This window comes from Parabacteroides sp., from assembly GCF_977054455.1.
The window spans coordinates 173014-215705 of record NZ_CDRTCT010000002.1 but is presented as its reverse complement, the minus strand read 5'-3'; the positions used below and the strand labels follow the sequence as shown (position 1 = coordinate 215705).

Here is a 42692-nt window from a genome sequence, read left to right as displayed (position 1 = left end):
GGAAGGCACAGTCAATAAAACTAAAGCTATCAAAAGACAAATGTTCAACAGGGCAAGCATTACCTTGCTTTGCAATAAACTTACTAGCTTTAACACATGAACTGCCCCGAAAATGACGAAGAACCAAAGAATTAAAGAATTATATCACTCCATCACTTTGCTTGTTGTTAACTGATTGTTTATTAGGTTTATAATGCGTGATAGATACTCGAAATATCTATCACGTTTGTATCACGTTTGTATCACTTATGTATCACTCATGTGTCACTGTTTCTGAAAGAGAGAAGTCTTTTTTTAGGACTTGTTCAGCTCAACTACCTGATATATAGTACCTCTGTTGCTTCTTTTCGACGGGATGCCGTTCCGTTTTAAAAGACGTCCGAAATTGGAGATAACGTTTTTTGTGTAGTTGAAATCGCGTTGCTTCTGCTTGATCCGCCCTAAAATCTCTATCGATAGTAGAAATTCGCCTGCCTCATTCTTTTTCGGGAGCCGGAAATATTGCAGGAACAGTTGTTCTTCGGGCGGTATTTGCTGGAATTGCCGGTTGTTGGCGACGATTTCGGTTTCTTCCTCGTGTGTGAACCAGTAGCGTTCGCTGTTTGCCAATGCTTCCATCGCCTGTGCATACAGCTGTTCGTAGTCGATCGGCTGTACATAATCGATGGTGTCTGTGACTTCGATGCAAATGAAACGCCGGCTACCGGTCGGGTCGGTCAGGATATTGAAGTTGTTGCTTGTCGCGATGAATGTGGCGTAACGTCTCAAATTCCTGTTGGCCGTCTGGTAGGGCAACCGTGTGCTGACATTCGCTTTTTGCAGGATGTGCTTCAGGTAGCTTTGCTGCGTCTCCTTGACGGAATCGAACTCGTCTATGTTTACCAAGGCATAGCGGTGCAAAGCCAGTTCCGTATCCCGGCGCTTGCTGAAGTCGATGCTGTCTGTGTAGAACTGCCGCAGTTCGGAAGGCAGGATGTTCAGGCAATACGTCGATTTGCCGCACCCCTGGTCGCCGACGAGTAGGGGAGTAGTGCTGTTGCCATGCTCCAGGTCCAACCCTAACCAGTGCGCCACCATGCTGAGGAACCACCGGTAGAAGTGGTCGGCCCATCGGAGATTGTTGCAAGGTACACGTTCGGCAAGTTCCCGGATGTGATCTTTGCCATCCCATTTGGGCAGATGTCCGAGGTATTCTTCTATCGGGAAAAAAGCGGGTATGTTGTCCGAGTAGACATACCGTTCGATGTCTTTGTCCCAGACATTCAGTCCTTCTTTGTGCGCTTCCGTGCAGATGGAGTTGCGGACTTCGCGAGTGAAAGGGCTGAATGTGAAACGTAGGAGCGATTTGTCCCGATATTCCACTTCGCCGCTCATCTTGTTGCTTCTGATTTCGTAACGGCGCAGCATGAATTCTTCTAATTGCAAAGTCAGCGACATGATTTCCGGCATGAATGTCTTCCCGGCGAGTGCTTCTTTCAGAGTGTAGACGGATCGGAAAGTCATGCGTATTTCCATCTCTTTGGGTTTCATGTTGTTGTAAAGTAGCGTGCATTGTACGGCATCCTCTTCGGGGATACCGGCTTTCAGGCAATTCTCGGCTAATAGGGTAAAGACCGGTTTGAGATTCTCGTCTTTTATCTGTCCGGATTTTCGGATGGCGTCTACCATCGCTATGCTGAACAGTGTGGCGATCCGGTAGTTGCGTGACATACCGGGCATTAGCCTTTGAAGCGGGGCGGATGGCTCTTCCGGGATGATGCGGATCTCTTCCGAATCCGGCATCTGTGCCGGTTGCTCGATCCGGATGGCAACGGCGTCGGGGTTATATACCGGTTGCGGGTCGTAGCTCATGCGGCATCCGTGCTGTGGGACCGGCTCTTTCAGCGTGATGTTACGTCCTAATTGCGGCTGGTAATATTTGACTGCCGTCAGATAGGCTTGCGAGTGGAATCGTTTGACCTGTTCGGGTGAACGTGGAAGCGCTCCGTCCGGCAGTGTGAACGGGATCACGATTTTCACGCTTTTTCCGCTAAAGCCGATGAATGCCAGTAGCGTTTGTGGCATCATGGCGGCTTGTTGCCTGATTTGTACCGCTTCTTGCAAGTCGGAAAGATGGTTTACTTCGAGCAGCACCAATCCCGAATAGTCGCGCATGGGAGGGGCGGGTTCGCCTGTCTTGCGGAAAGTCCCGCCGAAAACGATCACCGGAAGTTTCTTTATGAAACTGTTTTGCGTGCCGGGCAGTGCAAACATGACTTTGTCGCGCGTGGTGCTGACCGGTTTGTTGAGGTTCTCTGTCCGCAGGGCGGTCAGCAGTTTTTCCATTTCCACGGAACGCATGACGAGCGTTCCCTTTTCATATCGATATAACGTTACCTTCATCTTTGATTGTCTTTTAAAATCATGGATTTCAACTTGTAAATCATTTCCACCTTTCGAACTTGAGCTTTTTCATGAACTTCTTCATTTCCGGATCAGCCTTGATGCATAGGCGTTTGGCTTTCACGCGATGGGGCGTGCAGTCTTTCGGATCTTCATATCCTTCGCTTCCTGCCGAGAGGAACAATGTCCCTATGCCGTGAAGATTTACGATGTACCCCCTATCCAGCTGGAACTGGATTTCGCGTCCGATCTCGATTATGGCAGCCAGTACGTCGCCTCTTGACAGCGTGCACCGGGTAGAGATGCACGTTGCCAGTTGTTCGGTCGATACTTGCCCGGATGTTACCGGAACGCCATAATAGCGGATTTTTTCTGTTTCTCCGCTTTTGTCCACTTTGGGACGTACTACATAAGCATGTGACATAAGCTGTATTTTTGATAAAACCAATGAATAAAACTGAGAAAAGTGCCCGATTAACTTTCTTTACACCCGGATTTACATTTCTGAACACCCGGGTGATGGCGGTCTGTACATGGGGGTGTAGGGGTTGGGAACATCCGGATGTATATGACTTTAAGTCCTTACAAAGATAATAAAAATATGGGGCAAATGCAAGAAAATCAACAGGTTTTTTCAAATATAGTTGGTTCGTTTTTGTATGTCGGAAAGGCAAGGGGAAAGTCAAGATGATGTGATAGATGGGTGATAGAGCAGTGATAGAGTTGTGATAGATATAATGGAAATATATTATGTTTCTATTCATTGATTATTAGTCTGTTATGAATATTTTGTGATAGAGTGATAGATAAATTTGAAAATAAAGTATATGTGTGAAGTGTTTCATTGACAGGGGCGGCTTATAAAAAAGAAGAAAGGAAGAGAATTGCTTCCCTTCCTTTTTTCGTATGAGGTTGATGGTCGTTATTCCATTCCTGGGTTCTGAACCATTGCTGTGTTACGTTTGATTTCGACAAATAATTAATACCCCGGATTCTGAACCAATGCTGTATTACGGTTCATTTCGTCACGATGGATTGGAGCGAAATACAGTTTGTTGTCCCATTTACGTACTTCACGGAAGCTTAAATCAAGCACTTGGTAAGTGTAATTCCATTTATCATCGTTGTGTACGTATGGTAATTTAGAGGTCTGTCCTGATTTCAAACGAGCAATTACAACAATACCGGTCGGTTCGCGAGTTACATCAGAAGTAATCATCCAACGACGAATGTCATAGAAACGTGAATCTTCATAAGCTAATTCGGAACGACGTTCCTGACGCAAAAATTCACGCAGGTCAGCTTGATTGAACGCTTTACCTCGGATTGATAAAGTTGTTTTTGTATCTGGACGACCGATACGGTTACGCAAAGCATCCAAATAAGTTGTAGCTTCGTCAAGTTTGTTTAATTCGATTGCAGCTTCGGCTGCGATCAAGTACATTTCAGCTAAACGAATGTATGGGTAGGTTGCAGTTTGCCAATTATGCTCGGTTGCATCAAATGATGTATCGATTAGTTTTTTTTCTATATAACCGGTGTAAGAACCATTCCAGTTTTCGATTGACGACTGTCGGGTGTCCACACCTACGATACCGGTAAAACTTTCACGGGAAGTTACTTCGCCTGTTGAAGAATAACCTGTCACTACATCGACAGTTGTTCCGTCAGGTGATTCGTAAAAACCCATTTGTAATGTTCCAAGTGGAGTCGGGTCGAGTGCAGTTGCGTCGGATCCACGAGGACGCCCCCATTCCAGACCATCGTAACCGATAGTGGCATAGAAACGCGGTTCGCGGTTGTAATACGGATTTGATGTCACTTTTTCTCCTGGTTTACGCAAATCTTCATATAGGCTTCCGTCTTCCATTTCGAACGACATAACCAAGTCATTAGTTGGACAAACGCCACCCCAATTATGGTAACCGTTCGGACCATGACAGATAGCGGCGCGATTGCGAAGCATATTTTCGTCTACATCTTTATTTATAAATTGCTTATACCAGATGGATTCCGAGTTGTTGGTCAATGCTATGTTATGGAAATTGTTGGTTATTTCTTCTATAGTCCCTGCATTGCAATTGACTAAATTGTAGATACCACTGTTAATGACGTCTTTTGCTGCTTGTAGAGTCTGTTCGTAAAGGGCTTGGCGGTCGCCATTGTATTGATTGCATTCTAAAGTGTTTATTGAACGGTCAGCAAACAATGGACTGGCGACGTGAAGCATTACTCGAGCTTTCAAAGCCATGGCTGCGCCTTTTGTCGCACGACCGGCATCTGCAGATTCGGGTAACAAGGTGATCGCTTTTTCTAAATCGGACAATATAAAATTCAAACAATCAGCCATGTTGCTACGCGGAACTTGCAAAGTAGAGGCTTCTTCAAGACTATAAGTTTTGTCTATCAGAGGAATACCACCGAAGCCACGCATCATCTCCGTATAGAGATATGCACGAAGGAAGTACGTTTCTCCTTTCATAATACTTAAATCATAACCTACTTTTTCAGGGACATTATCGATATTGGATAATATGAGATTGGCTTCATAAATACCTTTGTAACGTTCTTTCCAATAGAATGGACAGTTTCCATCGTCATACCAACCAACATCACTGGGGGAAATGGTTCCTTCGTTCACGGCTTTGCAACCATAATCGTGCGTGAAGTAAGCATCATCTGTCATTGCTGTAGTGCTACATTCATCAGATCCATGGCGTACAAAACTGTAAACATCATTTACAATTGCTTGTACCAAGCCTGCATCTGACCACACTGCATCTCCATCATACTGGTCGGCGGGTGTCAGATTCATAAAATCCGAACATGCACTCATTGAGGCTATGAAGCCTGTAGCAAGTAGTAAACCTATTTTTTTCGATATCTTATTCATAATTCAATCATTTTAAAAAGTTGCTTGTACACCAAAATTAATCACTCTTCTCACCGGATAAGAGTTCAAATCTTCAGATCTTGCTTCTGGATCAGCATCTTTAACCCCATCAATGGTGAACAGGTTGCTGCCATTTGTATAGAGACGTAACTTAGAGAACCCTGCTTTTTTCATCCAGTCGCCCGAGAAAGAATATCCGATTTCAAGGTTTTTCAGACGCAGATAATTAGCATTACGCAGGAAAATAGTGCTATAGTTATTGGGGTTCGCCCAATACTGGTTCTCACGTTCATAAGTGCGTGGACCATTTTTGTATGGTTCATCGGCTGTCCAACGTTCGTCGTAGTAGCTTTTCAGGAAGTTTCCAATCGTACCTGACCATGTCATGATATATACTTGGCCACCTGTAGCACCTTGGAAAAGAGCCATTAAATCCCAACCACGCCAATTCAAACCGAGGGTTAAACCTCCTACGAAGCGTGGTTCGTCGGTTTTGTCGGAACGGACTTTATCGTTGGCATCGATTACTCCGTCATTGTTGTAATCAACAAACTTTACGTCTCCCGGAACGGTTCCTTCCCAATGTGGGTAGGAGTCAATTTCAGCTTGATCGTTGAAGATACCGTCTGCAATATAATATAAGTCTGAACCTACTGGCATTCCAGTCGATTTTTGGTATTCCGGCACCCCAGGAGTCTCATCCCAGAAAAGAATTTTATTGCGGGCGTAGGTCATATTGAATGATGCATAATATTCCACTTCGCCAATGCGATCATTCCAGCTGGCCAACATTTCGAAACCACGGTTTTTCATTTCTCCTAAATTTTCGCGTGGAAGGGTAATACCTGTGATTTCAGGTAATGATGCATTGCGGGAAATCAACATATTAGTACGTTTGTGATAAAAAGCGTCAGCTTCTATGCTCAAACGGTTATTCAAGAATTTGAAATCAAGACCTACGTCGTATGTTGTACCAACTTCCCATGTGATTTTTTCGTTCGGTGTACGGGTCGGATATAAACGTTGTGACTCTGTTGTCCCGAATGGAATACCATAATTACGGAATCCGTAAGTGTTCAGATACTGGATGGAACGATCGTAGTTCCCATCGGCATTTAGCAAAGCATCGTTTCCTGTTTGTGATACGGAACCTCTCAGTTTGAAGTAATCGATAAAGCGAATATTTTCTTTCCACCAGCTTTCTTCAGAGACACGCCAAGCAGCAGATACGCCAGGGAAGAAACCGTAGCGTTCACTTTTGGGGAAACGATAAGAACCGTCAGCACGCCATACGAACTCAACCAGATAACGCTCCAAATAGTTGTAAGAAAGACGTCCAAAATAATTTAAACGGGATTCTTCCCAAGAATAACCTTCTGCTAACTGATTTGTAGCACCTCCTAAGTTTAACTCCGGTTTAGAATCTGTAAGGAAGCCAACGCGCTTAGCTAATGTGTATTCATAATGCTTTTTCTGAGCTTCCACACCAAAAGTAATACCAATGGTATGTTTACCGAATGTGCGGTTGTAATCAATCATCGCATTGGTCATCCAATCGGTCTGTTCGGAATGTTCACGTGTCAATTCCGGACTGCTGAGCCATTGTGCTGAAGCCGAAAGGCCGGAAGCATCACGGTTAATACCGTCCCACGAGTAAAGAATAATAGGTTTCTTTAATAGATTACGGTTGTAGAAATGGATGTCGTATGAAGCATTGCCACGTAAAGTCAAACCTTCAATCCAAGGTATCTTTACTTCTGCTGAAATATTGTTTTGTACATAGTAGTTTTTTTGTTTGTCGAAGCCTGCAGCATCGGTACAGGTTACAGCTGGATTATCACCACGTTCAATAGCTGGGCCTGGTTCGCCTGTAGGCCAGAAAGCAGGTGATGTTGGAAAGCTTCGACGTGCACCGTTGAAAATGTCTCCTGCACTTTTAGCTGGGTATTGAGTATATTCGAATCGACCTGTCGTGCCAAGAGTGAACTTCACATATTTACTTGGAGTTATATCTAAGTTTGTACGGAGACTGTACTGGTCGTAACGGTTGGCGGAGTTTTTATACAATCCATCTTCACCATTGGCTGCTAAGTTTACAAAATACTTAACTTTTTCTGTACCTCCATTTACACCTAAATCTACTCGATAAAGGGGAGAAGCTGGCTTTAATATGGTATTGAACCAGTCTGTATTAGGATAACCCCAAGGATCTTCACCGGATTGGAATTTACCTAAAGCATCTTCGGTATAGGTTCCGGGATTAATTTCGTTGATCATTGTTGCATATTCATAGGCATTGGCCATTTTAGGTATGCGGGTAGGTTGTGAGAAACCTGCATTTGCGTTAAAGCTAACGGAAGGTTTCCCTTCTTTACCCCGTTTGGTTGTAATCAAGATTACGCCGTTGGCTGCGCGTGCTCCATAGATGGCAGCAGAGGCGTCTTTCAAAACAGACATAGATTCGATTTCGTTTGGATTGATACGGTTCATTCCACCATCACGGTCGGGTATACCATCAATTACAATTAACGGATCTTTACTGCCTAATGAATTTGTACCACGGATACGAATGGTTGTACTACCACCACCGGGTTCGTCGGCTGTCTGAAAACCGATAACACCTGGCATTCGTCCTACCATGGCGTTGGTTAGATTGGAAGTCGGAGAAGCTTTCAGTTCTTCACCGGTTACACTGGCAACGGAACCTGTCACAGTCACTTTCTTTTGTGTGCCGTAACCGACTACTACGACTTCTTCCAGTTTTTGAGTGTCTTCTTTTAAAGTTACATTGATCGTGGATTGGCTGCCAACCGGAACTTCTTGCGATTGATAGCCGATGTAAGAAAAGACGATAGTCGAATTGGAGGGTACCTCCAACGTATAATTACCGTCGATGTCGGTAATTATACCGATTGTAGTTCCTTTTACTGATACGTTGACACCGATTAGGGGTTCACCGGTCACATCCACTACGGTACCTTTTATGGTCTTTTGCTGTGCAAATGCCGTAGCTGTAAACATGACGCAAAGCAAAAAGCAGCCGAGCGTCCTGAATAAATGGTTTAAAGAATATCTTTCCATGTTTTAGAGATATTAAATGAATATAAGGTTAAAAACGTTAATGGATAACTACTTATCCGTTTTGTGAATAGATGAATTGAGCTATGTTTTCATAGGCGATAGTAATTTAATTAGACGTATGTTTGTAAAGAATAATTGCATTGAAGATTTTTTACCTGGTCGCATTTAATTTAACTTTTTAGGTTAACATTGAGTTTCTTACGGAAATGTTTCTGTAATGAAACACAAGCCCTGTTAACAATTATGAACTTGTTCCGGGAACAAAAGTGGGCAAAAAGGAGATAGAATCAAAATAAATGTATAAAAATGTTTTGGCTTGTAATTGTTTATTGCGTTGTGTAATTTTACTGTGCTTTTTCAGAAATGATAAGATCAACATATAGAGATGTTTGTTGATTTACATATGTTTTTTTTGTGCTTGGATTGCAATAATGGTTTTGTCTTGATCCATAAACAGACAAAAAAAGGACAGTGGATAAGCCACTGTCCTTATAAAGGATGAGAATTTGATTAATCATCATATCTCGGATTTGAATCAGATAGTGAAGATGTTTGTGTGTAAACCTGTTAAAATGTGATATCTAAACTACCTACTGTATGATTACTCCATACTCCGTTGCATTTAGCTCGACAAACAATATGTCTGTTGATTAATTATTAGTTCATTCCCGGATTTTGTACCAGTAATTCATTACGATTCATTTCGTTACGTGAAATAGGTGCAAAATACATTTTGTTGTCCCATCTACGATTTTCACGAAAACTCAAACTTTGGATGTAGTAATGATAATCCCATGTTTCTTCGTTGTGGATGTAGGGCTTGTTGGCTGTTTTGCCCGGTTTCAACCTTGCGAATACCAGTACGCCGGTCAACTCTTTGTTGTTTGTTTCCGGGGCGATCATCCAACGGCGGACATCGAAATAACGGTGTCCTTCGTAGGCAAATTCGACACGGCGTTCATGACGTGTAAATTCACGCATATCTGCTTGGTTGAATGATTTGCCTTGTGCCGTCAATGCTTCTTTTGTCGGTTTCAGGTCGATACGTTCGCGGATCGCATCCAAGTACTTGGTCGCTTCTTCCAATTGATTCAACTCGACGCAGGCTTCTGCGGCTATCAGATACATTTCGGCTAAGCGGAGGAATGTCCAAGGTACGTTTTGTGGGTAGTTTTGCCCATCGACTGTCGGATCGATCAGTTTGCGTTCATAGTAACCGGTCCAAGAACCGTTCCAGTCTTCGATCGGTCCTTTGCGAGTATCGATACCATTCATGCCTTTGAATTTGACTTCACTGCCGTTCGGAAGTGTTAATTCGATATTGGCGTCACCATCTGTTACTTCGTAGTAACCACACTGCAAACGGCCTAACGGTGTAGGGTCTAATCCTTTTGCATCTGCTGGACGCGGACGTCCCCATTCATTTCCATCTGTACCGACAGTCGCATAGAAGCGAGGTTCGCGACCATTATACGGATTACCTATTTGATGATCACCTGTCTTTGTCATACCGGTTCCGAGTGTTGCATCTTCATATTCGAATGCCATGACCAAATCTTGTGTCGGGGTCATACCTGACCAGTTATGATAACCATTCGGACCATGTTGGAGAGGTAGCCAGTTACGATCTACTCCATCCATAGACAACTGGCCAAATTGGCGCGTCCAGATTTGTTCGTTGTTGTTGGTGGTCATGATCTTGTTCCATTTGTTTGCTCTTTCCGTGTTGATCCCACCTTGACAGTTAATCAAAGAGTATAAACCGGAATTGATAACTTCGTCGGCGGCAGCTTTTGCCTGGCGGTATAGTTCCGCCCGATCACCATTGTATTGGTTACATGCTAATGTGTTTACTGTACGGTCTGCATATAAAGGACTTGCCACATGTAACAAGACTCTTGCTTTTAGTGCTGTTGCCGCATATTTTGTTGCACGGCCGAGTTTTGCGTCAGAGACGGTTTCGGGCAAATTATCTTCTGCCATTTTACAGTCCGCCAAGATCAATTCCAGACATTCGTTGATTGTGTTTCGAGGTTGTTTCATGGCTTCTACGTCGTTCATGTCTGCAACAGCTTCGGTAACTAAAGGAACGCCTCCATAACCTCTTAACAGTTCGGTATATAACCAAGCACGAAGAAAATGAGCTTCCCCTTTCAACTGATTCAAGTCATAATTGTTGTCTTGTGGTACGTTTCCGATATTTTTAATTATCAGGTTCGCATAACGGATGCCTTTGTACATACGTGGCCATTTGAATGGACAGTTGTCATTATCGTACCATTGCAAATCGCTTTCCGAAATATTGGCTTCATTAACGGCGATTTGCCCATAGTTGTGTGTAAAGTAGGCATCATCTGTCAAGCCGTCAGTCGTATGTTCTTTTGCTCCGTCGCGTACGTAAGTATATACACGATTGACAAGTGCTTCCGTCAATCCGGCAGAAGAGAACACTTCTGTTTCTTCATATTCGTTAGCGGGTGAAATATCCATGAAATCCGAACATGAGCTTAATGATAGGGTTGCTCCGAATGCCAAAGCTATCAATGTTTTATTAATATTTTTCATAATGTCTCAAATTTAGAATGTAATTGTTGCACCGAAGTTTACTACGCGTCTTTGTGGATACTCCTTACCTGTATCGTTTGCTTCCGGGTCTTGGACCTTTACGCCATCGATCGTGAACAAGTTGGTTGCATTTGCATATACGCGTAAATTGGAAATACCTGCTTTTTGGATTGCCGGGAAATTGAATGTATAACCGATTTCCACATTCTTCAAGCGCAAGTAGTCTGTATTCTTCAAATAATAGGTGTTTCTGTTGGATACCCAATATTCGTTTTCACGGTTGAAAATACGTGGATGGACGCTACTTGGATTTTCCGGAGTCCAACGGTTTTTAAATGTCTCTTTGTAGAAGTTTCCGGCTTCACCGGCACGTTCACGCCAAACATATGTTTCACCGCCTACGGCTCCTTGGAACAACATCATAATGTCGAAGTTATTCCAATTGGCACCCAATGTCACACCGGCGACAAATTTCGGCTCTGCGTTCTTTTTGCTGCGGACTCTATCGTCTGCATCGATTTTGCCGTCACCGTTTACATCTTTGAATTTGATGTCGCCCGGACGTGCTCCGCTCCATTTCGCTTTTGTCGCGTCTACTTCGGCTTGGTCTTTAAATACGCCGTCATAAACATAATACAAGTCTGTGTTGGCTAAATGACCGGTCGATTTTTGGTATTCCGGAACACCTGGTACTTCGTCCCAAAACAGAATCTTATTCTTTGCGTATGTCATGTTGACGGATGCGTGGTAATCAACTTTGCCGACGCGGTCTTGCCAACTGATCAACGATTCGAAACCGCGGTTACACATTTCACCCAAGTTTTCACGTGGTAATGTGATACCGGATGTTTCGGGAAGAGAAGCATTACGATAGATCAGCATGTTGGTACGTTTGTGGTAGAAAATATCACTTTCCCAAGACAGGCGATTCTGTAGAAATTTGAAGTCCAAACCAACGTTGTAAGTTGTACCTACTTCCCATGTGATATTAGGGTTAGGTGTACGTGTGGGTTCCAAATAAGGAGAATATGTGTTACCATACAGATAATAGCCTGAGAATTTGTAAGTACTTAAATATTGTACGGAACGGTCCAAATTACCATCGGCATTGAGTAAGGCGTCATTACCAGTCTGTGAGATAGAACCACGCAATTTGAAGTAATCTATGAAACGAACATTTTCTTTCCACCAGTTTTCTTCAGAAACACGCCATGCGGCAGATACACCGGGAAAGAAGCCGTATCGTTTGTTTTTCGGGAAACGGTAAGAACCGTCTGCACGCCATACGAATTCAATCAAATAACGTTCCAAATAATTATAAGAAACGCGGCCGAAATAGTTCAGACGGGCTTCCTTCCAAGAATTTCCGCTGTTGGTCATGTCGGTAACACCTCCTAAATCCAAATCTTCTTTTGATGTGGACAAGAAGTATTTGCGGAAAGCGGAAACATAATTTTCATCTCTCTTTTCTGCTTCAATACCGGCTGTGATACCGATGGTATGATCACCGAATGTACGATTGTAGTTGGCAACCGCATTGGCCATCCAAAAAGTCTGATCTGTTCGTTGTTCAGTCATTTCGGGTGTGGCCGGGCCTTTCTGTCCGGCAGATAGCTTGTGTTCTGCATTGCCATCCCAAGAATAGAGCATATAAGGAGTTCTGAAGTGGTGACGGTTTTTGAAATATTTGTCGTATGTACCGCTACCTGTCAAAGTCAAGCCTTCTACTCCTGGAATTTTGATGTTGATCTTTAAAGTATTCTGTAAATAATAATCCTTTTGATTATCCTTACCGGTGGCATCTGTTCCCATTACTACCGGATTGTGTCCGTATTCGATATCCGGACCCGGTTCGCCGGAAGGCCAATAACCAGTCTGATTGGGTTTCGAACGAACTAAAGCCGTGAAGATATCACCTGCTCCGTAAGTCGGATAATGGCGGATTTCCATACGGGAAATCGTACCGTAAGAAACATCGATGTAGTCGTTGATTTTTGCATCGATGTTGGCACGGATGCTGTATTGGTCGTAGCGGTTGGCTGATTTCTTGTAGATACCGTCTTCGCCGTTGGCTGCCAGATTCAGATAGAATTTGAACTTGTCGGAACCTCCGTTTATGCTGACATCGTGGCGGTAGATCGGAGATACGTTTTTGATCGCTTCATCGTACCAGTTTGTGTTCGGATGTCCCCACGGGTCTTGTCCGTTGCGGAAAAGTTCGAGGTCTTCTTGTGTGTATTTCGGGGAACCGCCTGCATTTGTACTGATTTCGTTCAGTAACACGGAATACTCGTAAGCGTTACAAACTTCCGGCAAACGTGTAGGAGATGCGAATCCCATGTTTCCTGTATAGGTGACTGTCGGTTTTCCTTCTTTACCCCTTTTGGTTGTTACAAGGATTACACCGTTTGCGGCACGTGAACCGTAGATGGCTGCGGCTGCGTCTTTCAATACGGAAATGGACTCGATTTCATTTGGGTTGATACGATCCAAGCCGCCGGCACGTCCTGGTACACCGTCAATAACGATCAACGGGTCTTTGCTACCCAAGGAGTTGGTTCCGCGGATACGGATGGTTGTTCCGCCACCGCCCGGTTCGTCTGAGCGTTGGAATCCGATCACGCCTGGCATACGACCCACCATACCGTTGGTCAGGTTGGTTGTTGGAGATGCTTTCAGCTCTTCCCCTTTAAGAGTAGCAACAGCACCGGTAAGAGATGCTTTTTTCTGGACGCCATAACCCACGACTACAACTTCATCAATATTTTGAGTGTCTTCGTTTAGTGTTTGATTGATTACACTTTGGCTGCCAATAGGAATTTCAGCGGTTTTATAGCCGATAAAAGAGAATACGAGGGTTCCGCTGCTGGGTACTTCTAAAGAGTACTTTCCATCAACATCCGTGATCGTACCGATAGTAGTACCTTTTACAGATACGTTCACACCGATAAGAGGTTCACCTGTAGCATCGACAACTGTACCTTTGATGGGCTTTTGTTGTGCAAAAACAACTGTTGTACATAGTACAAAAAGTGATAAGGTTAACATTCGGAAGAGGTTGCTGATGACACCGCTTCGTGTTGAATGTGTTTTCAAAGAAAAGTCTTTCATGTTCTTTCTTTATTAAATGAATATAAGGTTAAAAAAACAATAGGATATTGCTATCCAGCTTAAAAAAATAGAATTTCGAATATTATTTAGATCATAGGCAGTATGAATTAAATGAAACATATATTTTGGAAAAATTGATTATGCTGTATGAAAGAAAATTACGATAGGGGAGCGGCCGCTATAGGTCATCAACCCATTTGTTGAGAATTGCTCTACGATGTATATCTTCGATAGATTGCGTTATACACTCCTTGAACTGTGTTTGAATGACTATTGGTCTCATAATGATTTTTTTAAGTTAACAGTCTATTAAGGGGCCGATCATTTACTTAAAGTAAACACTGACCTTGTTAATAGTTTTAAATTGTATCCGCGGCAAAGATATTACAAAATGTTATATATGCAAAAATAATTGCAATGAAATATTACAAGGTACGCTTATTTTGTTCTGGGACTATTGTTAATTTAGTTACATGAACAGTATATTAGAAAATATAGATACAATTCGAAGGAATAAAGGCTATTCGCAGGAATACATAGCGACTCAAATAGGAATGAAGCAAGCTGGGTTTAGTTTGATTATGTCTGGAGAACGAGAATTGAAATACAATACCTTATTGCAGATTGCAAAGGTGTTGCAGCTCTCTGTAATAGATCTTATCACATTTCCGGAGAAGTATGTTCTCTCCAATGGAGAAGGCATGTCGACTGAAGCTGTTCTGCAAATAAAATTGGACAGCGATAAAAAAGATCAGATATTGAATATTGTGTTTGGGGAACAGATTGCGGAATTGTTGAAATCGAGATGATTCCTTTTTAGCACGGAAGGAGAGGCTCGAACTCCCGACACCTGGTTTTGGAGACCAGTGCTCTACCGACTGAGCTACTTCCGTGTTTGCGGGTGCAAAGGTAAGAGAATATTCTATAATTCCAACTATATGTACAAAAAATAGTTGATAAAACCGCTTATTTTCTCGATTCTTTGGTGATTCCCGGAATTTCTTTTCTATCTTTGATGTAATAGAGTTGTTAATCGGGTATGTAATTTATACAAACAATCAACAAAGACATGAAAGACGAATTAGACATGAATGCCAACCTCTTGGTTGAGTTCCTTCAGAAACCATCTTCCGAATTTACAAAGGCGGATATCGTATCGTACATTAAGGAGAAGAATATCCGGATGGTGAACTTTATGTATCCTGCCGGTGACGGGCGTTTGAAAACATTGAATTTTGTCATTAACAATGCCGCATATCTGGACGCAATCCTGACTTGTGGGGAGCGTGTGGACGGTTCCAGCCTGTTTTCGTTTATCGAGGCGGGTAGCAGCGATTTGTATGTGATTCCGCGTTTCCGTACGGCATTTATCGATCCTTTTTCCGAATTGCCGACATTGAGCATGTTGTGCTCGTTCTTTAATAAGGATGGCGAGCCGCTGGAAAGCTCGCCGGAATATACGTTGCACAAGGCGAGCCGGGCTTTTACGGATGTGACGGGCATGCAGTTCGAGGCGATGGGTGAGTTGGAGTATTACGTGATTGCGGATGAGGAAGATTTGTTCCCGGCAACCGATCAACGTGGGTATCATGAATCGGGGCCTTATGCGAAATTCAATCAGTTCCGTACGCAATGCATGCAATATATCGCCCAAGCGGGAGGACAGATAAAGTATGGGCACTCGGAAGTCGGTAATTTTACCTTGAATGGTAAAATCTATGAACAGAATGAGATTGAATTCCTGCCGACGCGGGTGGAAGATGCAGCCGATCAGTTGATGATCGCCAAATGGGTGATCCGTAATCTGGCATACGAGTACGGGTTGAATATTACGTTTGCCCCGAAGATCACGGCTGGAAAAGCGGGGTCCGGTCTGCATATACATATGCGCATTATGAAGGATGGCAAGAACCAGATGTTGCAGGAGGGCGTTTTGTCGGAAACGGCTCGTAAGGCGATTGCCGGCATGATGAAGTTAGCTCCGTCCATTACGGCTTTCGGTAATACGAATCCGACCTCTTATTTCCGTCTGGTCCCTCACCAGGAGGCTCCGACGAATATTTGCTGGGGCGATCGTAACCGCTCCGTATTGGTGCGCGTTCCGTTGGGATGGGCTGCCAAGAAGGATATGTGTTCGTTGGCAAATCCGTTGGAGACGGATAGCCACTATGATACGACCCAGAAACAGACGGTCGAAATGCGTTCGCCGGACGGATCGGCTGATTTATATCAGTTGTTGGCGGGACTGGCGGTTGCTTGCCGGTACGGGTTTGAAATTCCGGATGCGTTGGATGTGGCCGATAAGACATACGTGAACGTGAATATCCATCAGGAAGAAAACAAGGCGCGTCTGGAAACATTGGACCAGTTGCCGGATAGCTGTGCCGCATCGGCCAAACGCCTGCAGGAGCAGAGGGCGGTATTCGAACAGCATAATGTCTTTAGTCCGAGCATGATCGACGGTATCCTGAAGAAACTGGAAAGTTATAATGATACAACGTTACGCGAAGACCTGGAAAATGATCCTGAAGGGATGCTTGAACTGGTAAACCGGTATTTCCATTGCGGGTAAATACTGATTTATATGTATTTTAAATCTTCGAACATCTTTTTGTATATTGCAGCCTTTTCCTCTAATGGCTTGGGGTAAGCCCTGGAGGAAGAGGGCATGCGATAAAGGCGGAAGATACGGCCTGAAAGGGTAAAGCGGGAGTAGGAGCCGACTTTGGGCTCTTCCAACGGGGGTAACATCGCAATAAGCGTGTCCATTGCCTTTTGGCCTGTAACGACGATTGCTTCGCATTCCGGTATTTTAGCCAGAACCTCGACCGGATCCAACGGTGTGACCACTTGCAGGAAGTTGTCGGAAGCATTATTCTTTAAACGAATGATTTCCATTGCCGTATCACCGATCCCGATCCCTTTTTCCCGGCAGAAGGCTTTTGTTTTCTCTTCACTGAAAGCTTTTTTTGTCTCTAAGAAATATTCTTTATCATTATAGAAAATCAATCCGAGTATCCGCCACATGTCGTTTTGGATATTCGGATAGTAGAAATTCATCGACCAGCGTGCACGTGGAGGAGGGAAACTCCCTAACATCAGCAACTTTGTGTTTGCCGGGAGGAAGAAGCCTAACGGATGCTGTTCTATCGCCTGTGGGACTGGAGTTTCCATTATTTTACCTGCTTGGTCCATTCGTCCGGTTTGAAGCCCACTACTACCTGGTCGTCGCCGACCAAAAGAGGACGCTTGACCAGTTTGCCGTCGGAAGCCAACAAGGCGATCTGTTCCTCTTCGCTCATTGCAGGCAGTTTGTCCTTCAGCCTCATCTCTTTATAAACCTGTCCGCTGGTATTGAAGAAGTTCTTGAGCGGCAACTTGCTGCGTCCGATCCATTCCGTCAGTTCTTCGACGGAAGGATTCCGGTCGATGATGTGACGGTCTTCGTATGTTACCTTATGTTCATCCAGCCACTTTTTGGCATTCCGGCAGGTGCTGCATTTCGGATATTCTAAAAACAGGTAGCTCATGCGGTCACGATATTATTTGTCTTCTTTCTTCTTTCTTTTGGCATCTTCTTTGGCCATCAGCACGACATTGTACACGAAGTCGGTCATCCATTCTTCCGAATAGCCGAGTGTCTCTTTGTATTTCCGTATTCTCCAGGCGACTTTCTGAACGCCGACGTCTTTCCATTCCGAACGGGTTACGATCTCGTGGATCGTTTTCTGGGTCTGCGAATATAACAGCTTTTTCACCAGCATGGAGAAGCGGAACTTCCATTGCATCAAGTTGTCGAGCAGGGAGAAGAGGTCGTTGTTGAATCCCTGGTACATGATGAAATAAGACTTGATGTCGTTTTGCGTCTTACAGTTCTTTTTGATGGACGCGTCGATTTCTTTGAAGAAGTTTTCATTCAATCCGTATTCCTGCATCAGGATTTTGCGGGAACGGGATTTCTCGGCTATCCCCAACTTGTTGTTCTGTGTCGGAATCTTTAGCATCCGTTTAAACAACGCCATATCGTTCAATATGTTGAGGTTGGTGATACCTAACTGTACAGCCATTACCGCCTGGTAATACACGCGGATCAGCGTAACGAACTCCTCTACGGAACCTTTCGATACGATTTCTGTTTCTTCTTCTTTCTTCTTAAATAGCTTAGAAATGAAATTCATTGTGTGTATTTATAATTATTGCCGACAAATATAATAAGAATCTTTCTATATGCCTAATAGTATATTTTGCAGGATGTAAACAGCAGCTCCCGACAGATAGCCCGCCAACGCAAGCAAGGAGATCCGTTTCAGATACCAGATGAAGTTGATCCCTTCCAGCCCCATCACGACGACTCCGGCGGCAGAACCGATGATCAGCATACTGCCACCTACACCGGCACAGTAGGCAAGAAATTGCCAGAACACGCCGTCTTGTACGAAATAGGCCATATAGACCGGATCGGCAGCCGTAGCGATCATAGCGTCTGAAGCGACCGGATACATGCCGATAGCGCCGGCAACGAGAGGAACGTTATCGACGACGGCAGAGAGTGTCCCGATAATCAGGTTAACCGCATATACGTTGCCGATCGTATCGTCCAGCCAGATGGAAAAACTGCCTAAAACACCGCTACAGCGCAGGGCGTCCACAGCCAGCAGGATACCGAGGAAAAACATCAGGGTGGCGCCGTCGATACGGCTCACGACCTTTGACAAACGGAGTTTCAGGTCTTCATTGATAGGCGTCCGCCTGTACATCAGTTCGGTGAATACCCATAAAATGCCGACTCCCATCAGAATCCCCATAAACGGAGGCAGGTGGGTGATCGTCTTGAACACGGGCACGAACAGCAGGCAGAACACGCCGATACAGAGGATAGCCAGTTTTTCGTTCGCTTTCAATACCTTTAATAAAAGGTTATCCCGGTTTTCCTCAAAAGCGTTCGGAGGCGTAACTTTGCCGTGCAGATAGCGGGATATGATCAATACGGGAACCATTGCCGATACGAGACTCGGTAGAAACAGATGCGGGATCGTTGCGGAAGTCGAGATATTCCCTCTTACCCACAACATGATCGTCGTCACGTCGCCGATGGGCGACCAGGCCCCGCCGCTATTGGCGGCGATCACGATGATGCTGCCGAAGATCCAGCGTTCCTTATAGTTACCAATCAGTTTCCGGATCAACATAACCATCACAATAGACGTCGTCAGGTTATCCAGGACGGCCGACATGAAGAAAGTGATCGTGGCAATGACGAACAGTAGTTTCCGTTTGCTATTGGTGGTGATGCGGTTGGTGATAAACATGAATCCTCCGTGTGAATCGACCAGTTCCACGGTGATCATCGCCCCAATAAGGAAAATCAGGGTTTCCGCGATCTCACCGATACTGTTCAGTATCTGGTGGTCGACGACAAAGCGGATGCACTGGTCTACGTAGGGCAGATCCCGCATGAATGGGAATGCATCTAAAAAAAGTTTAAACTCTTCAGCCGAAGCTGTCGGAATGAATTGGGGAGAACCCAATGTATATAAAACCCAAAGGATTGTTCCGGTCAGGAGTGCTGTTCCCGCTTTATTGATTTTTAGCGGATGTTCCAGGGCGATAAGCAAATATCCTATCAGGAACACGATGATCATTGCTGTCAACATAGTGTATCTATTAAATTTAATTCAATGTGACAAAATTAAGAATTTATTATAAGAGAAACACATTTGTTAAGGGCTTTGTTTAGAATTGCCTGGCATATTGTTAAAAAAGCAGGTGACACTGAAAGAATTAACGAATATGCGGAATTTAATCCAGCTCCAACTTGATAACCGTCCCGTATGAAGGAACATTTTTGAATGCGTCTTTCAGGTCATACTCTCCGGCATAGACGCGGGCACAGGTTAAGACCCCGCCATGTGCGAAGAGACATACTTTCTGAAAGCCGCTTTTCCTTATTTCATTTAGGAAATGACTGACACGGTTGTATTGATCTTGCAGGGATTCGCCTGATGGAGCCGGAACATTGATCCAGTCGTCGAACCAGGCTCCCGACCGGGGATCGGAGGATAGTTCGTCCCAAGATTTCATCTCCCATTCCCCAAAGCTGATTTCTTTAATACGGTCTTCCTTTTCTGCATCCGGGTAGCCGCAATAGTCTGCGAGGCGGACACAGCGTGTAAGCGGGCTGCTCCACACCTTGTCGAATGTATGGCCGGATAAGGCCTCTTTTACGATTTTGGCTTCATCCTCGAATGAAGGGCGAAGCGGAACGTCGGTTTGTCCGTATGCATAGCCGGCGGGAACGTCGACGGAAGTATGCCTGACCAGATAAATTTCCATGTTATAATGCGATTTATATGATTGTTGTATAAATAACGGCTATTCCCAGATAGAAACTCAGTTCACAAAGCAAAAATGTTGCTCCGCAGCAGTCACCTGTATAACCTTGTATTTTCTTTTTCATCAGAGAGGTGAGAGAATAGAAGACAAGAACAGGCAGTAGACCTGCCAGAAAATAAATGGGTTCCGGTAGCCAGAACATCGGAATAAGGGCGGAGAAAAGGCAAAATGTATATTCACCTGTTGTCATCCGGCTGTAGACCGTTTTGTTTTTAGCCTCTTCTTCCTTACGTGCATAGGGAAGCCTGTTGATGATCATTCCGGCGACTCCTTTGGAAAAAGGATCGCCTGCCAGTATCGCACTTCCGGCGAGAGCCAGCGGCAGGCTATTTAACAGCGTATATAACAGCGCAAAATAAAGAATCAATCCGATCACTCCGTAACTTCCTATATGTGAATCCTTCATAATTGAAAGAATGCGTTCGCGAGAGGTTCCTCCTCCGAAGCCGTCGAAAAAATCGGCAAGTCCGTCTTCGTGCAGGCAACCGGTTATCAGCAGGCGGGTGACGATTGCCAATAGTACGGCAACACTTGCCGGAAGTGCCAGTGAGGCTGCGTAAAGCACGATCACGGAAAGCCCGGCAGTGAGCCAGCCGACTAACGCCCAGCGGCTGACTACATTCTTGAAATATTCCGAAGGAACTTCAGCCAGTCGCCAGAATGGTAGCCGGGTGAAAAATATAAAGGCGGCAAGGATACGGAGCATGGGGAAATTAAAAATTATGAATTAAAAATTAAGAAATAAAGGAATTAGAAATATTTGGTGATGGAGGCTTGCCGGAAGCTGTGCATCTCGTTGATCATGCGGACTGCCGAGTCAACAATCGGATAGGCACATACGGAACCGGAACCTTCACCCAGGCGTAAGCCGAGATGTAACAGCGGCTTGGCTTGTAAGATATCCAGTACGCGTTTGTGTCCAGCCTCGTCCCCGCAGTGCCCGAATATGCAGTATGGAATCATGTCCGGATACAGGCGTGAAGCAGCCAGTACGCAGTTCGTCATAATAAAGCCATCCACCAGAACAACCATCTTCAACTCGGCGGCACGGAGCATGCCTCCTACAGCCATCACCATCTCGTAGCCGCCGAAATAGCGGATCACGTCCAACGGGCTGTTATCTCCCTTGTAGTTGTCGAGTGCCTTTTTTAAGACATTATATTTATGTTTGATTCCTTCGTTATCCAAGCCGCTTCCGGCGCCTACGCAATCGATCAGTGGGATTCCTGTCAGGCAAGTCATCCACATGCTCGACGCAGCGGTGTTTCCGATTCCCATCTCACCAAAACTGATCACGTTGCACCCTTTGTCGTAGCAATCCGTGACAATCTCGGCGCCGTATTGGATGGCCAATTCCATTTCATCCTGCGTCATGGCCGCTTCATGCAGGAAGTTGCGGGTTCCTTTCCTGATTTTCCGGTCGATCAACTCCGGGATGGCAGGGAAATCGAAATCCACACCACCGTCGACAATCTTGATTTCGAAGCCGTGCTGGCGTGAAAGGAAACAGACGCCTGCTCCCCCGTTCAGGAAGTTATGTATGACCTGACGTGTTACTTCTTTGGGAGATTTGCTGACTCCTTCGTCGGCGATCCCGTGGTCGGATGCGTATATTACGTTAACCGGATGATGAAGTGCCGGGGATAATGTCTGCTGGATCAGACCGATTTGAAGGGCTATTTCTTCAAGCGTACCCAGTGATCCTTTGGGTTTTGTCAGATTATCGATTTTGTCCTGCAGGGCTGTGGCGATAGCGATGTCAGGTTTTTGAATATTGAAAGAGATCATTGTATAGTGTTTTATTATTTAACTTTCATGGGAATACCGCTCACCATGAGGACAACTTCGTCGGCATGGGATGCGATGTATTGGTTAAGCCAACCTTGCAGGTCTGTGAACCGGCGTTGCACCGCATCGGGAGAAACGCCACCCAACCCGATTTCGTTTGTGACGAAGATCAGATAGGCATCCTGCTCTGTAAATCTATTGAATTCATCTTTTAACTCGGCTAACGAACGATTCGTGTCGCCTTCATTGTCGAAGAAAAAGTTCGTGCCCCAGAGGGTGACACAATCGATGACGACGACACGCCCGTTCAGATCGTGTCTGCTCAGGTATTTTTCTTCCTCGATATTCGTCCATTCCGGTCCCCGGTCGGCTTGGTGGCGAACCACACGCTCGCGAAACTCATCGTCCCAAACACGTGATGTCGCCAGGTAAACCGGATTAGCGGTCAGTGACAAAGCGAGCTTTTGCGCATATCCGCTTTTCCCGGAACGTTGACCGCCTGTCACTAAAACGATATGCTTTTTTTTCATTGTCTTATTCTCCTTTCGGTTTATTGCGGGCTGCAGCGCGTTTAGCCTTGTTGAGCGGGTTGTTCTTACTTGTCTTGCGCAACGCTGCCGATTTCGGGGAAGAAGCCAGACGCTGTGCGACGGCCGACCGTCCTAATGATTTGCCGAATTTGGGCCGTAGAGCTTCTTTCAGCATCTCTTTTTCGATATCGGTTGCCTTTGTCTCTTTTTTTGTGCTTTCCCCGTTGCGAGCGGCATGACGGGCAGCAGCATATTTATTGTATTTTACATATTTACCGGGGCGCAGGCCTTTTGAGCCGGTTGTTGGAGAGGCTGCTTTCTTTTCGGAAGCCGTTGCAGCCTGCGGTTTCTCTTTTTTTGCTTTATTCTTCTGTTCGCCGAATACCAGTTCCTGAGCTTTGCCACGTGCGACGGAAGCATGTTCGGACGTATGCTTTCCTACTTTAACCTGTATATCATCCAACATGACGATATCGGCTTCGGTTACTTTCTGCCCGACATGAGGCAGGCTGCCGTTTACGGTGACACGTCCTTCTTCGATGAATTTGTCCGCTTCCCTGCGTGAACAAAGGCCGGAATCACTGATGAGTTTATTTAATCTTACTTCCATTCTGTGCGTATTTATTTAGTGGATAATTATTGATATTAAACAAACAATAAGCCCCATGGCAAGTTCGGCATTACTGTTTATTTTGATAGCAATTAACATGTCTTCTGTTGTGAAAGTCCGTTCGTTAGTCCCGATATAAGGCTTTTCCACCGGCTTCCCGAAATAGTCGTGGGTTCCACCGAAACGGCAGTTCAATATGGCGGCAAGGGCGGATTCCGGGTAGCCTGAATTCGGGCTGGCATGAGCCGGGCCGAAACGCTTTACGAAATCCATTTTGTTCAAGTTGCCGGAGACAGCCAGCATCAACCATGCAGTCAACCGGGCTGGGATATAATTGGCAAGATCGTCGAGCCTTGCGGCAATCTGTCCGAATTCGAGATAGTGCTCGTTTTTATAGCCGATCATCGAATCGAGCGTGTTCACCATCTTATAAGCCATCATGCCGGGAAGTCCGAGCAGGGCAAACCAAAACATGGGAGCGACCACCCCGTCGCTCAGGTTTTCCGCAAGCGTTTCGAGAGCGGCAGCCCGTATCTCTTGCGGGGAAAGGCGGGAAGTGTCACGGCCAACGATCCGTCCGACCTGTTTGCGTCCTTCTTCCGTGCTGCGGTCCACAGCCTCGAAAACGGCTTTTACTTCTTTGGCCAGCGTTTTTCCCGCCAGGCAGTAAAAGACGCCTATCCCGACCAGGATCGAAGCGACCAGCGGGTAAAAGTACTCGGCAAGCACCAATATACGTTCGCAAAGCAAATAAGTTCCGGTAACCAATACGAGCGCCATGACACCTCCTTTGACAGCCCGGTCATTCCCTTTGTTCAGCGTCTTTTCTCCTAAGGAAATCACTTTGCCGAAGCCCACAACCGGATGTGGCCATCCCTCAGGATCACCCAACAGGCGGTCCGCCAGCCATCCACCGATGAACGGGAGGGCTTTTGCCATATAAAATGATTGATGAAACCAATAATACATAATAGTGGCAAAGATAAAAATATAATTTCAGTTATGGAATTCATTGTCTACATTCCTCATGATTTATCGGGCTGAAATCGTAGCGGGGTCTGCATGTCGTGATGTGTTTGCTGCCGGGTAATCGTTTGCCGACATTCGTCGGCAGGCCTGTTGACAATTGTCGGCAGGTTTGCTCACAACTGTCGGCAGGCTTGTCGACAATTGTCGACAGGCAACCGCTCCAGCATGAATATACGAAATAATCCCGTTCATTGTACCTAATCTTTTGTATCTTTGTCCTGCATTTAAAGCAGATATGAATATATGATAAGCTATTTACAAATAGACAAGTTGACTAAGAGTTTTGGGGATTTGGTTTTGTTCGAAGAGATCACTTTTGGAATCGCGCAAGGGCAAAAGGTCGGGTTGATAGCCAAGAATGGAACGGGGAAAACGACTTTACTGAATATTATAGCCGGAAAAGAGGATTATGACAGTGGGGCGGTCGTGTTCCGTAATGATCTCCGGGTTGGGTATCTGGAACAGACACCGCACTATCCGGATGGGTTGACCGTGTTGCAGGCTTGTTTCTACTCATCGAACGAGACGGTCCGCTTGATCGCCGAATATGAGCAGGCGATGGCGAGCGGCGACCACTCCAACCTGGAAGATATCTTGCTTCGGATGGACAATCTGAAGGCTTGGGATTACGAACAGCGTGCCAAGCAGATTTTAGGACAGTTGAAGATTCCTAATTTCGACCAGAAAGTGGAAACGCTTTCCGGCGGACAGTTGAAAAGGGTGGCTTTGGCAAACGTGCTCATCACCGATCCTGAATTGATCATCCTCGACGAGCCGACCAACCACCTGGACCTGGAAATGACCGAATGGCTGGAAGGATATCTGTCTCGCGCGAACATTAGTATTTTGATGGTGACGCACGACCGCTATTTTCTGGATCGTGTCTGTAGCGAGATTATCGAGATAGACCGGAAACAGATCTACCAGTATAAAGGAAATTACAGTTATTACCTGGAAAAACGACAGGAGCGTATGGACGCACTGAATGCCGAGGTGGACCGGGCCAGCAATCTGCTTCGTAAGGAACTCGACTGGATGCGCCGTCAGCCGCAGGCACGCGGGACTAAGGCGAAATACCGGATCGACGCTTTCTATGAGCTGGAAAAGAAAGCCAAGCAGCAGCATGACGCCGGAAACGTCAATCTGGATGTAAAGGCTTCGTATATCGGATCGAAGATTTTCGAGGCGGAACATGTCTCGAAAAGTTTCGGTGATTTGAAGATCGTGGAAGATTTCAACTATATATTCGCCCGTTACGAGAAGATGGGGATTGTCGGGAATAACGGAACGGGAAAATCGACTTTTATCAAGATGCTGATGGGAGAAGTGGAGCCTGACAGCGGCCGTTTTGACGTGGGCGAGACAGTCCGGTTCGGGTATTACAGCCAGGACGGCCTCCAGTTCGACGAGCAGATGAAGGTGATCGATGTGGTCCAGGAGATCGCCGAATATGTCGATCTGGGTGACGGGAAGAAGATGGGTGTTTCACAGTTTCTGAATTATTTCCTTTTTGCTCCGGAGAAACAGCATAATTACGTTTACAAGTTGAGCGGGGGAGAGAAACGCCGTTTGTATCTCTGCACGGTCTTGATGCGTAGTCCGAACTTTCTTGTACTCGACGAGCCGACGAACGACCTGGATATCGTCACGCTGAATGTGCTGGAAGAATATCTGCGGAACTTCAAAGGATGTGCGATCGTCGTGTCGCACGACCGCTATTTTATGGATAAGGTGGTCGATCATCTGCTGGTGTTCCGGGGAAATGCCGATATAAAGGATTTTCCGGGCAACTACACGCAATATCGCGAATGGAAAGAGGTGCAGGATCAGTTGGAAAAAGAGGCTGAAGCGGCATGCCTGGCGAAGACGGCTCCCGCCGTGGAGAAAACGCCGCGTCCTGAAAAGGAGCAGAAAAAGAAACTGACTTTCAAGGAACGCAAGGAGTTTGAAGCGCTCGAAGTCGAGATTCCTCAGCTCGAAGCCGAAAAAGCAGAGTTGGAAACGGCTATGAGCAGCGGCTCGTTGAGCAACGACGAGTTGTTGGCCAAATCCGAACGAATCGCAAAAGTAATGGAAGAAATAGACGAAAAAACAATGCGCTGGCTGGAGTTGAGCGAGCTGGCGTGAGTAAAATGGAAGAGCATAAACCTATATTGTGGAACCGGAATTTTGTGCAATGCTGCATTTCCTATTTCCTGATGAACTTCTCTTTTTATATGCTGATGCCGACGATGCCGGTCTATCTGGTGGAAGTTTTAGGAATCGATACGGCGAATGTGGGGATCGCTTTGTCCAGCTATACGATCGGCTTGCTCTGTGTCCGGCCTTTTTCGGGTTTTTTAGTGGATTGTTTTTCGCGTAAGCCGTTGTACCTTTTCGCTTTTTTTGTTTTTGCTTTCATGTTCGGCGGGTATCTGATTGCCACGACCATGCTGACGATTATGACTGTCCGTTTCATTCAGGGGGGCTTTATGGGGTTGACTTCGGTTGCCGGCAATACGATTGCGATCGATGTGATCCCTTCTTCCCGGCGTGGTGAGGGGATGGGATTTTACGGTCTGACGATCAACTTGGCGATGTCGCTGGCTCCGTTGGTGGCGGTTGCCATCTATGGGAAAGGCGGGTTTCATCAGGTTGTCTCGATTGGTTGGGTGGCGGCTTTTATCGGGGTCGGTTCTGTTTGCCTGATCCGCTATCCGAAACGGGAAAAGGTTCCGCGGCCGCATTTTTCCCTCGACCGCTTTATCTTGGTGAAGGCGTTGCCCGCTGCGCTCGCTTATATCCTGGTTGCTATTCCTTATGGGATGATTACCTCTTTTGTCGTTTTGTACGGAAAGGAAATCGAAGTGGCCGATCCGGGCTATTTCTTTATTTATATGGCGATAGGAGTGGGAACGTCGCGCCTGATCTCCGGCAGGCTGGTCGATCACGGGAAAATCCATTGGGTGTCGGTCTGTTCTTCGGTCTGCTTGTTGGTGACGTTTACCGTGTTTGCGACTGTCCACCAGCCTTGGGTTTTCTTTGCCTGCGCCTTGATGATCGGCATCGGCTACGGAGTGGGGGTTCCGGCTTTTCAATGCCTCTTTGTCAATGTCGCTCCGCATAATATGCGCGGTACGGCTACCTCTACTTATCTGACCTCTTTTGATTTGGGGGTCGGCATCGGGATGCTTTCGGCCGGTTTTATCGCTTCCTGTGCCGGGTTGGCTGTGGCCTATGGAGTGGGAGCCGGTTGTTGCCTGGCTTCACTTGGCGTTTATCTGCGTTGGGTGAGGCCATCGTATGAGAAGCATAAATTATTAGTATAAGTTGATTATGAGGAAAGAGAAAAATGGTATTAAAGTACAACGTTACGAATCGCCTTGCGGTTTGTTGTTACTCGGTTCGTTTGGTGACAAACTTTGCTTATGTGACTGGCAGGTGGAAAAACATCGTGATCATGTAGACCGGCGGTTGAAACGGATGCTGTGTGCCGAATTCGAGATTGGCACATCGGAAGTAATCGAGAAAGCTGCAAGGCAACTCGACGAGTTTTTTGCCGGAAAGCGTAAAGAGTTCGACGTGCCGCTTCTTTTCGTTGGCACGGACTTTCAAAAAGCAGTATGGAGCGAACTGTTGAAAATACCTTTTGGAAAGACGGTTTCTTATGGCGAAATGGCCCAGCGTATCGGTATGCCTAAAGCTGTCCGTGCGGTTGCCAATGCCAATGGCGCAAATTCCATGTCGATATTCGCGCCCTGCCACCGGGTGATCGGCAGTGACCGTTCGCTGACAGGTTACGGCGGCGGGCTTCCGGCTAAAAAGTTCTTGCTTGAATTGGAATCCCAACCTAAGCTGGCTCTGTAAATCGAAGGTCGTCCGGTTTGCAAGTAGCCATGATGGAATTTCCGATATCCATCCGGTTTTACCGGAGTGGTTGGTGGGACAGTCTTGTTCGGTATCGGGAAATGCGAATTCAGGGTGATCAAGGAATAGGAACCGGATGCAAAGGCGCAATAAATGGAGTAAACAGACTTTGATAGATTATGCTTATACGCTTATCGATTTGATCTATTAGTAGAGAAAACGGTGTCTTATTTATAATAAATGTTTCATTTGCGACTCAAAAAGATTTCCTAATTGTTAAATAGTATCCAATTTGTCAATTGTTAACAATATTTGAATATACCTAAGAACAATGTTGTAAAACATGTTGTTATATTTGCAGTAACAAAAAGAAAAAAAAGGAAGGGGTAAATGGCCCCTGTGTTTAGGTTTAACAATTTAATGTTTAGGTATTATGAGACGTTTAGGTATGGCTGTAGCAGCCGTTTTATTATGTGCAACAATGGGTTTTGCACGCGAGAACCGTAACAATGTGAGTAAAGAACCGTTTGCTATTAACTTTGAAAAATTGAGCAACTATTTGCAGTTGTCTTCTAACCAAGCCAATGAAGTAGCAAACATCAACGAGTATTTTCTGGATATGCAGGGAGAAAGTCTCCGGGCAAGTGAAAAAATGCGTGACAAAAAGATGCGTCAGGCTGTTTATGGAAATCTGAAGTTGATGAAGAAGGTTCTGACGCCGGAACAGTATCGCAAATATTTGGTTCTGTTGAATGTGACAAATAATAATAACCGCACTTTGAATTTCTAATGATTCAATCCGGATCAGGTTATTTTTGATAGTAGAAGAGATTGTGTGCTTTATGTGTGCAATCTCTTCTTTTTTATCTATCTTTGCGCTGTTTTTAACAAATAACAAACAACACATAAATCGAACAACGCAAACATGGAACAACCGCTTAAACTGGTTTCTAATGCCACGCTGAAAAGAAATGCAGCAGACTACACTTTGATTGTCATCGGTGCTTTTTTACAAGCACTTAGTTATGTTCTCTTCTTAGCTCCTTACAAGGTCGTCCCGGGAGGAGTCTATGGTATTTCGATCGTATTGCACTATGTCACAAAAGGACTTTTCTCTTTTATGCCCGACGGTTTGCCGATGGGTGCTACGGCTCTTTGTTTTAACATCCCGCTGATGATTTTGGCGATGAAAAAGATTGGATTGGCGTCAGGTCCCAAAACAATTGTGACGTTTGTGCTGATTTCCGTTTTTACAGACTCTTTGTCTTATTTGCTGGGTAACCAGCCTCTGGTGGAAAACGATAGCTTTATCGCTTGTTTTTACGGGGGAGCCATATTGGGTATCGGTGTGACTTGCGTGTTCCGTGCGCAGAGTACCAGTGCGGGAACGGATGTTCTGGCCCGTGTGATTGCGAATAATTCGAATCTGAAAGTCAGCAATATGATTATTTTGTTAGATTCGGCTATCGTGATGTTGGGATTGATTGTTTTCCGGGATTGGGCGGTTCCTTTGTATTCCTGGTTTGCTATTTTTGTGTACGGGAAGATTGTAGAGATGTTCCAGACGGAGAATCCGAACCGGGCGGTCTTTATCGTATCGAGAAAAACACAAGAGATAAAAGATCTGATTGTCGGAAAGATGGGGATGCGCGGCACTTTCCTGCATGGCCGTGGTATGTATGAGGGCAAGGAGAAAGAAATCATCTTTACCATTGCCGAGCGTAAAGACCTGCCCCGCCTGAAAGATGAGGTGAAGGAGATCGACCCGAATGCCTTTATCTCGACTATGCATGCAAGTAAGGATTCGCCGCGTCCGGGAATTTAGGCAATTGAAAATTGAGAATTGAAAATGAAAACTGCCGTAAAGGCGACAAAGTGAAACTAATTTTCAATTTTCAATTTTCAATTCTCAATTATTTCCTATCTTTGCCACACCTATAAAAATAACAGTAAAAAGTAATGCCTAATATTTCACAACGAGGAGCCGATATGCCGGCTTCCCCCATTCGGAAACTTGCCCCGTTGGCTGATGCTGCCAAACAGAGAGGTGTTCATGTCTATCATTTGAATATCGGTCAGCCTGACCTGCCTACCCCGCAAGCGGCATTGGATGCGATCCGGACGATCGATCGGTCGGTGTTGGAATACAGTCCCAGCCAGGGATATCGTAGTTATCGTGAAAAGTTAGTGGGATACTATAAGAAGTATGATATAAATCTGACGGCAGATGACATCATCATTACGACAGGTGGCTCGGAAGCCGTATTGTTTGCTTTCCTCAGTTGCTTGAATCCGGGTGATGAAATTATCGTGCCCGAACCGGCCTATGCCAACTACATGGCCTTTGCCATTTCGGCAGGGGCGGTGATCCGTACGGTGACGACGACGATCGAGGAAGGTTTTTCCCTTCCTAAAGTGGAGAAGTTCGAAGAGCTGATCAACGAGCGTACCAAAGCGATCCTGATCTGTAATCCCAATAATCCGACCGGGTATTTATATTCCCGTCGTGAAATGAACCAGATACGGGATATCGTGAAGAAATATGATCTTTATCTTTTCTCGGATGAGGTGTACCGTGAGTTCATTTACACTGGTTCGCCCTATATCTCGGCCTGCCATCTGGAAGGGATCGAGCAGAATGTAGTGCTGATCGACTCCGTTTCCAAGCGCTATTCGGAATGCGGTATCCGTATCGGCGCCTTGATCACGAAGAATGCCGAAGTCCGCAATGCCGTTATGAAGTTTTGCCAGGCCCGTCTGAGTCCGCCTTTGATCGGCCAGATTGCTGCCGAGGCTTCTTTGGATGCTTCCGAAGAATATGCCCGTGAGACGTATGATGAATATGTCGAACGGCGTAAATGTTTGATCGACGGCTTGAATCGTATTCCTGGCGTATATTCTCCGATTCCGATGGGGGCTTTCTATACGGTAGCCAAGTTGCCGGTAGATGATGCCGAAAAGTTTTGTGCCTGGTGCCTGAGCGATTTCGAATATGAAGGGCAGACGGTCATGATGGCTCCGGCTTCCGGTTTCTATACGACTCCGGGACTGGGGAAGAATGAAGTCCGTATGGCTTACGTCTTGAAAAAAGAAGACCTGGCGAAAGCGCTCGTAGTGCTTCGGAAGGCACTGGAGACCTATCCGGGAAAAACAGTGTAAATGAATTGTCAATTGTTTTGAGCGTAGAGTACTTTATAGCAAAACGCATCTATTTCAGCAAAGAGGGGGACCGTCAGGCTACTCCTCCCGTTGTTCGTATTGCTATGGTCGGAATAGCCTTAGGACTGGCTGTCATGATTCTTTCGGTGGCTATAGTCATAGGTTTTAAGAAGGAGATCCGGAACAAGGTGATCGGTTTCGGCTCCCATATCCAGATCACGAACTTTGATAATAATGCTTCCTACGAATCGACTCCGATTGCGGTAAGCGACACGCTGCTGGATCACCTGAAGGCTTTTCCGGGCATTACGCATGTGGAGGCTTTTGCCACGAAGCCGGGAATCCTGAAAACAGATACCGATTTTCAAGGGATTGTCCTGAAAGGCGTGGATGAGAACTACGACTGGACTTTCTTCCGCAATAATCTGAAAGAGGGCGAACTGTTTACCCTTCCTGCCGATAAGGCGTCTACGGATGTGTTGATCTCAAGCTATCTGGCAAATTTGTTGGGACTGAAAGTGGGGGATTCCTTTTTGACTTATTTTGTGCAGGATGAAGTACGTGCCCGTAAATTCCGTATAACGGGTATTTATGAGACAGGCTTTGTCGATTATGACAAGCTGTTTGTGATAGCCGATATCCGCCAGATACGCCGCCTGAACGGTTGGGCGCCTGACGAGGTGAGTGGCTTGGAATTGCAGGTGAGTGATTATGACCGGCTGGACCGGATTGCCGAAGATTTGTATTTCGATATTGCAGAAAAGCAGGACCGGAATGGCAACACTTATTATACACGTTCCATCAAAGAACTGAATCCGATGATATTCGACTGGTTGGAAGTGCAGGATATCAACGTGGTGGTGATCTTGGTACTGATCCTTGCCGTCGCCGGCTTCACCATGATTTCGGGGCTGTTGATCATTATCCTGGAACGAACGAACATGATCGGCATATTGAAAGCTCTGGGTGAAAATAATGCCAGTATCCGTAAAATATTCCTTTATATCTCCTTTTTCCTGATTGGCAAAGGGATGATTTGGGGCAATGTGATCGGAATCGTACTTTGTCTCGTCCAATCTTGTTTCCGTGTCGTAAAGCTCGATCCGTCTGTTTATTACTTAGATGCGGTTCCTATCGACCTCACCGTCTTTTCTATCGTTTTACTGAACATCGGTACATTGGCTGCCGCCATGTTAATGATGCTCGGACCTTCCTACCTGATCACCAAAATCCATCCGGCAAAAAGCATCCGGTTCGAGTAATCATGTACCAATTGGTTAATGTGCCCGATCAAGCATTATTCGTAAAATCTTTTTTCCCGTTGAACATCCTGTAAATGCGGACATATATGTCATAGGCCGGTTGGGCGATTTCCAGCAGGGGGAGCCAGGCGGTCAACGGTTTTTGTTGCAGGAGCAGCGCTGATTTTTTATAGACGAACGCTTTGATCGTGAGGCGAAGTAGCAAAAGCAATCCGGCTGATATCGAGAGCAGCCAGTTACCCGAAAGCCCGGCAATGATGGCGGCAATCGTCGCAATCGCGAAGAGCAGATAACTGAGGGTCTCCATCCGGTAAAAAGCCAAAGAGTGTCCTTTGTAAAAATGCTCGGTAACGGCGCGTGAGGCTTTCATCTCTCTCCAGGCTCCGATGTCTTCTATTCGGTTCATCTCAATGATGGAATTGGGTGAAAATTGCACCAGCGTATTGGTGGAATCCGATACTTCGTTGATGAACAGGTTGTCCGCCCCGGCGTGAAGGTTGAGTGATTTGGAGTAACCTTTGTGGGCGAAGAACAGTTTCTTGCGATAGGAAAGATTCCGGCCGTTTCCCGTGAAAGGATGGTGGGAGAGGGCGGAAGATATCATTTGCAAACCATTCGTCAGGTTATCATAAGCAATGAGTTTGTTCAGGAACCCTTTTGTATGGCGGTAGGCGCAAAAGCCTAAAATGATATCCGTTTCGGGGTGGTATGAATCGGCCATCGCCTCGATCCATTTCGGACCGAGCGGGCGGCAGTCTGCTTCGGTGAAAAGGAGGGTATCATGACGGGCTGCCTTGATTCCCATTGTGAGGGCGAGTTTCTTATGGCTCAGGTATTGAGTGTCTACAGGCACGTATGTGTAGTAGAGATTCTTGTATTCGTTTGAGAATAGTTTGAGGACATCCTCGCTGTCGGCATCGGAGCCGTCGTTGACGACGATCACTTCATAGTCCGGATAATCCTGGTTCAGAAAAGCCGGCAGGTTCTGCCGCAAATCCTCTGGGTCCCCGTGTGCATAGATAATGACGGAGACAGGTTCCGATTCCCGGTTTGCCGTAACCCGTCCCGTGCTTTCGACCGTCTTTGCCGCGCGTAGCGGACGTGCATATGTGACCAAATAGTAAAGCAATTGAATGAGAAACAGTCCTCCGGTCATTCCGGCAAGACACATTTCAATGTTTGAGAATACCAATACGTTTTCGCTCATCGATTTTTTTATTTTCGAATGTGCAAAGGTACGGAGATTTATTTGCTTTCGCCAGCTTTCGGGCATTGTTGAGGGATAACAATGGAGAAACGGCTACCTTTTCCCACTTCGGACTGGACTTCTATATGTCCGCCGAAATATTCGGCGATTACTTTGCAAATAGACAATCCTAACCCGGTGCCTTTCGCGTACTCGTCCAACTTGGAGAAGCGGTTAAAGATGGTCTCCTGCTTCTCTTTAGGGATTCCTATGCCGGTATCTTCCACAAAGATGCAGATTTGCTCCTGTTCCATAGGCTTGAATCCGACTTTGATGTATCCGTTTTTGGTGAATTTGATGGCATTGTTGATAAAGTTATTGATTACCTGCATAAGCCGGTGCTTATCTGTGGACAGCAATATGTCTTTTTCCGGCAGTTCGGTGAGCAGTTTTACATTTTCCGGCATCAAGATATGGTAAGTCTGATAGATTTCCATCATTAATTCTTTCAATGGGAACTCTGTAAATACGAAAGTCATTCGTCCTGATTCGATACGGGACAGATCCAGTATGTCGTTGATCAGGTTGAGCAACAGGTCGCTGTTGATGTTGACCAGTTCGATGAAACGTTCTTTTTCTTCTTGATCAATCTCTATGTCGGAATTCAGAATGTTTGAAAATCCTACGATCGCATTCAGCGGGGTGCGGATCTCATGGCTCATATTGGCCAGAAACGCAGATTTCAAACGGTCGGATTCCAAAGCTCTCAATAAAGCCGCCTCCAATTCTTGGTTTTTAACGAACAACTGGGCTTGTGCGGTCTCCTTGTGTGCCTGTTCTTTCAACCACATGCGCCATAGATAGAGGGTGATGGTGCAAATAAGAATGAATATAATACTTGTGGAGATGGTAAGAGGCTGTTTGTATAGTTCATAGAACGGTACATTCACGAGACGGACGTAAGGAGGTATTTTCTCCAACGGGAAGTTAGCCGCCTTTATGGCATGCCATACCATAATGTATTCTTTGCTATGTTCTTTGAAGGGTATTTGCCTGGCTGGAGTCCCTCGCAAAATGAGGGAAGCCGTTTCTGCTTGTTCCTTTGCCTGTATTTCTACGGAAGTGAGATACCCTCCGATATATCGGTTGTTTTTCGGGAAAAATTCATATTGGACAGACTCGTTGTAAGCGGTGAGGGCCGGATAATCGACTTGTTGGCACATCGCGTCGGAAAGGTAATCTCGATTGATTTCCAAATAGGCAAAACCTGTTCCACGGATGAAAGCGCTTAATATGTGTGCGCTGGGCAAATTGCGGTACGGGATTGTAAAGACATACCCGATCGATTCGGGATCGGCATCGTCAGACGAATTGGCTCCGTCTGCAGTAATTTCCCGAAGTCTTTTCATGTAGTTGAAGGTTTGTTCGTCGACTAATTCCGGATGGCTCATGAGATATGTATTCCAGCGGATCAACTCGATGTGGGGGGCCGTCTTGATTTGTGCCAAAAGATCGTGCAATGTTTTTTCGCCCATTGGAGTGTCGACGCAATCGACCTTGATTTTTAACTGGCCGAAAAGGTCGTGCATAAATTCGATGTTTTTAATGAAATCGTGTTTGTCTTGCCATCCTGTTATGTTGGGAAAATCTTTTAACCGTTCCCAGTCCGGGTAACTTATGCCCGCGAAAACGACGGGCAGCTGTTTCGCAAGAGGATGTCCGCAAGACAGGAGGTAATCGAGCGCATCGTTGTCGTTGACCAGAAGGATGTCCGGCTTTATTTTTTTGATCGAGTCGAGAAACTGGTACATCCGTTCATTCATTTTTTGATTTTGATCTACCTGAGAATCCAAATAGAAAGGATAAATGTCCGCGTCTATCTTTTGTTTGTGGAACGTTTTTTCGAGTATTTCGTTAAATAGCGGATAGGTATCCTTCCCCTTTTCGTAGGAATGGATCAGGGCGATCTTCTTTTTATCATCGGAAATGTTTTTGCATCCGGTGATAAAAGGTACTGAAAGTATTAGAAGTAAGTAGATCGAATATTTTAAAAAAGGCTTCATCTGTATAGCTTATTGATTTGCAAATATAATTCAAAAACTATATATTCCCTTTATATTACGATCAATAGTTTGTTAAGTTTTTGAATTTAGATAACACGATCGTCAGCAGTTTGACGGGCATTTTGACCCGGTTATCAAGGCTGTCGGTATTCACATGGACCCGTTGGTCGCTGCTTTCCGGGGAGGGCAGACGCGTGCGTATGACGACCAGACGGGGATGACGAACCACTTCCTGCAGGAATTGCAGTCGGACAAGTATAAGGATGATGTGGAAAAACTGAACCTTTCCGGCTGGATCGATGCCTTGAAAAAGGCGAACGACCTATGCGCCTCGGAGCTGGAAAGGGTGGCAGCACAGGTTCCGGCGACATCACGCCCACTCCTCCTTCGGAGGCGGTGAAGAGGAGCGTCCCGGCGAATTGTAAACCCGGCGTTCTGAAAAAGAAAAAGCGGAGATGGCAGGATCTCCGCTTTTTTTATGGATAAAGATGCAAATCCTATTTCTTCCCGCATAGCTTAAACAGCTTGCAAAGGTCGTAACCGGCGGTGAGCTGGAAGACGCGGTTCTTGTCGGAAATGTTTTCCCTGTCTACATTGGAAGTTACTCCTGCGTTATAATTGAACGCCAGATCCAGCCCGAAGTCGAAACGATAACCAAGCCCTATAACGATGGAGATTCCTGCTTTTCGGTAGGAATTTGTACCAAAAGAACTTGTAGGGATATAAGGAGAATGCCTGTTTGGGAATATCTCCAATTGGGGGCCTGCAAAGATGTTCAATCCTTTCAGGAGGTAGGGCATGTATAGCTTGGCCTTCAAGGGGATTAGCAGGCATTTGTCTTTTCGGGAAGCATTACCGTGGGATTCTAAAGGATATTTCATGCCTTGTTTGGTGAACAGAAGATCCAGTTCGGTAGCAAAGTTGCTTATCCTGTATTCTCCGAAAATACCTCCGACGAAGTGGTTACAGTAGTCAAAACCTTCGGCTCTGTTGGAAAAACCGATACCGAGGCGAGGACCTACTGACCATTGATGTTGCGCCATCGCACCATTTAGGGAAAGAAAAGCGATGAGAGTAAAGATGATCTTTTTCATGTTTTTAATTTTTAGGTTTAATATTAGTCATTTCCAGATTATTCCTATAATCGAAAGTATTATAGGAGTAGAAGCTACCACTTGTGTACCAGCCATCGGAGAAACCACCCCATCCCCAATTGCAATGAACTGAAAGTGGTCCTGATTCTTCTCGTTTTTCAACGTAAATGCGCCATATATCGTAGCCATCATCTTTTTCATATTTGTCATAAGTCTTGTAGGAACTTCGACGACGGCAGTCAATGATCCAAGTGTGGCCACTGTCCGGGTTATAACCGGAAACCATTACAGGAAGTACCATTTGTTCAGGCTTGTATGAACTATAATAGGAAGTTTGGTATCTATTGTTGTTTAAGAATTGGTTCGCACTTTTGTGAGAGATGCCAGTTCCATTGGCGTCAACGTCTTTGTTTTGAATCTCGTCAAATATTGATTTGATACAATCTTGCAACTTTTCTTCATAACATTGCGATGTTTGGGTAAAACGTTTCCAATCAGCAGTAGTAATATTTTTGTAACCGATTTTGTAGTGTCCCATTATTTGTACAAAAGCAATTAATGTACATCCGGCATATGCTTTTTGTGTTGCACTGACATAAGGGAGTTTGTTGTTATATGGAGATGTCTGCTTCCATTGGGTAGTCAATATCGTCCCATATTCAGTTCCGGCATCACCTATTGTCTCTTCTCCCATATATTCATAATCCGGATCAGGAAGAAACCCTTGTTGCATATATAAATAATGGATCGGTCCGTCATCAATCCAACCGCTTTTGGTAGAAGCAAGACGTTCCGATACTGCGTTATACAAGGAGTCTGTGTTAAAACTCTCTATTTTGTCTTTAATGTAATAAGGCAATCCTTCACAAAACATTTTTAGCCCTTCATTATAAGCCGTATCATTAAGGGAGCCATATTCGGAAAAGGCAAAAACCTCTTCAATGCGACGGTCTGCGGAAACCATGGAAAAGCCCTCTTTTCCTTCTGTGATAAATTCTACTACGTAGTATCCGGGGACTTCATCTGTTGAACTTTTGGTTTGCATTGTTGGTAAAGAGACTTTTTTGCATGACTTGATGATACTGTTATTTCCTGATTTAGTGAGTGCATCTTTCATATATCTCTGACGCACCATTTCGATGGCCTCGCTTTCCGGTATGGTGAAGCTTCCCGTTTTTTTGATCTTGATGGCGTTGGCTTCATCTACGGACATTTTGAGTGTGATCTCCTTTGCCTCTTTTCCTGATAGATTCTCTTGTATGTCCTCATTGGAACAAGAGAAGGATAAACATGACAAGAGTAGAATAAAGATCACTGTACAACCTGAATTTAGGGGATTGTTTACATGTGTTTTCATACGCAGTAATTTATAGTACTAAACTTAGGAAAAAATAATGAATACAAACATAAGGTTTTAAATAGAAAGATCCTAATATTGTGTAAAAAATAAAATCCAATCATCTTATTTTAACAAAGAAGATTGGATTTTACATATACATTCGGTTTTCAGCCTTTTACAACCTGTCCGAATAATAAGCCGCCGGCAGTTTCCGGCAGTTATATTGCGAGGCCATCACTTCGCCGTAAGCGCCGGCGGAGCGGAGGGCGATCAGGTCGCCGCGATGGGCGCGGTTCAGTTCGATATCTTTGCCGAAGACGTCGGACGATTCGCAGATCGGACCGACAACGTCATAAGCTTCAACTTCTTCGTTGCTGGTGATATTCTCCATGCGGTGGTATGCGTCGTACATGGCCGGGCGGATCAGTTCGGTGAAACCGGCGTCCAGGATGCAGAATTTCTTCGTCTCGCCGACTTTTACATACAGCACTTTGGAGATCAGCGAACCGCATTGTGCGACGATGGAACGTCCCGGCTCGAAATGAACCTGCTGGCCGGGGCGGAGTTGCAACAGTTTGTTGAATACGGCAAAATAGTTGTCGAAAGCAGGGATCGGCAAATGGTTCGGGTGATAATAATCGATGCCGAGGCCGCCGCCGAAGTTCAGATTCTCGACTTCCAGTCCACGCGCTTCCAATTCTTCCTGAATTTCATTGACACGGATTACCAGGCCACGGAAAGCGGCCATATCTGTAATCTGTGAACCGATATGGCAATGGATGCCGATCAGTTTGACATGTTCGAGACGGCTGACCAAGTCTAACACCTGTCCGAGCTGGCTCAGGTTGATGCCGAATTTGTTCTCTTTCATGCCGGTCGTGATCTTGGCATGTGTATGCGCGTCTACTTCCGGGTTGATGCGGAGGGCGATCGAGGCCACTTTGTTCTTGGCGGCAGCCAGTTCGTCCAGGATTTCCAGTTCGGCTGCCGATTCTACGTTGAAGCAGAAGATATCGTTGTCCAGTCCTAAATTGATCTCCCAGTCCGCTTTGCCGACACCGGCGTAAACGATTTTGCCGGCAGGGAAACCGGCATCGAGTGCCGCTTGTATCTCACCGCCGCTCACACAGTCGGCTCCCAAGCCGTATTCTGCAATGACTGACAAGATACGGGGATTGGCGTTCGCCTTGATTGCATAGTGGACATGATAGCCATACTTTCCGGCTTCCGTTTTCACCATATCGAGCGTTTCCTTCAGCAGCTCGATGTTATAATAATAGAAAGGCGTTGTCAGCGCCTTGAATTTGTCTGTTGGAAATGTTCCTTTGAGCATATATGATAATTAGTATATAAAATTGGCACGGATTACACGGATTTCACTGTTTTCTGAGTTTGCTCAAACTGCGTAATCCGTGTAATCCGTGCCTGAAATTTTCTTATGGAATTACTGTTAGTTGTTGAATAAGTGATCGCTTAACGCTTGCAGCGCCCTTGTCTTGTCGGAGGCTTTCACAAGGAGCGAGACGTTGTAGTTGCTGCCCCCGTACGAGATCATTCGTACCGGCACGTCCTTCATCGCCTGGACGATGCGGGCTTCGAAACCGACGTTGTCCCATTCCAAGTCGCCGACTACGCAAACGATGACCATATCTTCGTCCACCGTAACCGTTCCGTATTTTTTCAGGTCGTCGACGATCTCTTCCAAATGCTTGCGGTTGTCGATCGTAACGGAAACGCCTACTTCGGAAGTCGTTACCATGTCGATCGGAGTCTGGTAGTTTTCGAATATTTCGAACACCTTGCGCAGGAAGCCGGTAGCCAACAGCATACGGCCGCTCTTGATCTTGATGGAAGTGATATTGTCTTTTGCGGCGACAGCTTTGATCTTTCCTTTTTCCGTCATGTTGGAGATCATGGTGCCCGGAGCTTCCGGCTGCATCGTGTTCAACAAACGGACTGGGATATTGTTCAGCTTGGCCGGCAGGATGCAGGTCGGGTGGAGGATCTTGGCTCCGAAGTAAGCCAGCTCGGCTGCTTCTTCAAAGTGCAGGTGGCGGACCGGCGATGTCTTTTCAACGATGCGCGGATCGTTGTTGTGCATACCGTCGATGTCTGTCCAGATCTGGATTTCTTCGGCGCCGATAGCCGCACCGATCAGGGATGCGCTGTAGTCGCTGCCGCCACGTTGCAGGTTGTCGATCTCGCCGTAGGCATTGCGGCAGATGTAACCTTGTGTGATGAAAAGGTCTGCATCCTTGTGTTCGTCCAGCAACTTGACAAGCTTTTCCTTAATATACACGGGATCCGGTTCTGCGTTCTTGTCCGTGCGCATATAATCCAGTGCCGGGATCAGAACGGAGTTTACGCCGCATTCGTTCAGATAGAGGTTCATCATGCCGGTAGAGATCAGTTCGCCCTGTGCCAGGACAACCTTTTCTTCGAACAGCGTGAAAAGATCCTTCGTGAACGTGCGGATATGATCGAAATGATGTTTTATCAGTTCTTTGGCTTTCTGTTTGTATTCGTCTGTGCTGTAGAGTTCTTCAATATGGCCGTAATATTTCTGCGCCAGTTTATTGATGACCTCGTTTGCTCCGTCAGGGTTTTTCTTGTACAAGTAATCCGAGATTTCAACCAATGAATTGGTCGTACCGGACATGGCAGACAAGACTACAATGTTACGTTCTCCCGTAATCAGTTTTGCTACACCTTTCATTCTCTGTGCAGATCCCACAGAAGTACCGCCAAACTTTAAAACTTTCATTTTCTTTTACTATATTAATTTGTTCTTCTTCGCTTTAAATGCGTGTGCAAAGTTACATAAAAAATTATTCTCCAACATCACTTAGGCAGGCATTCTCACATTTTACTATACGCGCGGGATAATTATGTACCAGCGTGTAGTTGTGAGTCGTCATGACGACAGCCGTTCCTTTGCGGCAAATGTCGTGCAGGAGCTGTACGATTTGTCCGCTTGTCTCCGGGTCCAGGTTCCCGGTCGGTTCGTCTGCAAGGATCAATACCGGGTCGTTCAACAGGGCGCGGGCGATCACGATGCGCTGCTGTTCGCCGCCCGAAAGCTCGTGCGGCATCTTATAGCCTTTATCCTGCATTCCGACCTGAAACAGCACGTTGCCGATGCGTTCGTTTATCTCGCTTTTCTTTTTCCATCCGGTAGCCTTCAGGACGAATTCGAGATTCTTGTATGCCGAGCGATCGGTCAGAAGCTGGAAATCCTGAAAGACAATGCCTAATTTCCTGCGCAAGTAGGGGATGTCTTTCCGTTTCATCTTGCAGAGGTTATAGTCTAACAGCCATGCCTCCCCTTGGTTGATGGGGATTTCGCAGTACAAGGATTTCAACAGGCTGCTCTTTCCGGAACCGACTTTTCCGATCACATACACAAATTCTCCGTTGTGGAGCGTAAAGGAGGCTTCGTGAAGGATGACGTTCTCATCACGGCAGATTTCCACTTTATCCAGTTTGAGCAGGGTTGTCTCTTCCATTGCTATCAGGCTTTATGTCTGCTTTTTAATTCGCGTGCGAGGTCTTCGATGCGAAGTCCTTTGCTTGTCAATAATACGATCAGGTGGTAGATCATGTCGGCAGCTTCGTAAACGAGGCGTTCGTCTGTCCCGTTGGTGGCTTCGATAACTGTTTCGACGGCTTCTTCGCCCACCTTCTGTGCCATGCGGTTGATGCCTTTCTGGAACAGGGTGGTGGTGTAGGAACCTTCCGGCATTTCCTGGCGGCGCTGTTCGATGAAGTTCTGCAAATATTTGAGGAACATGATGTCTTCCACATTCTTTTCGCCGAAACAAGTGTCGGCGCCGGTATGGCATACGGGACCGGCGGGAATAGCCTTGATCAGCAGTGTGTCGTTGTCGCAATCGGCGGCGATGGTGATGACCTGCAGGGTGTTTCCGCTGGTTTCGCCTTTCATCCAGATACGGTTTTTCGTACGGCTGAAGAAGGTCACTTTACCGGTTGCTTTTGTCTCTTCGTAAGCTTCTTCGTTCATGAAGCCCAACATCAATACCTTGTTTGTGTTGTAGTCCTGAACGATGGCGGGAATCAGGCCGCCCATTTTTTCAAAATCTAATTTCATTTTTTTATCTGACTATTATATTGTTCTTAATTCATCCGTATGCGTCTCTTGGTCCTTCGGTATCTGTTTCCGGTTTCATAGGCATGAAACAAAAGTTTCACTTGCATGGAACGGAAGTTTCACCTGCATGAAACAAAAGTTTCTTTTAAAGGAAACGGTAGCTCTCTGCCGTGGGCATCAGAGGCGGACGTTGATCCCTTCTTCGTGGAGATACTGTTTCAAAGCTCCTATGCCGATTTCCCCGAAATGGAAC

General features: G+C 45.7%; 35 protein-coding genes and 1 tRNA gene (1 of these 36 running past the window's edge). 10 read left to right on the top strand and 26 right to left on the bottom strand.

Annotation, left to right across the window (positions count from 1 at the left end):
• Positions 1-294: 294 nt before the first annotated feature.
• From ACW6QF_RS01855 to ACW6QF_RS01830, 6 genes are all read right to left on the bottom strand, one after another.
• Entirely contained in the window at positions 295-2382 is a 2088-nt protein-coding gene (locus ACW6QF_RS01855; RefSeq protein ID WP_456086596.1) for a BT4734/BF3469 family protein, read from the bottom strand.
• A gap of 40 nt (positions 2383-2422) precedes the next feature.
• On the bottom strand, positions 2423-2806 hold the full coding sequence (locus tag ACW6QF_RS01850; RefSeq protein ID WP_456086595.1) for an HU family DNA-binding protein: 384 nt from the start codon (positions 2804-2806) through the stop codon (positions 2423-2425).
• Between the two features lie 555 nt (positions 2807-3361).
• Entirely contained in the window at positions 3362-5275 is a 1914-nt protein-coding gene (locus tag ACW6QF_RS01845; RefSeq protein WP_298550667.1) for a RagB/SusD family nutrient uptake outer membrane protein, read from the bottom strand.
• 12 nt (positions 5276-5287) lie between these two features.
• Positions 5288-8356 carry a SusC/RagA family TonB-linked outer membrane protein gene (locus ACW6QF_RS01840; protein ID WP_456086594.1) on the bottom strand — a complete coding sequence of 1023 codons (3069 nt, stop codon included), beginning with the start codon at positions 8354-8356 and terminating at the stop codon, positions 5288-5290.
• Positions 8357-9013: 657 nt separating this feature from the next.
• Entirely contained in the window at positions 9014-10921 is a 1908-nt protein-coding gene (locus ACW6QF_RS01835) for a RagB/SusD family nutrient uptake outer membrane protein (RefSeq protein WP_456086593.1), read from the bottom strand.
• A gap of 12 nt (positions 10922-10933) precedes the next feature.
• The gene (locus tag ACW6QF_RS01830) at positions 10934-14032 is read right to left on the bottom strand and encodes a SusC/RagA family TonB-linked outer membrane protein (RefSeq protein ID WP_456086592.1); all 3099 of its coding nucleotides are present in this window, start codon (positions 14030-14032) and stop codon (positions 10934-10936) included.
• 473 nt (positions 14033-14505) lie between these two features.
• Here ACW6QF_RS01830 and ACW6QF_RS01825 point away from each other — a divergent pair, with 473 nt between their 5' ends.
• Positions 14506-14841, top strand: a complete 336-nt coding sequence (locus ACW6QF_RS01825) for a helix-turn-helix domain-containing protein (protein WP_298550658.1) — start codon at positions 14506-14508, stop codon at positions 14839-14841.
• Positions 14842-14852: 11 nt separating this feature from the next.
• On the opposite strand, the gene ACW6QF_RS01820 is transcribed toward ACW6QF_RS01825, so the two are convergent.
• Positions 14853-14925, bottom strand: a tRNA-Trp gene (locus tag ACW6QF_RS01820).
• 176 nt (positions 14926-15101) lie between these two features.
• On the opposite strand from ACW6QF_RS01820, the gene ACW6QF_RS01815 reads away from it, so the two are divergent.
• Entirely contained in the window at positions 15102-16604 is a 1503-nt protein-coding gene (locus ACW6QF_RS01815) for a glutamine synthetase family protein (RefSeq protein ID WP_456086591.1), read from the top strand.
• A gap of 8 nt (positions 16605-16612) precedes the next feature.
• Here the strand turns inward: ACW6QF_RS01815 and ACW6QF_RS01810 are convergent, their stop codons facing one another.
• From ACW6QF_RS01810 to cbiB, 10 genes are all read right to left on the bottom strand, one after another.
• A complete protein-coding gene (locus tag ACW6QF_RS01810; protein ID WP_456086590.1) occupies positions 16613-17206 on the bottom strand; it encodes a uracil-DNA glycosylase family protein in 594 nt (197 codons plus the stop codon).
• On the bottom strand, positions 17206-17562 hold the full coding sequence (locus ACW6QF_RS01805; RefSeq protein WP_298550652.1) for an arsenate reductase family protein: 357 nt from the start codon (positions 17560-17562) through the stop codon (positions 17206-17208). The genes ACW6QF_RS01810 and ACW6QF_RS01805 overlap by 1 nt, the downstream gene beginning before the upstream one ends.
• 12 nt (positions 17563-17574) lie before the next feature.
• Positions 17575-18210 carry a hypothetical protein gene (locus ACW6QF_RS01800; protein WP_456086589.1) on the bottom strand — a complete coding sequence of 212 codons (636 nt, stop codon included), beginning with the start codon at positions 18208-18210 and terminating at the stop codon, positions 17575-17577.
• Positions 18211-18255: 45 nt separating this feature from the next.
• On the bottom strand, positions 18256-19686 hold the full coding sequence (gene nhaD, locus ACW6QF_RS01795) for a sodium:proton antiporter NhaD (protein ID WP_298550648.1): 1431 nt from the start codon (positions 19684-19686) through the stop codon (positions 18256-18258).
• A 145-nt stretch (positions 19687-19831) separates the two neighbouring features.
• Positions 19832-20365 carry an alpha-ribazole phosphatase gene (cobC, locus tag ACW6QF_RS01790; RefSeq protein WP_456086588.1) on the bottom strand — a complete coding sequence of 178 codons (534 nt, stop codon included), beginning with the start codon at positions 20363-20365 and terminating at the stop codon, positions 19832-19834.
• Between the two features lie 13 nt (positions 20366-20378).
• Entirely contained in the window at positions 20379-21131 is a 753-nt protein-coding gene (locus tag ACW6QF_RS01785; RefSeq protein WP_456086587.1) for an adenosylcobinamide-GDP ribazoletransferase, read from the bottom strand.
• Between the two features lie 44 nt (positions 21132-21175).
• Positions 21176-22213: a nicotinate-nucleotide--dimethylbenzimidazole phosphoribosyltransferase gene (cobT, locus tag ACW6QF_RS01780; RefSeq protein WP_298550644.1), complete on the bottom strand. Its 1038-nt coding sequence runs from the start codon at positions 22211-22213 to the stop codon at positions 21176-21178.
• A gap of 14 nt (positions 22214-22227) precedes the next feature.
• The gene (locus ACW6QF_RS01775) at positions 22228-22743 is read right to left on the bottom strand and encodes a bifunctional adenosylcobinamide kinase/adenosylcobinamide-phosphate guanylyltransferase (protein WP_298550642.1); all 516 of its coding nucleotides are present in this window, start codon (positions 22741-22743) and stop codon (positions 22228-22230) included.
• 4 nt (positions 22744-22747) lie between these two features.
• The gene (locus tag ACW6QF_RS01770) at positions 22748-23353 is read right to left on the bottom strand and encodes a S4 domain-containing protein (protein WP_456086586.1); all 606 of its coding nucleotides are present in this window, start codon (positions 23351-23353) and stop codon (positions 22748-22750) included.
• A gap of 15 nt (positions 23354-23368) precedes the next feature.
• Positions 23369-24322: an adenosylcobinamide-phosphate synthase CbiB gene (gene cbiB / locus ACW6QF_RS01765; RefSeq protein ID WP_456086585.1), complete on the bottom strand. Its 954-nt coding sequence runs from the start codon at positions 24320-24322 to the stop codon at positions 23369-23371.
• A 303-nt stretch (positions 24323-24625) separates the two neighbouring features.
• Between cbiB and ACW6QF_RS01760 the strand changes: the two genes are divergently transcribed.
• The 7 genes from ACW6QF_RS01760 (at position 24626) to ACW6QF_RS01730 (ending at position 32649) form a co-directional block, all read left to right on the top strand.
• A complete protein-coding gene (locus tag ACW6QF_RS01760; RefSeq protein WP_456086584.1) occupies positions 24626-26509 on the top strand; it encodes an ABC-F family ATP-binding cassette domain-containing protein in 1884 nt (627 codons plus the stop codon).
• 5 nt (positions 26510-26514) lie between these two features.
• On the top strand, positions 26515-27690 hold the full coding sequence (locus ACW6QF_RS01755) for an MFS transporter (RefSeq protein ID WP_456086583.1): 1176 nt from the start codon (positions 26515-26517) through the stop codon (positions 27688-27690).
• A 7-nt stretch (positions 27691-27697) separates the two neighbouring features.
• Positions 27698-28228, top strand: coding sequence for a methylated-DNA--[protein]-cysteine S-methyltransferase (locus ACW6QF_RS01750; protein WP_456086582.1), 531 nt, complete (start codon positions 27698-27700; stop codon positions 28226-28228).
• 433 nt (positions 28229-28661) lie between these two features.
• Complete coding sequence (locus ACW6QF_RS01745; protein ID WP_298550631.1) at positions 28662-29018, top strand: hypothetical protein; 357 nt, start codon at positions 28662-28664, stop codon at positions 29016-29018.
• Positions 29019-29153: 135 nt separating this feature from the next.
• Positions 29154-30053, top strand: a complete 900-nt coding sequence (locus ACW6QF_RS01740) for a YitT family protein (RefSeq protein WP_456086581.1) — start codon at positions 29154-29156, stop codon at positions 30051-30053.
• A 134-nt stretch (positions 30054-30187) separates the two neighbouring features.
• Positions 30188-31387: a pyridoxal phosphate-dependent aminotransferase gene (locus ACW6QF_RS01735; protein ID WP_298550629.1), complete on the top strand. Its 1200-nt coding sequence runs from the start codon at positions 30188-30190 to the stop codon at positions 31385-31387.
• A gap of 17 nt (positions 31388-31404) precedes the next feature.
• A complete protein-coding gene (locus tag ACW6QF_RS01730) occupies positions 31405-32649 on the top strand; it encodes an ABC transporter permease (protein WP_456086580.1) in 1245 nt (414 codons plus the stop codon).
• A 28-nt stretch (positions 32650-32677) separates the two neighbouring features.
• Here ACW6QF_RS01730 and ACW6QF_RS01725 read toward each other — a convergent pair whose 3' ends face one another.
• Both ACW6QF_RS01725 and ACW6QF_RS01720 read right to left on the bottom strand, forming a co-directional pair.
• Complete coding sequence (locus tag ACW6QF_RS01725) at positions 32678-33856, bottom strand: glycosyltransferase (protein WP_298550627.1); 1179 nt, start codon at positions 33854-33856, stop codon at positions 32678-32680.
• A 38-nt stretch (positions 33857-33894) separates the two neighbouring features.
• Positions 33895-35898: an ATP-binding protein gene (locus tag ACW6QF_RS01720; protein WP_456086579.1), complete on the bottom strand. Its 2004-nt coding sequence runs from the start codon at positions 35896-35898 to the stop codon at positions 33895-33897.
• A gap of 154 nt (positions 35899-36052) precedes the next feature.
• Between ACW6QF_RS01720 and ACW6QF_RS01715 the strand changes: the two genes are divergently transcribed.
• Positions 36053-36298, top strand: coding sequence for a DUF6261 family protein (locus tag ACW6QF_RS01715; protein ID WP_456086578.1), 246 nt, complete (start codon positions 36053-36055; stop codon positions 36296-36298).
• Positions 36299-36395: 97 nt separating this feature from the next.
• Here ACW6QF_RS01715 and ACW6QF_RS01710 read toward each other — a convergent pair whose 3' ends face one another.
• From ACW6QF_RS01710 to hisF, 7 genes are all read right to left on the bottom strand, one after another.
• Positions 36396-36992 (bottom strand): outer membrane beta-barrel protein, encoded by a 597-nt coding sequence (locus ACW6QF_RS01710; RefSeq protein WP_456086577.1) that lies wholly within the window; start codon positions 36990-36992, stop codon positions 36396-36398.
• A gap of 4 nt (positions 36993-36996) precedes the next feature.
• Positions 36997-38349, bottom strand: a complete 1353-nt coding sequence (locus tag ACW6QF_RS01705; RefSeq protein ID WP_456086576.1) for a C10 family peptidase — start codon at positions 38347-38349, stop codon at positions 36997-36999.
• Between the two features lie 157 nt (positions 38350-38506).
• Positions 38507-39664, bottom strand: coding sequence for a diaminopimelate decarboxylase (gene lysA, locus ACW6QF_RS01700; RefSeq protein ID WP_456086575.1), 1158 nt, complete (start codon positions 39662-39664; stop codon positions 38507-38509).
• Between the two features lie 117 nt (positions 39665-39781).
• Positions 39782-41095, bottom strand: coding sequence for an aspartate kinase (locus ACW6QF_RS01695; protein WP_298550617.1), 1314 nt, complete (start codon positions 41093-41095; stop codon positions 39782-39784).
• A 64-nt stretch (positions 41096-41159) separates the two neighbouring features.
• Positions 41160-41837 (bottom strand): cell division ATP-binding protein FtsE, encoded by a 678-nt coding sequence (locus tag ACW6QF_RS01690; RefSeq protein WP_456086574.1) that lies wholly within the window; start codon positions 41835-41837, stop codon positions 41160-41162.
• Between the two features lie 5 nt (positions 41838-41842).
• Positions 41843-42439: a bifunctional phosphoribosyl-AMP cyclohydrolase/phosphoribosyl-ATP diphosphatase HisIE gene (gene hisIE / locus ACW6QF_RS01685; protein ID WP_456086573.1), complete on the bottom strand. Its 597-nt coding sequence runs from the start codon at positions 42437-42439 to the stop codon at positions 41843-41845.
• A gap of 177 nt (positions 42440-42616) precedes the next feature.
• Positions 42617-42692, bottom strand: the 3' portion of a protein-coding gene (gene hisF / locus ACW6QF_RS01680; protein WP_456086572.1) for an imidazole glycerol phosphate synthase subunit HisF. Its footprint extends 680 nt past the window's final position; 76 of the gene's 756 nt are visible here — the last part of the coding sequence; the start codon falls outside the window, past its right edge; its stop codon occupies positions 42617-42619.

Bases quoted from the DNA above. Each gene is read 5' to 3' on its own strand.
- ACW6QF_RS01855 (WP_456086596.1), bottom strand. From the start codon at position 2,382: ATGAAGGTAACGTTATATCGATATGAAAAGGGAACGCTCGTCATGCGT.
- ACW6QF_RS01850 (WP_456086595.1), bottom strand. From the start codon at position 2,806: ATGTCACATGCTTATGTAGTACGTCCCAAAGTGGACAAAAGCGGAGAA.
- ACW6QF_RS01845 (WP_298550667.1), bottom strand. From the start codon at position 5,275: ATGAATAAGATATCGAAAAAAATAGGTTTACTACTTGCTACAGGCTTC.
- ACW6QF_RS01840 (WP_456086594.1), bottom strand. From the start codon at position 8,356: ATGGAAAGATATTCTTTAAACCATTTATTCAGGACGCTCGGCTGCTTT.
- ACW6QF_RS01835 (WP_456086593.1), bottom strand. From the start codon at position 10,921: ATGAAAAATATTAATAAAACATTGATAGCTTTGGCATTCGGAGCAACC.
- ACW6QF_RS01830 (WP_456086592.1), bottom strand. From the start codon at position 14,032: ATGAAAGACTTTTCTTTGAAAACACATTCAACACGAAGCGGTGTCATC.
- ACW6QF_RS01825 (WP_298550658.1), top strand. From the start codon at position 14,506: ATGAACAGTATATTAGAAAATATAGATACAATTCGAAGGAATAAAGGC.
- ACW6QF_RS01815 (WP_456086591.1), top strand. From the start codon at position 15,102: ATGAAAGACGAATTAGACATGAATGCCAACCTCTTGGTTGAGTTCCTT.
- ACW6QF_RS01810 (WP_456086590.1), bottom strand. From the start codon at position 17,206: ATGGAAACTCCAGTCCCACAGGCGATAGAACAGCATCCGTTAGGCTTC.
- ACW6QF_RS01805 (WP_298550652.1), bottom strand. From the start codon at position 17,562: ATGAGCTACCTGTTTTTAGAATATCCGAAATGCAGCACCTGCCGGAAT.
- ACW6QF_RS01800 (WP_456086589.1), bottom strand. From the start codon at position 18,210: ATGAATTTCATTTCTAAGCTATTTAAGAAGAAAGAAGAAGAAACAGAA.
- nhaD (WP_298550648.1), bottom strand. From the start codon at position 19,686: ATGTTGACAGCAATGATCATCGTGTTCCTGATAGGATATTTGCTTATC.
- cobC (WP_456086588.1), bottom strand. From the start codon at position 20,365: ATGGAAATTTATCTGGTCAGGCATACTTCCGTCGACGTTCCCGCCGGC.
- ACW6QF_RS01785 (WP_456086587.1), bottom strand. From the start codon at position 21,131: ATGCTCCGTATCCTTGCCGCCTTTATATTTTTCACCCGGCTACCATTC.
- cobT (WP_298550644.1), bottom strand. From the start codon at position 22,213: ATGATCTCTTTCAATATTCAAAAACCTGACATCGCTATCGCCACAGCC.
- ACW6QF_RS01775 (WP_298550642.1), bottom strand. From the start codon at position 22,743: ATGAAAAAAAAGCATATCGTTTTAGTGACAGGCGGTCAACGTTCCGGG.
- ACW6QF_RS01770 (WP_456086586.1), bottom strand. From the start codon at position 23,353: ATGGAAGTAAGATTAAATAAACTCATCAGTGATTCCGGCCTTTGTTCA.
- cbiB (WP_456086585.1), bottom strand. From the start codon at position 24,322: ATGTATTATTGGTTTCATCAATCATTTTATATGGCAAAAGCCCTCCCG.
- ACW6QF_RS01760 (WP_456086584.1), top strand. From the start codon at position 24,626: ATGATAAGCTATTTACAAATAGACAAGTTGACTAAGAGTTTTGGGGAT.
- ACW6QF_RS01755 (WP_456086583.1), top strand. From the start codon at position 26,515: ATGGAAGAGCATAAACCTATATTGTGGAACCGGAATTTTGTGCAATGC.
- ACW6QF_RS01750 (WP_456086582.1), top strand. From the start codon at position 27,698: ATGAGGAAAGAGAAAAATGGTATTAAAGTACAACGTTACGAATCGCCT.
- ACW6QF_RS01745 (WP_298550631.1), top strand. From the start codon at position 28,662: ATGAGACGTTTAGGTATGGCTGTAGCAGCCGTTTTATTATGTGCAACA.
- ACW6QF_RS01740 (WP_456086581.1), top strand. From the start codon at position 29,154: ATGGAACAACCGCTTAAACTGGTTTCTAATGCCACGCTGAAAAGAAAT.
- ACW6QF_RS01735 (WP_298550629.1), top strand. From the start codon at position 30,188: ATGCCTAATATTTCACAACGAGGAGCCGATATGCCGGCTTCCCCCATT.
- ACW6QF_RS01725 (WP_298550627.1), bottom strand. From the start codon at position 33,856: ATGAGCGAAAACGTATTGGTATTCTCAAACATTGAAATGTGTCTTGCC.
- ACW6QF_RS01720 (WP_456086579.1), bottom strand. From the start codon at position 35,898: ATGAAGCCTTTTTTAAAATATTCGATCTACTTACTTCTAATACTTTCA.
- ACW6QF_RS01715 (WP_456086578.1), top strand. From the start codon at position 36,053: ATGGACCCGTTGGTCGCTGCTTTCCGGGGAGGGCAGACGCGTGCGTAT.
- ACW6QF_RS01710 (WP_456086577.1), bottom strand. From the start codon at position 36,992: ATGAAAAAGATCATCTTTACTCTCATCGCTTTTCTTTCCCTAAATGGT.
- ACW6QF_RS01705 (WP_456086576.1), bottom strand. From the start codon at position 38,349: ATGAAAACACATGTAAACAATCCCCTAAATTCAGGTTGTACAGTGATC.
- lysA (WP_456086575.1), bottom strand. From the start codon at position 39,664: ATGCTCAAAGGAACATTTCCAACAGACAAATTCAAGGCGCTGACAACG.
- ACW6QF_RS01695 (WP_298550617.1), bottom strand. From the start codon at position 41,095: ATGAAAGTTTTAAAGTTTGGCGGTACTTCTGTGGGATCTGCACAGAGA.
- ACW6QF_RS01690 (WP_456086574.1), bottom strand. From the start codon at position 41,837: ATGGAAGAGACAACCCTGCTCAAACTGGATAAAGTGGAAATCTGCCGT.
- hisIE (WP_456086573.1), bottom strand. From the start codon at position 42,439: ATGAAATTAGATTTTGAAAAAATGGGCGGCCTGATTCCCGCCATCGTT.